Origin of the sequence: Corynebacterium sp. Z-1 (assembly GCF_031844665.1) — a bacterium.
Taxonomy (GTDB): Bacteria; Actinomycetota; Actinomycetes; order Mycobacteriales; family Mycobacteriaceae; genus Corynebacterium; species Corynebacterium sanguinis.
Genome location: NZ_CP134621.1, coordinates 794372 through 850879 on the forward strand (window position 1 = coordinate 794372; position 56508 = coordinate 850879).

The 56508-nt window shown below is 64.2% G+C and carries 56 protein-coding genes and 4 tRNA genes (1 of these 60 running past the window's edge); 48 read left to right on the forward strand and 12 right to left on the reverse strand.

All coding sequences use genetic code 11. From position 1 onward, the window contains the following. Positions 1-70 precede the first annotated feature (70 nt). The 17 genes from RIU96_RS03920 to rplL all read left to right on the forward strand — a co-directional run bounded on the left by RIU96_RS03920 (position 71) and on the right by rplL (position 15116). Complete coding sequence (locus tag RIU96_RS03920) at positions 71-1087, forward strand: polyprenyl synthetase family protein (RefSeq protein WP_311205126.1); 1017 nt, start codon at positions 71-73, stop codon at positions 1085-1087. A 77-nt stretch (positions 1088-1164) separates the two neighbouring features. Further along, positions 1165-1246, forward strand: a tRNA-Tyr gene (locus RIU96_RS03925). Positions 1247-1443: 197 nt separating this feature from the next. Next, positions 1444-1516 (forward strand) — tRNA-Thr (locus RIU96_RS03930). Between the two features lie 37 nt (positions 1517-1553). After that, positions 1554-1625: transfer RNA gene (locus RIU96_RS03935), tRNA-Met, on the forward strand. Positions 1626-1690: 65 nt separating this feature from the next. Next, positions 1691-1766 (forward strand) — tRNA-Trp (locus tag RIU96_RS03940). Positions 1767-1790: 24 nt separating this feature from the next. After that, the gene (secE, locus tag RIU96_RS03945) at positions 1791-2099 is read left to right on the forward strand and encodes a preprotein translocase subunit SecE (RefSeq protein WP_136653390.1); all 309 of its coding nucleotides are present in this window, start codon (positions 1791-1793) and stop codon (positions 2097-2099) included. 142 nt (positions 2100-2241) lie between these two features. Beyond that, positions 2242-3177, forward strand: coding sequence for a transcription termination/antitermination protein NusG (nusG, locus tag RIU96_RS03950; RefSeq protein ID WP_136653388.1), 936 nt, complete (start codon positions 2242-2244; stop codon positions 3175-3177). 173 nt (positions 3178-3350) lie between these two features. Beyond that, positions 3351-3779 carry a 50S ribosomal protein L11 gene (rplK, locus tag RIU96_RS03955; protein WP_136653385.1) on the forward strand — a complete coding sequence of 143 codons (429 nt, stop codon included), beginning with the start codon at positions 3351-3353 and terminating at the stop codon, positions 3777-3779. Positions 3780-3857: 78 nt separating this feature from the next. After that, positions 3858-4568, forward strand: coding sequence for a 50S ribosomal protein L1 (gene rplA, locus RIU96_RS03960; protein WP_136653383.1), 711 nt, complete (start codon positions 3858-3860; stop codon positions 4566-4568). Between the two features lie 241 nt (positions 4569-4809). Next, entirely contained in the window at positions 4810-6399 is a 1590-nt protein-coding gene (locus RIU96_RS03965) for a TIGR03773 family transporter-associated surface protein (protein ID WP_181729360.1), read from the forward strand. Continuing rightward, positions 6396-7943, forward strand: a complete 1548-nt coding sequence (locus RIU96_RS03970; RefSeq protein ID WP_311205127.1) for an anchored repeat ABC transporter, substrate-binding protein — start codon at positions 6396-6398, stop codon at positions 7941-7943. Before RIU96_RS03965 ends, RIU96_RS03970 begins: the two co-directional genes overlap by 4 nt. A 3-nt stretch (positions 7944-7946) precedes the next feature. Further along, positions 7947-8825: a choice-of-anchor M domain-containing protein gene (locus RIU96_RS03975; protein ID WP_136653376.1), complete on the forward strand. Its 879-nt coding sequence runs from the start codon at positions 7947-7949 to the stop codon at positions 8823-8825. Beyond that, positions 8822-9604 (forward strand): anchored repeat-type ABC transporter ATP-binding subunit, encoded by a 783-nt coding sequence (locus RIU96_RS03980; RefSeq protein WP_136653374.1) that lies wholly within the window; start codon positions 8822-8824, stop codon positions 9602-9604. The genes RIU96_RS03975 and RIU96_RS03980 overlap by 4 nt, the downstream gene beginning before the upstream one ends. Next, complete coding sequence (locus RIU96_RS03985) at positions 9597-10475, forward strand: anchored repeat-type ABC transporter permease subunit (protein ID WP_311205128.1); 879 nt, start codon at positions 9597-9599, stop codon at positions 10473-10475. Before RIU96_RS03980 ends, RIU96_RS03985 begins: the two co-directional genes overlap by 8 nt. Before the next feature lie 13 nt (positions 10476-10488). Then, positions 10489-13902: a choice-of-anchor M domain-containing protein gene (locus RIU96_RS03990; protein ID WP_311205129.1), complete on the forward strand. Its 3414-nt coding sequence runs from the start codon at positions 10489-10491 to the stop codon at positions 13900-13902. A gap of 236 nt (positions 13903-14138) precedes the next feature. Then, positions 14139-14660, forward strand: a complete 522-nt coding sequence (gene rplJ, locus RIU96_RS03995) for a 50S ribosomal protein L10 (protein ID WP_136653368.1) — start codon at positions 14139-14141, stop codon at positions 14658-14660. 66 nt (positions 14661-14726) lie between these two features. Beyond that, entirely contained in the window at positions 14727-15116 is a 390-nt protein-coding gene (gene rplL / locus RIU96_RS04000) for a 50S ribosomal protein L7/L12 (protein WP_136653366.1), read from the forward strand. A gap of 113 nt (positions 15117-15229) precedes the next feature. Here the strand turns inward: rplL and RIU96_RS04005 are convergent, their stop codons facing one another. After that, entirely contained in the window at positions 15230-16021 is a 792-nt protein-coding gene (locus RIU96_RS04005; RefSeq protein WP_136653364.1) for an SDR family oxidoreductase, read from the reverse strand. Positions 16022-16115: 94 nt separating this feature from the next. On the opposite strand from RIU96_RS04005, the gene RIU96_RS04010 reads away from it, so the two are divergent. From RIU96_RS04010 to RIU96_RS04050, 9 genes are all read left to right on the forward strand, one after another. After that, positions 16116-17615 carry a succinic semialdehyde dehydrogenase gene (locus RIU96_RS04010; protein WP_136653362.1) on the forward strand — a complete coding sequence of 500 codons (1500 nt, stop codon included), beginning with the start codon at positions 16116-16118 and terminating at the stop codon, positions 17613-17615. A gap of 54 nt (positions 17616-17669) precedes the next feature. Continuing rightward, the gene (locus tag RIU96_RS04015; protein ID WP_136653360.1) at positions 17670-18629 is read left to right on the forward strand and encodes a cell envelope lipid trafficking protein PgfA; all 960 of its coding nucleotides are present in this window, start codon (positions 17670-17672) and stop codon (positions 18627-18629) included. 301 nt (positions 18630-18930) lie between these two features. Further along, positions 18931-22428: a DNA-directed RNA polymerase subunit beta gene (locus tag RIU96_RS04020; RefSeq protein ID WP_136653358.1), complete on the forward strand. Its 3498-nt coding sequence runs from the start codon at positions 18931-18933 to the stop codon at positions 22426-22428. Positions 22429-22501: 73 nt separating this feature from the next. Continuing rightward, entirely contained in the window at positions 22502-26500 is a 3999-nt protein-coding gene (locus RIU96_RS04025) for a DNA-directed RNA polymerase subunit beta' (protein WP_144689033.1), read from the forward strand. A gap of 728 nt (positions 26501-27228) precedes the next feature. Next, the gene (gene rpsL / locus RIU96_RS04030) at positions 27229-27600 is read left to right on the forward strand and encodes a 30S ribosomal protein S12 (protein ID WP_018017465.1); all 372 of its coding nucleotides are present in this window, start codon (positions 27229-27231) and stop codon (positions 27598-27600) included. A 6-nt stretch (positions 27601-27606) separates the two neighbouring features. Further along, the gene (rpsG, locus tag RIU96_RS04035; RefSeq protein WP_144317433.1) at positions 27607-28074 is read left to right on the forward strand and encodes a 30S ribosomal protein S7; all 468 of its coding nucleotides are present in this window, start codon (positions 27607-27609) and stop codon (positions 28072-28074) included. A gap of 255 nt (positions 28075-28329) precedes the next feature. Then, positions 28330-30450 (forward strand): elongation factor G, encoded by a 2121-nt coding sequence (fusA, locus tag RIU96_RS04040; protein WP_311205130.1) that lies wholly within the window; start codon positions 28330-28332, stop codon positions 30448-30450. 379 nt (positions 30451-30829) lie between these two features. After that, positions 30830-32020: an elongation factor Tu gene (gene tuf, locus RIU96_RS04045; RefSeq protein ID WP_136653350.1), complete on the forward strand. Its 1191-nt coding sequence runs from the start codon at positions 30830-30832 to the stop codon at positions 32018-32020. 79 nt (positions 32021-32099) lie between these two features. Further along, positions 32100-32375, forward strand: coding sequence for a hypothetical protein (locus tag RIU96_RS04050; protein ID WP_311205131.1), 276 nt, complete (start codon positions 32100-32102; stop codon positions 32373-32375). A 60-nt stretch (positions 32376-32435) separates the two neighbouring features. Here RIU96_RS04050 and RIU96_RS04055 read toward each other — a convergent pair whose 3' ends face one another. Both RIU96_RS04055 and istA read right to left on the reverse strand, forming a co-directional pair. Next, a complete protein-coding gene (locus RIU96_RS04055; protein ID WP_201740600.1) occupies positions 32436-33188 on the reverse strand; it encodes an ATP-binding protein in 753 nt (250 codons plus the stop codon). After that, positions 33188-34837, reverse strand: coding sequence for an IS21 family transposase (gene istA, locus RIU96_RS04060; protein WP_311205071.1), 1650 nt, complete (start codon positions 34835-34837; stop codon positions 33188-33190). Before istA ends, RIU96_RS04055 begins: the two co-directional genes overlap by 1 nt. A 178-nt stretch (positions 34838-35015) precedes the next feature. Between istA and RIU96_RS04065 the strand changes: the two genes are divergently transcribed. Next, positions 35016-35435, forward strand: a complete 420-nt coding sequence (locus RIU96_RS04065) for a hypothetical protein (protein ID WP_311205132.1) — start codon at positions 35016-35018, stop codon at positions 35433-35435. On the opposite strand, the gene RIU96_RS04070 is transcribed toward RIU96_RS04065, so the two are convergent. Genes RIU96_RS04070 through RIU96_RS04095 form a run of 6 tightly spaced genes read right to left on the reverse strand, consistent with a single transcriptional unit; the run spans position 35432 to position 38198 of the window. After that, entirely contained in the window at positions 35432-35998 is a 567-nt protein-coding gene (locus RIU96_RS04070; RefSeq protein WP_144739987.1) for an Asp23/Gls24 family envelope stress response protein, read from the reverse strand. The genes RIU96_RS04065 and RIU96_RS04070 overlap by 4 nt on opposite strands. After that, on the reverse strand, positions 35995-36564 hold the full coding sequence (locus RIU96_RS04075) for an Asp23/Gls24 family envelope stress response protein (RefSeq protein ID WP_136653344.1): 570 nt from the start codon (positions 36562-36564) through the stop codon (positions 35995-35997). Before RIU96_RS04075 ends, RIU96_RS04070 begins: the two co-directional genes overlap by 4 nt. Then, positions 36548-37177, reverse strand: a complete 630-nt coding sequence (locus tag RIU96_RS04080; RefSeq protein ID WP_136653342.1) for an Asp23/Gls24 family envelope stress response protein — start codon at positions 37175-37177, stop codon at positions 36548-36550. The genes RIU96_RS04075 and RIU96_RS04080 overlap by 17 nt, the downstream gene beginning before the upstream one ends. Then, on the reverse strand, positions 37177-37377 hold the full coding sequence (locus RIU96_RS04085) for a hypothetical protein (RefSeq protein ID WP_136653340.1): 201 nt from the start codon (positions 37375-37377) through the stop codon (positions 37177-37179). Before RIU96_RS04085 ends, RIU96_RS04080 begins: the two co-directional genes overlap by 1 nt. A 15-nt stretch (positions 37378-37392) precedes the next feature. Further along, positions 37393-37704: an Asp23/Gls24 family envelope stress response protein gene (locus RIU96_RS04090; protein ID WP_136653338.1), complete on the reverse strand. Its 312-nt coding sequence runs from the start codon at positions 37702-37704 to the stop codon at positions 37393-37395. Positions 37705-37706: 2 nt separating this feature from the next. Next, entirely contained in the window at positions 37707-38198 is a 492-nt protein-coding gene (locus RIU96_RS04095) for an Asp23/Gls24 family envelope stress response protein (protein ID WP_136653336.1), read from the reverse strand. A 475-nt stretch (positions 38199-38673) separates the two neighbouring features. Here RIU96_RS04095 and rpsJ point away from each other — a divergent pair, with 475 nt between their 5' ends. The 13 genes from rpsJ (at position 38674) to RIU96_RS04160 (ending at position 47329) form a co-directional block, all read left to right on the forward strand. Next, positions 38674-38979, forward strand: coding sequence for a 30S ribosomal protein S10 (gene rpsJ, locus RIU96_RS04100; protein WP_003848085.1), 306 nt, complete (start codon positions 38674-38676; stop codon positions 38977-38979). A 36-nt stretch (positions 38980-39015) separates the two neighbouring features. Next, the gene (gene rplC, locus RIU96_RS04105) at positions 39016-39672 is read left to right on the forward strand and encodes a 50S ribosomal protein L3 (protein WP_136653334.1); all 657 of its coding nucleotides are present in this window, start codon (positions 39016-39018) and stop codon (positions 39670-39672) included. Next, on the forward strand, positions 39669-40334 hold the full coding sequence (rplD, locus tag RIU96_RS04110) for a 50S ribosomal protein L4 (RefSeq protein WP_136653333.1): 666 nt from the start codon (positions 39669-39671) through the stop codon (positions 40332-40334). Before rplC ends, rplD begins: the two co-directional genes overlap by 4 nt. After that, positions 40335-40640 (forward strand): 50S ribosomal protein L23, encoded by a 306-nt coding sequence (gene rplW / locus RIU96_RS04115; protein WP_136653331.1) that lies wholly within the window; start codon positions 40335-40337, stop codon positions 40638-40640. It abuts the gene before it with no gap. Between the two features lie 25 nt (positions 40641-40665). After that, positions 40666-41502, forward strand: a complete 837-nt coding sequence (rplB, locus tag RIU96_RS04120; protein WP_136653329.1) for a 50S ribosomal protein L2 — start codon at positions 40666-40668, stop codon at positions 41500-41502. Between the two features lie 16 nt (positions 41503-41518). Further along, positions 41519-41794, forward strand: coding sequence for a 30S ribosomal protein S19 (rpsS, locus tag RIU96_RS04125; RefSeq protein WP_006839436.1), 276 nt, complete (start codon positions 41519-41521; stop codon positions 41792-41794). A 3-nt stretch (positions 41795-41797) separates the two neighbouring features. Then, a complete protein-coding gene (gene rplV, locus RIU96_RS04130) occupies positions 41798-42166 on the forward strand; it encodes a 50S ribosomal protein L22 (RefSeq protein WP_006839437.1) in 369 nt (122 codons plus the stop codon). After that, complete coding sequence (gene rpsC / locus RIU96_RS04135; protein ID WP_136653327.1) at positions 42166-42915, forward strand: 30S ribosomal protein S3; 750 nt, start codon at positions 42166-42168, stop codon at positions 42913-42915. Before rplV ends, rpsC begins: the two co-directional genes overlap by 1 nt. A gap of 4 nt (positions 42916-42919) precedes the next feature. Next, a complete protein-coding gene (gene rplP / locus RIU96_RS04140) occupies positions 42920-43336 on the forward strand; it encodes a 50S ribosomal protein L16 (protein WP_006839439.1) in 417 nt (138 codons plus the stop codon). Further along, positions 43336-43566 (forward strand): 50S ribosomal protein L29, encoded by a 231-nt coding sequence (gene rpmC, locus RIU96_RS04145; protein ID WP_136653325.1) that lies wholly within the window; start codon positions 43336-43338, stop codon positions 43564-43566. The genes rplP and rpmC overlap by 1 nt, the downstream gene beginning before the upstream one ends. A 2-nt stretch (positions 43567-43568) precedes the next feature. Continuing rightward, positions 43569-43883: a 30S ribosomal protein S17 gene (rpsQ, locus tag RIU96_RS04150; protein WP_136653323.1), complete on the forward strand. Its 315-nt coding sequence runs from the start codon at positions 43569-43571 to the stop codon at positions 43881-43883. Positions 43884-44129: 246 nt separating this feature from the next. After that, positions 44130-46223: a PhoX family protein gene (locus RIU96_RS04155; protein WP_144772344.1), complete on the forward strand. Its 2094-nt coding sequence runs from the start codon at positions 44130-44132 to the stop codon at positions 46221-46223. A 65-nt stretch (positions 46224-46288) separates the two neighbouring features. After that, on the forward strand, positions 46289-47329 hold the full coding sequence (locus tag RIU96_RS04160) for an LLM class flavin-dependent oxidoreductase (RefSeq protein WP_144739978.1): 1041 nt from the start codon (positions 46289-46291) through the stop codon (positions 47327-47329). Here RIU96_RS04160 and RIU96_RS04165 read toward each other — a convergent pair. Then, entirely contained in the window at positions 47326-48876 is a 1551-nt protein-coding gene (locus RIU96_RS04165; RefSeq protein WP_144739974.1) for a bifunctional hydroxymethylpyrimidine kinase/phosphomethylpyrimidine kinase, read from the reverse strand. The genes RIU96_RS04160 and RIU96_RS04165 overlap by 4 nt on opposite strands. A 250-nt stretch (positions 48877-49126) precedes the next feature. On the opposite strand from RIU96_RS04165, the gene rplN reads away from it, so the two are divergent. The 3 genes from rplN to rplE are packed head-to-tail and all read left to right on the forward strand — an operon-like array spanning position 49127 to position 50394. Next, on the forward strand, positions 49127-49495 hold the full coding sequence (rplN, locus tag RIU96_RS04170; RefSeq protein WP_040422171.1) for a 50S ribosomal protein L14: 369 nt from the start codon (positions 49127-49129) through the stop codon (positions 49493-49495). A 3-nt stretch (positions 49496-49498) separates the two neighbouring features. Further along, positions 49499-49813, forward strand: a complete 315-nt coding sequence (rplX, locus tag RIU96_RS04175; protein ID WP_006839446.1) for a 50S ribosomal protein L24 — start codon at positions 49499-49501, stop codon at positions 49811-49813. Between the two features lie 2 nt (positions 49814-49815). Beyond that, complete coding sequence (rplE, locus tag RIU96_RS04180; RefSeq protein ID WP_136653315.1) at positions 49816-50394, forward strand: 50S ribosomal protein L5; 579 nt, start codon at positions 49816-49818, stop codon at positions 50392-50394. Positions 50395-50468: 74 nt separating this feature from the next. On the opposite strand, the gene RIU96_RS04185 is transcribed toward rplE, so the two are convergent. Beyond that, positions 50469-51260, reverse strand: coding sequence for a siderophore-interacting protein (locus tag RIU96_RS04185; protein WP_144739971.1), 792 nt, complete (start codon positions 51258-51260; stop codon positions 50469-50471). 121 nt (positions 51261-51381) lie between these two features. Between RIU96_RS04185 and RIU96_RS04190 the strand changes: the two genes are divergently transcribed. From RIU96_RS04190 to RIU96_RS04205, 4 genes are read left to right on the forward strand one after another with little or no spacing between them, the layout of a single operon-like run. Continuing rightward, entirely contained in the window at positions 51382-52326 is a 945-nt protein-coding gene (locus RIU96_RS04190) for an ABC transporter substrate-binding protein (protein WP_136653311.1), read from the forward strand. Between the two features lie 32 nt (positions 52327-52358). Continuing rightward, the gene (locus tag RIU96_RS04195) at positions 52359-53372 is read left to right on the forward strand and encodes a FecCD family ABC transporter permease (protein WP_220184713.1); all 1014 of its coding nucleotides are present in this window, start codon (positions 52359-52361) and stop codon (positions 53370-53372) included. Further along, positions 53373-54374, forward strand: coding sequence for a FecCD family ABC transporter permease (locus tag RIU96_RS04200; protein WP_181729791.1), 1002 nt, complete (start codon positions 53373-53375; stop codon positions 54372-54374). 22 nt (positions 54375-54396) lie between these two features. After that, a complete protein-coding gene (locus RIU96_RS04205; RefSeq protein ID WP_144739962.1) occupies positions 54397-55206 on the forward strand; it encodes an ABC transporter ATP-binding protein in 810 nt (269 codons plus the stop codon). An 88-nt stretch (positions 55207-55294) separates the two neighbouring features. Here the strand turns inward: RIU96_RS04205 and RIU96_RS04210 are convergent, their stop codons facing one another. Beyond that, positions 55295-55777, reverse strand: a complete 483-nt coding sequence (locus RIU96_RS04210; protein WP_144739959.1) for a carboxymuconolactone decarboxylase family protein — start codon at positions 55775-55777, stop codon at positions 55295-55297. 144 nt (positions 55778-55921) lie between these two features. Between RIU96_RS04210 and RIU96_RS04215 the strand changes: the two genes are divergently transcribed. Next, a protein-coding gene (locus RIU96_RS04215; RefSeq protein WP_144739956.1) for a DUF2786 domain-containing protein crosses the window boundary here: on the forward strand, positions 55922-56508 show its 5' portion. 145 nt of this gene lie beyond the right edge of the window; the window shows 587 of its 732 coding nt (coding positions 1-587); the start codon lies at positions 55922-55924; its stop codon lies off the right edge, out of view.

Sequence of the window (56508 nt, forward strand, 5' to 3'; positions counted from 1 at the left end):
ATTCACCCTGCCGTGGGCTACCGTAGGTAACGCACAACTCACGGCCCTCTTAGCACCAAGGACGACACCGATGACCCACGGGATCCAACCGGCGCCCCGCCACGACTTTTCCATGGACCTCGGGGATGTAGAGCTCACGGCGCGCGTGGCCGAAGGGCTGGACAAGGCCGAAAGGCTGTTGATGGAGCGCCTCACCACCGGCGAAGACTTCATCGTGGACAAAGTCACCCACCTCGCGACTGCCGGGGGCAAGCGATTCCGCCCCCTCATCGCCCTGCTATGCAGCGAGTTTGGGCCCAACCCGGGCAGCGACAACACCATCAAGGGCGCGGTGATCGCCGAGATCGTCCACCTGGCCACGCTCTACCACGACGACGTGATGGATGAAGCCGACATGCGCCGCGGTGTGGAATCCGCCAACGCGCGCTGGAACAACACGGTGGCCATCCTCGCCGGCGACATCCTCTTCGCGCACGCCTCGGAGATCATGAGTGAGATCAACACCGAGACCGTCAAGCACTTCGCCGACACCTTCGGCAAGCTCGTCACCGGACAGATGCGCGAGTCGGTCGGCGCCCGCGGCGGGGACCCTGTGCAGCACTACCTGACGGTGATTCGCGAAAAGACCGCGGTGCTCATCGCCTCGGCTGCCCGCCTTGGCTCACTTCACGCGGGAGCGAGCGAGGAGGTGGTCAAGCGCTGCGAAACCATCGGTGAAGCTGTCGGCATGATCTTCCAAATCGTCGACGACATCATCGACATCTTCTCTGACTCGGAGCAGTCGGGGAAGACCCCGGGCACCGATCTGCGCGAGGGCGTGCTCACCCTGCCGGTGCTCTACGCGCTCGAGGATGACTCGCCCGCCGGAGAGCAGCTCCGCGGGATGCTCACCGGCCCGCTTGAGCGCGACGAGGACGTCGCCTTCGCCATCGAGCTCATCGCGCAGACCCAGGCGCGTCAGAAGACGCTCGAGACCGTGCGTTCCTACCTGAGCACCGTTGACGAGCAACTTGCCGAGCTGCCCGACATCGCCGCCAACCGGGCGCTACGCGACCTGTCCAAGAGCACCGTCGAGCGCGTCGGTTAAAAACCGCGCCTAAGCTGCTGGTTTGTTGATTCGCGCCGGCGTTGCTGTATTGTTGTTCACGCACTCGTTGAGTGCGCGCCAGGTTGCCCGAGCGGCCAAAGGGAGCGGACTGTAAATCCGTCGGCATTGCCTACAGAAGTTCGAATCTTCTACCTGGCACAGGGAAAACACAACCCGCCCACCTCCGTTTACGAGGTAGGGCGGGTTGCGTCGTTGTGGGCGTCGATAAGCATGCTCCAACTGAGGGCGGAAATGCGCGCTGGCCTGCCGATTTGTGCAGTCGCGCTATGTCGGGTTAATCTTTTCAAGGCTTCAAGGGCAGCGGGATGAAAAACGCCCACAACTTGAGAGGCTGCGCCCCCTTAGCTCAGTCGGCAGAGCGTCTCCATGGTAAGGAGAAGGTCAGCAGTTCGATTCTGCTAGGGGGCTCTGTTGTTTGTCAGGCCTAAAAGCTCGGCGAACACAAGGCGGTGTAGCTCAGTGGTAGAGCAAGCGACTCATAATCGCTGTGTCGAGAGTTCAATTCTCTCCATCGCTACTTACCTTCACTTCGGGGGTGTAAACGCCCGTGGTAGGGTAGGCGTACTGCTAAGTCAGTGCCCGAGGGGCGTGGCGCAATTGGTAGCGCAACGGTCTCCAAAACCGTAGGTTGCAGGTTCGAGTCCTGTCGCCCCTGCCACAGTGTGAAGTAAGAGGAGCTGTAGTGACGAACCCGCAAGGTCAGAACCCGGCCCAGCCGACCAGTAAGCGTCAGCTGGGCGGAGCCGCACCTGCAGCCCCCAGCACGGAAACCGCGCCGGCGAAAACCGAGCCCGCGGACAGCCCCGGCGGCGGAGTCACCGCTTTCCCGGGTGAAGTCGTCTCCGAGATGCGGAAGGTGATCTGGCCGACCGGGCGCCAGATGGTCAACTACACGCTCATCGTGTTCGCCTTCCTGATCATCCTCACCGCCATCGTGTGGAGCGTCGACTGGGTCGCACGCTGGGGGATTGAACAAGTCTTGGTGCGTTAGTTATACTTTCTCCTCGTACACGTCCCGCCGCCTCGAAAATCATCGAGGAGGGCGGGATAACTTATTGGCCCACAAGCCTGCCAACCGGCCCGTCGCGTGGGTAGGCTGGGGCCATCAAGCGATTACTAGAGGAGAACTAGCCATGGCTGAAGACACCACCGGCAAGATTGAGAACAACGAGCAGGAGATGATCGACGAGGGTGCTCCCGTTACCCCCGAGACCGATCCTGAAGCGAAGGAAAACCAGGAGACTGGCGAGGCAGGTGAGACCGCGTCCGACTCCGACGAGGAGTCCGACAGACCTGACGACGAGGCTGTGGACCGCGAGCTGATCGCGGAGAAGAAGATGATCTCCGAGGGCGGCCCGGTGTTACCCGAGACCGAACCTGCTCTACTCAAAGAGGAAGAGGAGGAGTCCGGCGACTCCGAGTACCGCCGCCGCCTGCGCGAGTACACCAAGGAGCTGAAAAAGCTTCCCGGACAGTGGTACATCATTCAGTCCTACTCGGGTTACGAGAACAAGGTGAAAACCAACCTTGACATGCGTATTCAGACCCTCGAGGTGGAGGAGTCGATTTACGACGTCGTCGTGCCCATCGAGCAGGCGATCGAACTTAAAGACGGCAAGCGCAAGATCGTGAACCGCAAGCTTTTGCCCGGTTACGTGCTCGTGCGCATGGACATGAACGACGCCGCGTGGTCCGTGGTGCGCGAAACCCCCGGCGTGACGTCGTTCGTGGGCAACGAGGGCAACGCCACCCCGGTCAAGCACCGTGACGTGGCGAAGTTCCTCATGCCGAAGGAGCCGACCGTCGTCGGCGACCCGAACCAGAAGTCGACGGTCAACGCCGAGGGCGAGACCGTCATCGCGATGCCGGAGCAGGAGGTTGCCCCGAAGCTGGCGCACGACTACGAAGTTGGCGAGGCCGTGACCATCCTTACCGGTGCGCTGGCGACCGTGTCCGCGACGATTTCGGAGATCGACCCGGAGACCGGCAAGATCCAGGCACTGGTGTCGATCTTTGGCCGCGAAACGCCGGTCGAGCTCACGGCAGATCAGATCGAGCGGATCATGTAGGGCGCGTTTTGCGCCTTCGCTGCCCAACAGCGTAAAGTCAAACGTCGCGTGTGCTTCGCATACGCGACGTTTTTATTCGTTATCCCCGGTGGCTCCCGAGACTCAAGGGGGCATCCGGCAGGGCGCGTTATTCATCGTGGCGCGGCCCGGTACCAAGGAATTGAGGTAATCCGATGGCAAAGAAGAAGGTCACAGGCCTGATCAAGCTGCAGATCCAGGCTGGCATGGCTAACCCGGCACCGCCGGTCGGCCCGGCGCTCGGTGCGCACGGCGTCAATATCGTCGAGTTCACCAAGGCGTACAACGCGGCCACCGAGTCCATGCGCGGCGACATCATCCCGGTCGAGATCACCGTCTACGAAGACCGCTCGTTCACTTTCATCCTGAAGTCCCCGCCGGCAGCAAAGCTGCTGCTCAAGGCCGCTGGCCTGCAGAAGGGCTCGGGCGTTCCGCACACCCAGAAGGTCGGTTCCGTGACCTGGGATCAGTGCAAGGAGATCGCCGAGACCAAGAAGGCCGACCTCAACGCCCGTGACATCGAGGCAGGCGCCGCGATCATCGCAGGCACCGCCCGCTCCATGGGCATCACTGTCGAGAAGTAAGGCTTCCCGGCACCCGCACGTGGCAGGGCCGGCCAGGCCCGCACCACAACTCCATCCCGAGAAGGAAAGGAATCCAACATGGCTAAGAAGTCCAAGCGCTACAACGAGCAGTTCGCCAAGGTGGACCGCGATAACCTCTACCACCCGCTCGAGGCCGTCACCCTTGCGAAGGAGACGTCCTCCGACAAGTACGACGCCACCATCGACGTGGCGATGCGCCTGTCCGTCGACCCGCGCAAGGCTGACCAGCTCGTGCGCGGCACGGTTTCCCTGCCGAACGGCACCGGCAAGACCGTCCGCGTCGCAGTCTTCGCCGAGGGCGAGAACGCAACCAAGGCTGAGGAGGCCGGGGCGGACATCGTCGGCACCGACGCTCTCATCGAGCAGATCAACGCCGGCCAGATCGACTTCGACGTCGCCATTGCGACGCCGGACCAGATGGCCAAGGTCGGCCGCGTTGCGCGCGTGCTCGGCCCGCGCGGTCTCATGCCGAACCCGAAGACCGGTACCGTCACCCCGGATGTTGCCAAGGCGATTGCCGATGTCAAGGGAGGCAAGATCGCTTTCCGCGTGGACAAGGCCGCGAACCTCCATGCCCTGATTGGTAAGGCATCGTTCACCGCTGAGCAGCTGGCCGAGAACTACGGTGCGCTTCTCGACGAGGTGCTGCGCCTCAAGCCGGCGTCTTCCAAGGGCATCTACCTGAAGAAGATCACCGTCTCCGCGACCCAGGGTCCGGGCGTTCCGGTTGATCCTTCTGTGCAGAAGAACTACGCCACCAAGGCCTAACGGCCCCAAAGCGCGAAAAGAAAAGCCCCGCTCTGAGCGGGGCTTTTCTCATGTGGTCATCCCTTTTGGGGTTAATTGGCGCTCCGGTTCGCCAAACGGTATCCATTGCCAATAAGATTCCTATCGTTTTCTACGAGAAGGGATATGAAAGGCCATGGCTCTACGCATGGGTAGGCGCGCTCCTGCGCTTTTGCTCGCCACCGTCGCTGCTGCAGGGACTCTTAATGTTGGAACTGCGGCGTTGCCGACAGCCAATGCAGATACAGTCGCGCATGTCGCGCAGGGCGCGTGTGCCCAAGGCCTGCAACCGCTGGTCAAGGACGATCGCACGGTTCCGGCGCAGTGGAAGGATCCCGCCTCGCTGGTCTTCGGCCTCGGCGATGCGGCGAAGGCGAACCTGCCTCAGGCGATCGGACCCGTCCCGGCCGGGCCTGTGTGGATGATCGGCTCGACCCAGCAGGCCGGCGTGCCCTGGCTGGGCGGGAACACGCAGCACCCGTCGCTGTTGGAGAACACTAAGGGAGACGTCACCTGGGACATTGCGGGCTTTGAAGGCCCGGGCTCCATGGCGGTGTTCATCCAGGGCGGTCTCGGCCAGGTCGTCGGCGAGCAGTGGTTCACCGCCGGCGACGGGGCCATGCAGGGCAGGCACACGATCCCGGCGAACTCCCACGTGCACCCCTCGTGGGTCTTTAGCAAGCCGGGGGCCTATAAGGTCAACATCCGGCAAACCACCACGTCGAAGGGCGGGGAGAAGCTCACCGGGCAGGCCACCTTAACGTTTAACGTCGGCGGGTCGGGCAACGCCAACGAGGGCCACTTCGACTTCGGTAGCGCGCCCTGCTCCACAGGGGGTTCCGCAGGCGGCTCCCAGGGCGGCCAGAAGCAGGCCGCTGGACAGCAGGTGCAGCAGGGGCAACAGGCACAGGCCCAGAACTTAAGCAGCGGCTCGAGCAGCAAGTCGGCCAGCAAGGCGACCTCCGTTGCGGCCAAGCCGGTGAGCAACTCCACCGCCGGCGGCGGGGAGCAGACCTGCACCGCCGGTATCGTTCCCCGCGTCAAGGACGATCGCACGGTCCCGGCGCAGTGGAAGGATCCCGCCTCGCTGGTCTTCGGCCTCGGCGATGCGGCGAAGGCCAACCTGCCTCAGGCGATCGGACCCGTCCCGGCCGGGCCTGTGTGGATGATCGGCTCGACCCAGCAGGCCGGCGTGCCCTGGCTGGGCGGGAACACGCAGCACCCGTCGCTGTTAGAGAACACCAAGGGAGACGTCACCTGGGACATTGCGGGCTTTGAAGGCCCGGGCTCCATGGCGGTGTTCACCCAGGGCGGTCTCGGCCAGGTCGTCGGCGAGCAGTGGTTCACCGCCGCCGATGGCAAGGCGCAGGGCAGCCACACGATCCCGGCGAACTCCCACGTGCACCCCTCGTGGGTCTTTAGCAAGCCGGGGGCCTATAAGGTCACCGTCCGCCAGACCACGACCGCGAAGGGCGGGGAAAAGCTCACCGGGCAGGCCACCTTGACGTTTAACGTCGGCGGGTCGGGCAACGCCAACGAGGGCCACTTCGACTTCGGCACCGTCTTCGACCCCAAGGGCAGCTGTTCCAGCGGCGGCGCGGGGGCGGCCGGCGGCGCTACCGGCGGCGGTGAGGCGGCCGAGGGCGAGGCGGAAGCCGTGCGCGAGGGCAGCCTCGCGGAGACCGGAACCACGGTGATGACCCTGCCGTTTGCCGTGCTCGGACTGGGCATCCTGGTCTTCGGCGCGGGGCTGGTCTTCCTCGACGCTCGCCTGCGCAGCAAGCTGCTGACGGCGGTAGGCGCGCGGCGGTGAGCAAGTACGCAGCAATCCTGGCAGCGGGGGCGGTTGCGCTCTTGACCGCCTGTGCCCCCGGGAGCGCCGCGACGCCCGGGGGCGGGAGCGAGGATGGTCGCCTCCGCGTCGTCGCCTCCACGTCGATTCTTAGCGACGTCGTGAAGAACGTCGCCGGGGACGCCGCGACGGTGACCGGGCTCATGCCCCCCGGCGTGGATCCGCACACTTACGAGCCGAGGCTGCACGCCACCCGGGATATCGCCTATGCCGACGCCGTGTTCACCAACGGGCTGCTCCTCGAGCCGCACTCGCTGAGCCGCACGATTGACGCCACGGTGCGCCCGGGCACGCCGGTGGTCGCGCTCGCCGAGGACGCGCAGCGCTACGGGTTTAGCCCGATTCCGCTGGTCGAAGACGCCAGCCTGGATACGGTGTGGCTCGGGCTGAAGGTGGCCACCAAGGGCGACCTCCCGCCCACGGCGGTGGCGGACTTCCGGCTCGCCGGTGCGCGCGGGCCGGGTGAGGCGGCGGCGTTCGTGCTGGGGACCTTCGGCACGCCCGAGGTGTTGTTCAACACCCGGGACCGAGTGGACCACAAGGACGTCACGACGCTGCCTACCGACGCCCACACGCACGTGAGCTGGGCGTTTTCGAAACCCGGTGTCTACGAGCTGGATTTCCGGGCCGATGTGCGCCCCTCCGTCGATGCCACGGAGGTGCGCGAGAGCGTCGAGCGCACCGTGACCGTGGTGGTGGGAAACGACCCTGCGCAGGCCGCGCCCGGCAAGCAGGTGATTGACCACGGGCACGTCGACATCGCCACCGTCGTCGATGGGGAGAGCAGCGATATCGTCCTGCGCGGGGACGCCCCGCCGGACCTGGGGACCGACGAGGCGGTCATCGCGGTGCCGAACACCACGCTGCAGCCGATCCCGCCGCAGCGCGAGTTCCGCTTCCTCGGCCAGCCTGGGCAGGAGACCTATCTCTTGCCGCAGGCGGTGCTGGGCAGGCACGTCCACGGCGAGCTCGATCCCCACTTGTGGCACGACGTCTCCGCGATGAAGGCAGTGGTACAGGTCGTGCGCGACGAGCTCAGCGCCGCTGACCCGGCGAACGCGGACGCCTACGCCGGCAACGCGAGGGGATACCTCGCGCAGCTCGACGAGGTCGACGAGTTCATGCGCGCAGCGATCCAGTCTATCCCGGAGGAAAACCGCAACCTGGTCACCACCCACCACGGGTATTCGTACCTCGGGAGGGCCTACGGGATGAAGATCGCGGGGTTTGTCACCCCCAACCCCAGCGTGCAGGCGAGCCCGCGAGACCTCATGGCACTGACGAGGACGCTGGAGAACCTCGACGTCCCCGCCGTGTTCTTGGAACCGGAGCTGGCGGGCAAGTCGAACGAGCTGACGGAGACGGCGAAGACCCTCGGGGTGCGCGTGTGCCCCATCCGGGGCGACTCGCTCGATCCCGAGGGCTCGGGTGAGGCGAGGTCGTACGTGGAATTTATGAGGGCCAATGGGGCGTCGCTTAGCGAATGCCTGAAAGGAAAGGAATAGAAGATGAAACGCACTCTTGCGGCATTCGCCGTGGTTGCCGCGATGGGGCTCCACGCGCCCGCGGCTGTGGCCCAGGTTGCCGATAAGGACCCTGCGCTGCAGCAGCAGGTCAGCGCGGATGAGAACATCGCCCCGGCCGGGGAGCGCACCGTGATCTCCCAGGGCCACGCCGATTTGGGGGCGATGTTTGTGGGCGAGAAGCTCGAGTTCCTCGTCCGCGATGACTCCCAGGTCCCGCCCGTGTGGCGGCACCTTGACGACGTCGTCTTTGACGTCGGCGATGAAGCCATCCAGACGCTGCCGGAGACCGGTGATTTCGACTTCACCGGCGCCGGGCCGGGCGAAGAAGTCTGGGTGATCCCGCAGACGGAGATCGCCGGGGTGCCGTGGCTGGGGTGGAATACCCAGGCCCCCGCGCTGTTGGACCGCGCCTCCGCCGGGGTGAGCATGGAGTTCGGCGGCCACGACGGCGAGGGGGATTTCAGCCTGTCTATCCAGCCCGGCGGCTTCCACCAGCCCCACCAGCTGTGGAACTCCCAGCTCGAGGGTGCGCAGCCGATGTGGGTGGAGCCGAACACCCACACCCACGCCAACTGGGTCTTTACCGACCCCGGCGTCCACCTCGTCGGCGTGCGCGCGGTGGTCAAGGACAATGCAGGTCAGGTGCACACGGCGGAGGAGGTCGTCCGCCTCACCGTGGGCGAGGGCACCGACGTCAACGCCGCGTTCGAGCGGGATTTCGCCCCTGCGGATCCCTCGGCGGGACGCGTCGACTCAAAGCTCATCGCGATTATCACCGCGGTGGCTGTCGTAGTCATTGTCGCGGTGCTCGCCGCCGTGGCGGCGCTGCGCTCTCGTTCTCGTTCTGGGAGGCAGTCATGAGCAAGCCGTTGCTCAAGGCCCGCTCGGTTTCGGTCACTTACGGCAACCGGGTCGTCTTCCGCGATGTGGACTTCTCCGTCTCTGCCGGCGAGTTCGTCGGGCTGATTGGCCCGAACGGAGCGGGGAAGACCACGCTGATGCGCGCGTTGCTGGGGCTCGTGCCGGTGGCTAGCGGCACCGTCGAGGTCGGTGAACTTACCGGTACCGCCGTGCGCGAGGCCATCGGGTATGTCCCGCAGCGCCACGACGTGGCCTGGGATTTCCCGCTCGATGTCTACTCCGCGGTGCTCTCGGGTGCGCTGGGTAAGGGGCGCTGGTACGCACGGCCGGGGCGCGGGGACGCCGCGGCTGCAGAAGCCGCCCTCGAGGAGGTCAACCTCCTCGACCTGCGCGCCCGCCCGGTCGGCGAGCTCTCGGGCGGGCAGCGCCAAAGGGTGCTCGTCGCCCGCGCGCTTGTGCGCCGCCCGCGCGTGCTGCTTCTCGACGAACCCTTCACCGGCCTCGACATCCCCTCAACGGAATCTCTGTTGGGGCTCTTCCGACAGCTCGTGGGCACGGGAATCTCGATTGTGATGTCAACCCACAACATCGTCGAGGCGGTGGATTCCTGCGACCGGCTCGTCCTGTTCCGGGGAGGGATCGTCGCCGACGGCGCCCCCGGCGCACTGACCGAGGCGGGCTGCTGGATGGACACCTTCGGGGTCGGCCCGGATTCGCCGTGGTTGCGCTCGCTGCGCACGCACACTGCCGCCGGAGTGGGGGAGGTAGCACGTGCCTGAGATCGGGTTTTTCCAATTCCTCGCCGATGTGGCGAACCCGCAGCTTGCGTTCTTACCGCGGGCCCTGGCCGTCGCGTTGATCTCCTCCGTGGTCTGCGCGGTGGTGGGGTGCTACGTGGTGCTGCGCGGGATGTCGTTCATTGGCGACGCCGTCGCCCACGCCGTCTTCCCAGGCATTGCCCTGGCCTTCGCGCTCGAGGTCTCTGTCTTGCTCGGCGGCGCGGTCGCCGGGGTCGTAGTGGCCGTGGCCATATCCACGCTCACCCAGCGGCGCCGGATCAAGAAGGACTCCGTCATCGGCATCGTCTTCGCCGCCGCCTTCGCGCTCGGCCTGGTGGTGATCTCCCGGGTGGAGGGCTACACGGCGTCGCTAAGCTCGTTCCTCTTCGGCTCCTTGACCGGCGTGGACACCGGGGCGATCTGGGTGTGCGCCGTCGCCGGGACGGTCATCATCGCGCTCATGGTGGTGCTGGGCCCGTGGCTCAGCGCCGTCGCCTTCGACCGTGAGACCGCGCGCGCGATGAACCTGCCGGTCTACGCACTCGACCTTGCCCTCTACCTCAGCGTGACTGCCGCGGTGGTGATCTCGGTGCAGACCATTGGCAACATCTTGGTCCTCGCGCTGTTGGTCACACCCGCGGCGGCCGCGCGCCTCTATACCGACAACCTCGGCGCGATGATGTGGCTGGCCGCCGGAATCGGGGCCTTCGCGAGCGTCATCGGGGTGTGGTTGTCCTGGTCCTACGATTCTCCGACTGGCGCGACGATCGTGCTGGCCGTCACCGCCATCTTTGCCCTCAGTTGGCTCTTCGCCCCGCGTCAAGGCGTGGTGGCAGAGAAGATCCGCCTCAGCCGGGTCGAACCCGTATAAGGAGATGATTTTAGTGAGAAAGCCATATCTCGCAGTACCCCTCGCCGCGGCCCTCGCGGCGGGGCAGGCGCCCGTCGTCGCTCTGGCGGCCGACTCGTCGGCGCCGATCGCCGCAGACCACAAGGCCGGCACCCCCGGTTTTGGCGTGAACCTGCCTGGTGATGTGAAGATGAAGACCGCCGACGGCAAGACCGTGACCCACCCTTGCGCGGGGCGCAAGCTGGCTTACCAGTCGCGTGAGGTTCCCCTCTACGCCGCGAACGACACAGCGGGAAAGCTTGCCGTGATGGCACTCGACGGCACCGAGGTGACGAACCAGGATGATCTTTGTTTCCGCCTCGCGCCGGACGCTGATGATAAAGGACAGGACCTTACACGGATGGTCATTCCTGAGGATTTGTCCTTCCTGGGCACGCCCGGTGACACCGTGTGGGTGGCACCTGCCACCGCCGATAAGACGATCCCGCCACGGCCCATGTCTACTGGGATTGGTGCTTTTGACTCGAAGCGGATGACAGGCGACGATGCGGTGCCCACCAACTTCCGAGACAACCAGGTGAGATTTGAGATGACCGACTTCCAGGGCCCGGAAGGCGGTGATGTGCACATCTACTTCAAAAACAAGGTCTCCCCGGTCGTACGGGTCCTCTCGACCACTGATGAGAAGCCTCTGAGCTTCGCCTACAACGTGGGTAAGACGAACCAGTTCAGCTGGGCCTTTACCAAGCCAGGCATCTACGCCATCCAGTGGCAAGCTCGGGCGACGCTTGACGACGGCTCAGAGACCGCATCCGACAAGGTCACGCAATACTGGCTCGTCGGCGACGACCCGAGCGTCGGCCTACCGAAGGGAACCACCAAGAACCTCAACGAGGTGAAGGCCGCGCCGCAGTCTCCGACTACCCCGGCAGAGACGACGGGAAAGCCCACGACGACGGCGACGCAGGTGTCGACTAGCGCGAAGCCCAGCGAGACCGCCGTTCCGGCTGAACCCAGCGAGCCCGAGGGCGAGACGAAGCTCACCGCATCCGGGCATAAGCACGGCAACACAGGCTTAGGCGTCAACCTACCTGCGGACCAGAAGGCCGAGGGCGGGTCTCAACCGCACGTGTGCGCGGGCCGCAAGTTGGTCTACCAGTCCCACAACGACGCGCTCTATGGCACCCGAATGAACGGCGACAAGCTCACCGTCATGGCGGTGGATGGTCAGCAGGTTGTGCCAATGGATTCCCTTTGCTTCCGCCTCCCCCGCGATGCGGATAGCACAGGCCGGGAAATCTCACGGACAGTTATCACTGAGGACACTGCCTTTTTGGGCAAGCCAGGCCAGGCAGTATGGCTTGCGCCTCAGGCCACAAGCTCTATGGATAAGTGGCGTCCATTGTGGTCGGGCCTCGGTGCGTTTGACAGGGCACACGAGCCAAATGAGGAGGCCATCCCGTCGAATTTCAAGGATAACTTGATGTTTTTCGACCTTGTTGATTACAAGGGGCCAGGCGAGATGCAGATCTTTTTTCACCGGGCATGGAAGAACTCGAATGACCGTTACTTTAGTAGCGCGGATGAGAATTTGCACAGCGTTCCGTACAAGGTGGGCGCCCATGGCCACTTCAACTGGACGTTTACCGAACCGGGAATCTACGAGATCACATGGCAAGGGCGCGCAGAACACAAAGACGGCACGACGGAGAAGACCGAGCCGGTCACCCAGTACTGGCTCGTGGGTGAGGACTCGGATGTAGGCTTACCTAAAGGAACGACCATTAACCTCAACGAGGTAAAGACCTACGTTGATGGCAAGGCGCCTGAGACGACGGCGCCGGAATCTGAGGCACCCGTGCCGGCGCCGGACGGCGGGAACGCCCAGCTCTGCTACGCGGCACAGGCGCTATCGACGAAGCCCGATGCATTTATCACCTCGGGGCACATGGATCTCACGCTCGCTGAGGATGACGGCGAGGTCCAGGCACGGCTTCACGACGACAGTGATGTGCACCACCCCGCTGTCCGTGAGAGCGGAACATTCCTCTTCGAGGTCCCTGATTCGGCTAAGCAGGAAATACCTAAGAACCTCAAGGACTCGTTCCTCGGTGATTTCAAGCAGGTGTGGATGCTACCGCAGGCGCAGGTCTCTGACCTTCCCTGGCTTGGTTTCTCCACCACGGCTCTGAAATCCGACACGCTTGCGGAAGGAACTAGCATAAAGGTCTCGCTGAGTGACGTCACCGGACCGGGCAGGATTGTCACCTGGCACGAGAACGTGGGACGGTTGGACAAAGAACTTGACTCCGCTGATCCGGCATCGCACCTGACCTACGGTTTTAATCATCACGATCACCAGGCGTTCGGGTTTAGCGAACCGGGCCTCTACGCGGCGACCTTCCTCTACACTGGCACCGCGCGTGATGGAGGAGAGTTTAAAAAGGAACTGCGGGCCACGTTTGCCGTCGGTGACGAGGTAATTGGGCAGGCGCGTAAGTACAAGAATGAGGGCTATAGTTCACTACCGGCCGCGGGTGAGGACTGCGCCTCCGCGCCGGGCGATGAGACGGGCGACGGCCCCGACGATGAGTCTGCAACGCCGGGCGCTGGCGTATGGGACAAACTGGCCAAGGCGATTGAAAATCTCGCCGGAGCCGTCCTCGCACTCGGAGGCATCCTCGGTGGCGGTAAGGAACCAACACAGCCGCAGCCGCCTGTCAGTCCGAGCGCGCCCATCGACACGGTCACCACAACGTCTGACGAGGGTTCTGTGCAGCAGGCGATCATCGATGGCCTGCGCGAGCTCGAGAACTCGTTTATTGCCTTGGACAATGACGCAGGCCCGCTGTTCCAGCAGCTTGTCGCGCGCGACGGAGCGGAGGCGGATCAAGGGGAAGACAGTCCTGAGGGTGCAGTGGTCATGGTCGAGGATCAGAGCGGTGCCGCGCAGCCAGCTGAGCAGCCGGCCGCGCCGTCCGGTGGGCAGGCCCCGGCACAGCAACCCGCTACGCAGCAGCCCGCCCAGACCGTCTCCGGCGGCAGCAGCGGGTCTGCTCCGGCGATCTCCCAGCCCGCAGCTGTGGCCACCGGCGGAACCGAGACGAGCGTCGGCGGCGGTGAATCAGTCGAGGGTGGCGAGGTTGTCGAGGGCGGCGAGGTTGCCGACGACCCCGGCACGGTCGACCAGGCTGCTCCGGAAGACTCCCTTGCCCTCGGCGGGGGCGGCGGTATCGTCTCCTCCATCGACGGCAACTCGCCCGAGAAGTCGAAGGCCTACGACGCGGCGTCCGCAGTGACCGCCGGCGGGTTCTGGGCAGGGCTCGCCTTCGGCCTTGGGGCGATGGCGCTCATCGGCGGTATCGTGCTGTTCGTCGCAGCCTGGCGTGCGCTCAAGCAGGTGCGCAGCGGCGAGGACGATTTGGCTCCGCAGCAGGCAATCGGATAACATCAGGCCCGAAGTTTGAACGGGGAGTCACCTCCCCGCCCTCAAGTTTCACCGAAGACCGTCGGTCGCTCCGCAGCTGCGGAGTCGAAGGTTTCCCCTCCAGGGAACGGCCCACGCAGGAGAGACGAGGCCTGATTCATGGTGCCCCGTGCTTCTGCACGGGGCACTTGTCGTTCTCAAGCGATCGTGCCCCGGGCGGATTGTAGGACGTTAATTATTGGAAGGAGGCGTGTGTCATGGCAAACCCGAAAAACACTGCCGAGCTGGCTGTCCTGAAGGGCAAGTTCCAGGAGGCGAGCTCCATTGTTCTCACCGAGTACCGTGGTCTGACCGTTGGTCAGCTGCAGGAACTGCGCGGTGAGCTCGGTTTCGATGTCGAGTACCACGTCGCCAAGAACACCCTCGTCAGGATCGCTGCACGCGAGAATGGCATGGAGGGTCTCGATGATCTCCTGACCGGCCCGACCGCCGTCGCCTTCATCAAGGGCGAGGCAGTTGACGCTGCGAAGGTGATGAAGAAGTTCAACAAGGCTCACGACGCGTTCGTGATCAAGGGCGGCTACATGGACGGCAACGTCCTGTCCGCTGCCCAGGTTGACGCCATCGCTGAGATGGATAACCGCGAGACCACCCTTGCCAAGATCGCAGGCGCTTTCCAGGGCTCCTTGGCCAAGGCTGCCGGCCTGTTCCAGGCTCCGGCATCCAAGACTGCCCGCCTCGTCGCTGCGCTGCAGGACAAGCAGGGCGAAGCCGCGTAAGCGGCGCCACGCACCACCACATACATGCGGCCGCGTAGGCGGCCACCCGAAAGAAAGGAAGCCACAATGGCTAAGCTGTCTAAGGACGAGCTCATTGAGCAGTTCAAGGAAATGACCCTCATCGAGCTTTCCGAGTTCCTGAAGGAATTCGAGGAGGTCTTCGACGTGACCGCTGCTGCTCCGGTTGCAGTTGCTGCTGCAGGCGCACCGGCTGGCGGCGAGGCTGCCGCTGAGGAAGAAAAGGACGAGTTCGACGTCATTCTCGAGAACGCTGGTGACAAGAAGATCGGCGTGATTAAGGCTGTCCGCGAGATCGTTTCCGGCCTGGGTCTGAAGGACGCTAAGGAAATGGTCGAGGGTGCTCCGAAGGCGATCCTCGAGGGCGCAAACAAGGATGACGCTGAGGCTGCTAAGGCCAAGCTCGAGGAGGCAGGCGCAACGGTTACCCTCAAGTAATCACCGCCTCACCCAAGCGAAAAACTCCCCACTTCCAGCAATCATCGCTGGGGTGGGGAGCTTTTTTGCGTGCCGACGCCCCTTCCACGAGGCGCGCCGGCTTAAGAACGCAATTAGCCAACCAGGAGCTTGGTCGAGAAGCGCTTCATCAGGTCAGGGGAGAAGTCGGCCAGGGTCTTGAGCACCTTGTCCGGGACGCTGACGCCGTGGTGGACGCGCAGCTTGTCGTAAAAGCTGGGCTCCGCGAACAGCTTGGCTGCCACATCTGCAACGTCGCCCGGCTCAAGGCGCACGCCGAGGGTGCGGGTGGAGCGCGCGTTGACCTCGGCCACCTTCGTCTTCGCCCAGAGCGGGGCGAGGGAGTGAACACGGATCTTGTTCTTTGCCCATTCCAGGCTCAGTGCCTCGGTGAGGCCCTTGACGTAGAACTTCGAGGCGGAGTAGGTGCTGATCTCGGGCTGGCCGTAGATCGCTGATGCGGAGCCCATCGAGACGATGACGGAATCCTTGGTGCGGTCCAGGTACGGGTGGGCGGCCTTCGCGCCGTAGGTGACGCCAACGCAGTTGATGTCGAGGATCCACTGGATACGCTCCGGGTCCTGGTCCTCCAGGCGGCCGTCGATGATGACGCCGGCGTTGTTGAAGAAACCGTCCAGGCGGCCGCCGGTGTGCGAGGTGAAGTCCTTCATTGCGTTCTCCCAGTCTTCCCAGGAGCGAACGTCGAGGTGGCCGGTGATCAGCTGGCCCTCTTCGATGTCCTCGTTCTGGTGCCACTCAACCGGCACGATGTCGTAGCAACCGACAGTCCAGCCGTGGTCGAGCATGCGCTTGGCGGTCTCCATGCCGATGCCGGAGGCACCGCCGCTGATAAAGATACATTTATTGCGTTCTTGTGATGTTGGCATGGGATAATCATAGATGTAAAGGTGGTCACATGTGTAGGATTGCAGGGAGAATGCTGTTAAGGCTTAGCAGTATTAATCCGCACAAGGGGACATTATGACTCACGCAATCGCGCCCGAGCGCGCCACTCAAGACATCATCAATCCGGCCACCGGTGAGGTTGTCGCCACAGTAACGGCCCACACCAAGGAAGACACCCGCGAGGCATTCGCCGTCGCTCGCCGCGCGCAGAAGCGCTGGGCGAAAACCAGCTTCCGCCAGCGCCGCAAGATCTTCCTGAAGTTCCACAACCTTGTCATCGACAACCGCGACAAGATTATGGACACGATCCAGGCCGAGAACGGCAAGAACCGCCTCAGCGCGCTCGAGGAGGTCCTCGACGTTGCGATGACGGCTCGCCACTACGCGTACCGCGCAGAGAAGCTGCTCAAGCCCAAGGGACGCCGTCCGGCCGTGCCCGTGCTGACGTCGACACGCGAAGAGTACGCCCCGAAGGGCGTCGTGGGGGCCATCGCGCCGTTTAACTACCCGCTGACCCTGGCTGTCTCGGATGCGATCCCGGCCATCCTGGCGGGCAACACGGTCGTGCTCAAGCCCGATTCCCAGACGCCGCTGTCTGCGCTGCTGGCCGCGGAGCTGCTCTCCGAGGCTGGGCTTCCCGACGGCATTTTCAACGTCATCACCGGCCGCGGCTCCGAGGTGGGCCAGGCGATTACCGAGGAGTGCGACTACCTGATGTTCACCGGCTCCACGGAAACCGGTCGCTCGCTGGCCGAGCAGGTGGCGCCGCGTCTAATCGATTACTCGATGGAGCTCGGCGGCAAGAACCCGCTGATCGTGGCTGACGACGCCGACATCGAGCGCGCCGTCAACGGAATCTGGCCCGCCTGCTTCGGCAACTCCGGCCAGCTCTGCATCTCGATCGAGCGCATCTACGTCCACCGCAAGGTCGCCGACAAGTTCATCCCGGCGTTCGTCAACCGCGTCAAGCAGCTCAAGGTCGGCGGCGGTACCGACTGGAACATCGACATGGGCTCGCTGATCTCCGCCGAGCACGCCGACCTGGTCGAGCGCTTCGTTGACGACGCCGTGAGCAAGGGCGCCACCGTCCTGACAGGCGGCAAGCGCTTGCGCGAGCTTGGCGACGCCTTCTACGCCCCGACCGTCCTCGCGGACGTGCCGGAAAGTGCCGACCTGCACCGCGACGAGGTGTTCGGCCCCGTGGTCTACATCGAGGTCGTCGACTCCAACGACGAGGCCGTGCGCCGCGCGAACGACACCGAATACGGGCTGAACTCCTCGGTGTGGGCTTCCCCCTCCACCGGCAAGAAGCTCGCCTCGCGCCTGGAGTCGGGAACCGTCAACATCAACGAGGGCTACGCGCCGGCGTGGTCTGCGATGGACGCCCCGATGGGCGGCTGGAAGGCTTCTGGCGTGGGGCGTCGTCACGGCGACCACGGTATTACCAAGTACACCGAGTCGCGCAACGTCACCCAGACGCGGTTCATGAACGTGGTCAACAACGGCATCGACAGCCAGACCTGGGCGACGACCCTGGCGACGACGCTGAAGCTCGGCCGCGACATCCTGCGCTAGGGTTCCGCGCCCGGCGCCGTATGCGTAGGCGCTTCTGCGTTACAATCGGCCACCATGCTTTCCACTTCACGAATTCTGGCCGCCCTGCTCACCGGTCTCGGCATCGCCCTGATCGTGGGAGGACTGCTCGCCCCGCGTTTTCTGATCGGGGACGGGCGGCTGCCGCTGGATTTGGAGCACACGACGTGGACCATGGCGGACCCCGCCGGCGAATACGAGGGTGAGACGCAACCGATCACTCGCCAGGTCCACATGGAGGTCCAGAACCCGTCGAATAGCGAGGTAGCGAGCATCCGCGTCGGCGAAACCCTGCTCGCTGGCGCATCCGGGAACGATTTCGACAACCTGGTCAGCGCTGGGACGTGGACGTTCAGCATGGATCGCCGCACGGGCCTGCCCACCGGCCCGCTGAAGCTGTCTAACGTGATGATCCTGCCCGAGACAGAGGTTGCAGAGACGGGCAACTGGCTGAAGCTGCCTGCGAATGCCGAGAAGACCACCTACGAGGTGTTCGACTCCACCCTGCGCGGCACCGCCCCCGCCACCTTCACCGGCGAGGACGAGATTGAGGGCCGCACGGTGTACCGCTACGCCCAGGACATCCCGCCGACCAACCTCGCGTTGCGCTACGCAGATATGCGCAACACGAAGACGCAGGTGGATCCCGAGGGTAACCAGACCCGCTCGTTCCTTTACTACACGGCGCAGCGAGAGCTAACCGTGGACCAGGTCTCCGGCCTTGTCGTCGGGGTGAACGAGAAGGTGGACACCTACTACGGGGACGCGCAGGGCGGCCGCGTCGAGGACGTCTTGCGTTACGACGGCCGCATGCCCGAAGAGCAAACGGCAGCCATGGCCGGCCAGCTGGATGGGGTGTTTTCGCAGGCCCAGTCGCAAGCGATTACCACCGCGGTGATCGTGGCCGGGGCGATCATGACTCTGATCGGCCTCGTCGGAGCGCTGCGGCCGGGCTACACCAAGGGACGCCGGAGGGCGCGCGCGTCCGGAAAATGACCACCCGGCCTGCGTCAGTGGTAGAGTTCCCTCCCGACGGCCACATTGTGGGATGCGAGCGGGCCGACCTCCTGGTCGCCTTTACAAGACGGCAAAGTTCGTATAATGTTAATCGTTGCGCTGGAAGCCGTCTCCGTGCGCGCTGATAAGCCTTGTCTTTCGTTCTATGAAAAAGGGACTTGACAAGGCGGCTTTGTGCATTTCGGGGGCGGGGATTCCACAGCTGACCGATTACTAACTTATCCAGCGGAAAACCCCGTGATCTGCTGCTGTCAAGCAGATCTCGCAGGAGCCGCGTGAGGTGCTGGAAGGACCCAACTTGGCAGTCTCCCACCAGACCATGTCTATGGCCAATATCCCCGGAGCTCCGGAGCGTTACTCGTTTGCGAAGATTTCCGAGCCCGTGAGCGTGCCCGGATTGCTCGACGTGCAGAGTGAATCTTTCGCTTGGCTCGTAGGGACCCAGGAGTGGCGCGAGCGTCAGCGCGCCGAGCGCGGCGACGACGCTCATATTACTAGCGGCCTCGAGGACATCCTCGAGGAGATCTCCCCTATCCAGGACTACTCGGGCAACATGAGCCTGTCTCTGTCCGAGCCGCGCTTTGAGGAGATCAAGTACTCGATCGACGAGTGCAAAGAGAAGGACATCAACTACTCCGCACCGCTGTACGTCACCGCGGAGTTCATCAACAACGACACCCAGGAGATTAAGTCTCAGACGGTGTTCATCGGCGACTTCCCGCTGATGACCGACAAGGGCACGTTTATTGTCAACGGCACCGAGCGCGTCGTTGTCTCCCAGCTCGTGCGCTCCCCGGGCGTCTACTTTGATGAGACGATCGACAAGTCCACCGAGCGCCCGCTGCACGCCGTGAAGGTCATCCCATCGCGTGGCGCGTGGCTGGAGTTCGACGTCGACAAGCGTGACACCGTCGGCGTGCGCATCGACCGTAAGCGCCGCCAGCCGGTGACCGTGCTACTCAAGGCGCTGGGCTGGACCACCCAGCAGATCACCGAGCGTTTCGGCTTCTCGGAAATCATGATGTCCACCCTCGAGTCCGACGGCGTGGCCAACACCGACGAGGCACTGCTTGAGATCTACCGCAAGCAGCGCCCGGGCGAGCAGCCCACCCGCGACCTCGCCCAGTCCCTGCTGGAGAACTCCTTCTTCAAGGCGAAGCGCTATGACCTGGCTCGTGTCGGCCGCTACAAGGTCAACCGCAAGCTCGGTCTCGGCGGCGACCACGACGGTTTGATGACCCTGACCGAGGAAGACATCGCCACCACGCTCGAGTACCTCGTGCGCCTGCACGCGGGCGAGACGGAGATGAAGTCCCCGACCGGCGAGATCATCCCGATCAACACCGACGACATCGACCACTTCGGCAACCGTCGCCTGCGCACCGTCGGCGAGCTCATCCAGAACCAGGTCCGCGTTGGCCTGTCCCGTATGGAGCGCGTCGTGCGCGAGCGTATGACCACCCAGGACGCGGAGTCGATCACCCCGACGTCGCTGATCAACGTCCGCCCGGTCTCCGCCGCCATCCGTGAGTTCTTCGGCACGTCTCAGCTGTCGCAGTTCATGGACCAGAACAACTCGCTGTCCGGCCTGACGCACAAGCGCCGCCTGTCGGCGCTCGGCCCGGGTGGCCTCTCGCGCGAGCGTGCCGGCATCGAGGTCCGCGACGTGCACCCGTCGCACTATGGCCGCATGTGCCCGATTGAGACCCCGGAAGGCCCGAACATTGGTCTGATCGGCGCTTTGGCCTCCTACGCGCGCGTCAACGCGTTCGGGTTCATCGAAACGCCCTACCAGAAGGTCGAAAACGGCAAGCTGACAGACCAGATCGACTACCTCACCGCCGACGAGGAGGACCGCTACGCCATCGCGCAGGCGGCCACCCCGATGGACGCGGAGGGCAACCTCACTGGCGAGCGCATCGAGGTCCGCCTCAAGGACGGAGACATCGGTGTCGTTGGCGCCAACGGCGTCGACTACGTTGACATCTCCCCACGCCAGATGGTGTCCGTGGCAACGGCAATGATTCCGTTCCTTGAGCACGACGACGCGAACCGCGCGCTGATGGGCGCCAACATGCAGAAGCAGGCTGTGCCGCTGCTGCGCTCCGAGGCCGCCTACGTGGCAACCGGCATGGAGCAGCGCGCCGCTTACGACGCGGGCGACACCGTGATCAGCCGCAAGGCTGGCGTGATTGAGGACGTCACCGGCGACTTCATCACCGTCATGGACGACGAGGGCATCCGCGACACCTACCTGCTGCGCACCTTTGAGCGCACCAACCAGGGCACCTGCTACAACCAGAGCCCGATCGTCTCCGCTGGCGATCGCGTTGAGGCTGGCCAGGTCATCGCTGACGGCCCCGGCACGAAGAACGGCGAGATGGCGCTTGGCCGCAACCTGCTGGTCGCCTTCATGCCGTGGGAGGGTCACAACTACGAGGACGCCATCATTCTCAACCAGCGCGTTGTGGAAGATGACATCCTGACCTCGGTGCACATCGAGGAGCACGAGATCGATGCTCGCGACACCAAGCTCGGAGCCGAGGAAATCACTCGTGAGATCCCGAACGTCTCCGAGGACGTGCTCAAGGACCTCGACGAGCGCGGCATCATCCGCATCGGCGCGGACGTGCGCGACGGCGACATCCTGGTGGGCAAGGTCACCCCGAAGGGTGAGACCGAGCTGACCCCGGAGGAGCGCCTGCTGCGCGCCATCTTCGGTGAGAAGGCCCGCGAGGTTCGCGACACCTCCCTGAAGGTGCCGCACGGTGAGACCGGCAAGGTCATCGCTGTGCGCCGCTTCTCGCGCGAGGACGACGACGATCTTTCCCCGGGCGTCAACGAGATGATCCGCGTCTACGTCGCCCAGAAGCGCAAGATCCAGGACGGCGACAAGATGGCTGGCCGACACGGCAACAAGGGTGTCGTCGGCAAGATCCTGCCGCAGGAAGACATGCCGTTCATGGCCGATGGCACCCCGGTGGACATCATCTTGAACACCCACGGTGTGCCGCGTCGTATGAACATCGGCCAGGTCCTTGAGGTTCACCTCGGCTGGCTGGCTCACGCCGGCTGGACCGTTAACCCGGACGACCCGGCCAACGCCAAACTGCTTGAGACGTTGCCGGAGCACCTCTACGACGTGCCGCCGGAGTCCCTGACGGCCACCCCGGTGTTCGACGGTGCAAGCAACGAGGAGATCGCGGGCCTGCTCGCGAACTCCAAGCCCAATCGCGACGGCGACGTCATGGTCGACGGCGACGGAAAGACCGTGCTTTTCGACGGCCGCTCCGGCGAACCGTTCAAGTACCCCGTCTCCGTGGGCTACATGTACATGCTCAAGCTGCACCACCTGGTGGATGAGAAGATCCACGCCCGTTCCACGGGCCCGTACTCCATGATTACGCAGCAGCCGCTGGGCGGTAAGGCCCAGTTCGGTGGACAGCGTTTCGGCGAGATGGAGGTGTGGGCCATGCAGGCATACGGCGCGGCTTACACGCTGCAGGAGCTTCTGACCATCAAGTCGGACGACGTCGTGGGCCGCGTGAAGGTCTACGAGGCCATTGTCAAGGGCGACAACATCCCGGATCCGGGCATCCCCGAATCCTTCAAGGTGCTGCTCAAGGAGCTGCAGTCATTGTGCCTGAACGTTGAGGTCCTCACCGCCGACGGCACTCCGATGGAGCTCTCCGGCGACGACGACGATTTCGACCAGGCCGGTTCATCGCTGGGCATTAACCTCTCGCGCGACGAGGGTGCAGCGGCTGACACGGCGTAGGCGCCAACCAACGCAACGCAAGAAACTATCCACACCGATCCTCCCCATGAGGGGGAGGTGAAAGGGAATTTACGTGTTTGACGTAAACCTCTTCGACGAGCTTCGCATTGGCCTGGCCACCGCCGACGATATCCGCCGTTGGTCCCACGGCGAGGTCAAGAAGCCGGAAACCATTAACTACCGCACCCTCAAGCCGGAGAAGGACGGGCTCTTCTGCGAGCGCATCTTCGGCCCCACCCGCGACTGGGAGTGCGCCTGCGGCAAGTACAAGCGCGTGCGCTACAAGGGCATCATCTGTGAGCGCTGTGGCGTCGAGGTGACCAAGTCCAAGGTGCGCCGCGAGCGCATGGGCCACATCGAGCTCGCCGCTCCCGTGACCCACATCTGGTACTTCAAGGGCGTGCCCTCGCGCTTGGGCTACCTGCTCGATCTCGCGCCGAAGGACCTTGAGCGGATCATCTACTTCGCCGCCAACATCATCACCTCTGTCGACGACGAGGCACGTCACAACGACATGTCCACGCTCGAGGCCGAGATGATCCTGGAGAAGAAGGAAGTCGAGGCGGACGCGAACTCAGAGATCGCGGAGCGCGCTCAGAAGCTCGAGGAAGACCTCGCGGAGCTGGAGGCGGCCGGCGCGAACGCGTCGTCACGCAAGAAGGTCCAGCAGGCGGCCGACAAGGAGATGACCCACATCCGCCAGGCGGCGGAGCGCGAGGTCGAGCGCCTCGACGAGGTGTGGCAGACCTTTGTCAAGCTCGCGCCGAAGCAGATGGTTATCGACGAGAACCTCTACGAGGAACTCATGGACCGCTACGAGGACTACTTCACGGGCGGAATGGGCGCCGAGGCGATCCAGACCTTGATCCGCAACTTCGACCTCGAGGCCGAGGCCGAAGAGCTGCGCAGCGTCATCGCCGAGGGCAAGGGCCAGAAGAAGGTCCGTGCGCTCAAGCGCCTCAAGGTTGTTGCCGCGTTCCTGCGCTCCGGCAACGACCCGGCCGGCATGATCCTGGACGCGATCCCGGTCATCCCGCCGGAGCTTCGCCCGATGGTTCAGCTCGATGGCGGCCGCTTTGCGACGTCCGACCTCAACGACCTGTACCGTCGCGTGATCAACCGCAACAACCGCCTCAAGCGCATGATCGACCTCGGCGCGCCCGAGATCATCGTGAACAACGAGAAGCGCATGCTGCAGGAATCCGTCGACGCGCTGTTCGACAACGGCCGCCGCGGCCGCCCCGTCACCGGCCCGGGCAACCGCCCGCTGAAGTCCCTGTCGGACCTGCTCAAGGGCAAGCAGGGCCGCTTCCGCCAGAACCTGCTGGGCAAGCGCGTGGACTACTCCGGCCGCTCGGTGATTATCGTCGGCCCGCAGCTGAAGCTGCACGAGTGTGGTCTGCCGAAGTTGATGGCCCTCGAGCTGTTCAAGCCGTTCGTGATGAAGCGCCTGGTGGACAACGACTACGCGCAGAACATCAAGTCGGCCAAGCGTATGGTGGAGCGCCAGCGCCCCGAGGTGTGGGACGTGCTTGAAGAGGCCATCTCCGAGCACCCCGTGCTGCTCAACCGCGCCCCGACGCTGCACCGCCTGGGCATCCAGGCGTTCGAGCCGAAGCTCGTCGAGGGTAAGGCCATCCAGCTGCACCCGCTGGCGTGTGAGGCGTTCAACGCTGACTTCGACGGCGACCAGATGGCTGTTCACCTACCGCTGTCCGCTGAGGCGCAGGCTGAGGCCCGCGTGCTCATGCTGTCGTCGAACAACATCCTGTCCCCGGCGTCCGGCAAGCCGCTGGCGATGCCGCGCCTGGACATGGTGACCGGTCTGTACTTCCTGACCATGCTCAAGGGCGGGACCGAGATCGGCGGCGAGGGCGCTTACGCCCCGGCCGACGAGAACGGCCCGGAGCGCGGTGTCTACACCTCCTACCGCGAGGCCATCATGGCCTACGACCGCGGCGTGCTGGGCATGCAGGCCCCGATCAAGGTGCGCATCGATCACCTCCGCCCGACGGAGGAGATCGAGGCTGAGTTCTTCCCCGACGGCTGGGAGAAGGGCCAGTCCTGGATGGCTGACACCACGCTGGGACGAATCCTGTTCAACGAGATGCTGCCGTTCAACTTCCCGTACCAGGAAGGCGCGATGGTGCGCAAGGGTGGCGGTTCCGGCAAGGTGCTGCTTGGCGACGTCATCCAGTCCATGGTGGAGAAGTACCCGATGATCACCGTGGCGCAGACGCTGGACAAGATGAAGGATGCCGGTTTCTACTGGGCAACTCGCTCCGGCGTGACCATCTCCATGTCCGACGTTCTGGTTCTGCCGAACAAGGTTGAGGTCCTGGAGCAGTACGAGCGCGAGGCCGAGGAGATCGAGCGCAAGTTCTGGGAGAAGGGTGCCCTGACCGAGGAGAACCGCTACGACCGTCTGGTCGAGCTGTGGCAGGACGCCACTAACAAGGTCGGCCAGGCCGTCGAGGACCTGTACCCGGATGACAACCCGATCCCGATGATCGTGAAGTCCGGTGCGGCCGGCAACATGCGCCAGATCTGGACGCTTGCGGGCATGAAGGGCATGGTCGTGAACTCGCGCGGTGAGTACATCACGCGCCCGATCAAGACCTCCTTCCGCGAGGGTCTGAGCGTGATGGAGTACTTCAACAACTCCCACGGTTCGCGCAAGGGCCTGGCCGATACCGCTCTGCGTACGGCCGACTCCGGTTACTTGACCCGCCGCCTTGTCGACGTCGCTCAGGACGTCATCGTCCGTGAGGACGACTGCGGCACCCACCAGGGTGTCAAGGTGCCAGTCGCGCAGCTCGCTGGAGACAAGTGGGCACGCAACGACCTCGTCGAGACCAGCGTGTCTGGCCGCGTCTCTGCATCCGATGCCAAGGACGCCGACGGCAACGTTGTGCTTGAGGCCGGCTCAGACCTGACTGAAGAAAACATCGATCGCCTCGTAGCGGCTGGTGTGGCCGAGGTCAAGGTGCGCTCCGTGCTGACGTGCCAGACCCCGACGGGTGTGTGCGCGAAGTGCTACGGCAAGTCCATGGCCACTGGCAAGCTCGTCGATATCGGCGAGGCCGTCGGTATCGTCGCGGCACAGTCGATTGGTGAGCCTGGTACGCAGCTGACCATGCGTACCTTCCACCAGGGTGGTGTCGGCGGTGACATCACCGGTGGTCTGCCGCGTGTGCAGGAGCTGTTCGAGGCTCGCGTTCCGAAGAACCGCGCCCCGATCGCTTCCGTGGCCGGAACGGTCACCCTCGAGGACGAGGGCAACTTCTGGACGCTGACCATCCACCCGGATGACGGCTCCGACGTTGTCGTCTACGAGAAGCTGTCGAAGCGCCAGGGCCTGGCCCAGGTGCGTCGCCCGATGGAGTCCAACCCGAATGCGATGATCGAGCGCTCCCTGCGCGAGGGCGATCACGTCGAGGTTGGCGATCGCCTGCTGCGCGGTGCGGCTGACCCGCACGACGTGCTTGAGGTGCTGGGCCGACGCGGCGTCGAAAAGCACCTCATCGACGAGGTGCAGGCCGTGTACCGCACCCAGGGCGTGTCGATCCACGACAAGCACATCGAGATCATCATCCGCCAGATGCTTCGCCGCGGAAACGTCATCGACTCTGGTGACACCGAGTTCCTGCCGGGTACCCTGGTCGACCTCGCCGAGGCGCGCCAGGTCAACGCCGCGACGGTGGCTGACGGTGGCCAGCCGGCGGAGATGCGTTCCGAGATCATGGGTATCACCAAGGCGTCGCTCGCGACCGAGTCGTGGCTGTCAGCGGCCTCCTTCCAGGAGACCACGCGTGTGCTTACCGACGCCGCGATCAACAAGCGCTCCGACAAGCTCATCGGCCTGAAGGAGAACGTGATCATCGGTAAGCTCATCCCGGCTGGTACGGGTATTGCGCGCTACCGCAACATCCAGGTCAAGCCGACCGAGGCTGCGCGCTCCGCCGCGTACGCGATCCCGTCCTTCGGGGACTCGATCTACGGCGACGACGGCTACGGCGAGTTCACAGGCGCGTCCGTGCCGCTCGACGAGTACGGGTTCGACCAGGTGTAGTTGCTCGCTTGGTTCAAAGACCCCAGCGTGGGGCTCGAGGAGTTTGCTCCTGGGTGTCTGCGCTGGGGTCTTTGCATTGAGATCTTCCGGGTGAAGATGTCAGCGTTGTTTTAGTGCGTTTCTGGCGTTGTTTTTGTGCTGAGATCTTCATCTGAAGATGTCAGCGTCTCTAGCTCGTGTTCCAGGCGTAATTTCGTCGCTGAGATCTTCGCCGGGAAGATGTCAGCGTTGTCTGTGCGCGTTTCTGGTCCTGTTTCTACGTTGTGATCTTCGCTTTGAAGATGTCAGCGAGATTCGCACTCGTTTTAGGCGCTGTTTCTACGTTGAGCTCTTCGTTGGGAAGATGCCAGCGTCTCCAGCACGTGCTCCAGGCGTGAATTTCGCGTTGAGATCTTCAATGGGAAGATGTCAACGCAGAATGCACTAAGCTAAAGCGCGATCTTCGCGCTGAGCTCTTCACCCCGAATACCTCACCCCAAACAACACCAGCGAAAACCCCCGCCACGACGCGACTGCGAACAGCGGCCCACCAACACCGCGATTTGGTTGCCCGCCCACCGGTGCGGTAGCGTACCCAACAGGATTCCCCGCGCACGGCGTGGTAGGTGATCTGCGAATCTCGGAAGGGCCCCGGAAAAGAGCCCCCATTTTTGCGTGTTTACCCGCCTTCGCCTGCGCCCATCTCCAAAGCCCAACTCCAAAGTCCATAACCGAAGTAAGGATTGTGAATGCCAACTATCCAGCAGCTGGTCCGCAAAGGCCGCCACGATAAGCGCACCAAGGTCGCTACCGCGGCCCTGAAGGGCTCCCCGCAGCGCCGCGGTGTGTGCACCCGTGTATACACCACCACCCCGAAGAAGCCGAACTCCGCTCTGCGTAAGGTTGCCCGCGTGCGCCTGACCTCGGGCATCGAGGTCTCCGCATACATCCCCGGCGAGGGCCACAACCTGCAGGAGCACTCCATGGTGCTCGTACGCGGCGGCCGTGTGAAGGACCTTCCGGGCGTTCGCTACAAGATCATCCGCGGCGCGCTTGACACCCAGGGTGTTAAGGACCGCAAGCAGGCTCGCTCCCGCTACGGCGCGAAGAAGGGACAGTAATCACCAATGCGTAAGCAGCAAGCACCGAAGCGTCCCGTCGTTAAGGACCCGGTCTACAACTCTGAGATCGTTACCCAGCTCGTGAACAAGATCCTGCTGGACGGCAAGAAGTCGACCGCAGAGCGCATCGTCTACGGCGCGCTCGAGATCTGCCGCGAGAAGACCGGCACCGACCCCGTCGGCACGCTCGAGAAGGCTCTCGGCAACATCCGCCCGGACCTTGAGGTCCGCTCCCGCCGCGTCGGTGGCGCCACCTACCAGGTGCCGGTTGAGGTCAAGCCCGGCCGTTCCAACACCCTCGCCCTGCGCTGGATGGTGACGTTCACCCGTCAGCGCCGCGAGAACACCATGATCGAGCGCCTCGCGAACGAGATTCTGGATGCCTCCAACGGTCTTGGCGCATCCGTCAAGCGTCGCGAGGACACGCACAAGATGGCAGAAGCCAACCGCGCTTTCGCTCACTACCGCTGGTAGTTGCCGCACACGTGAACAGTGCAGTCAGCCAACCGACCCGGGCGCGTGGCCTACGCATGATGCCCCCAAGAACTCCATAGCGGGGAACTTGGCGGTACGCGGCCAGCGCCCGGGTTGCGCGTATTTGCGCCGTTGGGCTGACGAACAGCACTTTTAATGGCAGAATTGACAAAGGTAAATATCCACACAGGCGTTACCGGCAGGCGCGGCCAGGTATCCGGAAACGCCGACAACACTTAAGTTGGAGTAATAAACGTGGCACAAGAAGTGCTTAAGGACCTCAACAAGGTCCGCAACATCGGCATCATGGCTCACATCGATGCTGGTAAGACCACCACCACCGAGCGCATCCTCTTCTACACCGGTATCAACCGCAAGGTCGGAGAGACGCACGACGGTGGCGCGACCACGGACTGGATGGAGCAGGAGAAGGAGCGCGGCATCACCATTACGTCCGCCGCTGTGACCTGTTTCTGGAACAACAACCAGATCAACATCATCGACACCCCGGGTCACGTGGACTTCACCGTCGAGGTGGAGCGCTCCCTGCGCGTGCTCGACGGCGCAGTCGCAGTGTTCGACGGCAAGGAGGGCGTTGAGCCCCAGTCGGAGCAGGTGTGGCGTCAGGCCGCGAAGTACGACGTTCCGCGTATCTGCTTCGTCAACAAGATGGACAAGCTCGGCGCCAACTTCGAGTTCACCGTCCAGACTATTGTTGACCGCCTCGGCGCAAAGCCGCTGGTCATGCAGCTTCCGATCGGGGCCGAAGACGACTTCGACGGTGTTGTCGACCTGCTGGAAATGAGGGCGCTGGTGTGGCCGGGCAAGGTTGAGACCGGCACCCCGCCGCAAATCCAGGAGATCCCGGCTGAGCTCCAGGAAAAGGCTGAAGAGTACCGCGAGAAGCTGCTCGAGGCAGTAGCCGAGTCCGACGAAGACCTCATGGAGAAGTACTTCGGTGGCGAGGAGCTCACGCTCGAGGAGATCAAGGGCGCCATTCGCAAGATGACGGTCAATTCCGAGATCTACCCGGTGTACTGCGGTTCCGCTTACCGCAACAAGGGCGTGGAACCGCTGCTCGACGCCGTCATCGACTTCCTGCCGAACCCGCTTGACGTGGGTGAGGTGCACGGCACTGGCATGGACGGCGAGACCCCGGACACCCGCAAGCCGTCCCTGGACGAGCCTTTCTCCGCGCTGGCGTTCAAGATCGCCGTTCACCCGTTCTTCGGCAAGCTGACTTACGTGCGCGTCTACTCCGGCCAGGCCATCCCGGGCGAGCAGATGCTCAACTCCACGAAGAACTCCAAGGAGCGCGTGGGCAAGCTCTTCCAGATGCACGCCAACAAGGAGAACCCGGTCGAGCACGCCGATGCGGGTAACATCTACGCGTTCATCGGCCTGAAGAACACCACCACCGGTGACACCCTCTGCAACCCGGATCACCCGATCATCCTCGAGTCGATGGACTTCCCGGACCCGGTTATCCAGGTCGCTATCGAGCCGAAGACGAAGGCTGACCAGGAGAAGCTGGGCACCGCGATCCAGAAGCTCGCCGAGGAGGACCCGACCTTCACCGTCAAGCTTGACGAAGAGACCGGCCAGACCGTGATCGGCGGCATGGGTGAGCTCCACCTCGACGTTCTCGTCGACCGCATGAAGCGTGAGTTCAAGGTCGAGGCGAATATCGGCTCCCCGCAGGTGGCCTACCGCGAGACCATCCGCAAGAAGGTCGAGTCGCTCGACTACACCCACAAGAAGCAGACCGGTGGTTCCGGCCAGTTTGCAAAGGTTATCGTCACCGTCGAGCCGTATAACCCGGAGCTGAGCGAGCTGGAGGAGGGTGAGTCCGCAACCTACAAGTTTGAGAACGCCGTTACCGGTGGCCGCGTACCCAAGGAGTACATCCCGTCCGTGGATGCCGGTATCCAGGATGCGATGCAGTACGGCTTCCTCGCCGGCTTCCCGCTGGTGAACATCAAGGCCACGCTGGAAGACGGTGCCTACCACGAGGTCGACTCCTCCGAAATGGCGTTCAAGATGGCGGGTTCCCAGGTGCTCAAGGAGGCAGTGGCGAAGGCGAAGCCGGTGCTGCTCGAGCCGCTGATGGCCGTCGAGGTTGTCACACCGGAGGAGTACATGGGCACGGTCAACGGTGACATCAGCTCCCGCCGAGGCCAGGTATATGCCATGGACGACCGCTCCGGCGCCAAGGTGGTCAAGGCGAAGGTTCCGCTGTCTGAGATGTTCGGCTACATCGGCGACCTGCGCTCCAGCACCGCGGGCCGCGCGAACTTCACCATGGTGTTCGACTCCTACGCCGAGGTTCCCTCGAGCGTTGCGCAGGCAATCATCGACGAGCGTAACGGCAACTAAACACCCCTCGCGCTGGCCCCTGAGCCTGACGCGCCCGCGCCATCGGGCACGTCGCGTAAAGGCGAAGACGGGGCCTAAGCGCCACACCGGGGGAGTAGCGGTTGTGCTGAGGCCCGACCCCAAAATAAGTCGGGTTTGAGCCGGCCGTTACTCTCTAGGTGGATCCGTTTTGTTTGGATCGCCTCAGCCAAAGTTCCACCGCTTCGACGGGGGCGCGACGGTTTGAAAAACGGTCTTAATAAATCTAGGATCATGTAACTGGCACATTGTGAAATGGCCATTGTTGGCGCGCCTCTATTGCGGGGGCGCGTGACAAGGCAAAAAGTAAACCACGTGGCTGCGAAGGTCGTAGCCACCATGAAGTCCAGGAGGACATACAGTGGCAAAGGCTAAGTTTGAGCGTTCCAAGCCGCACGTAAACATCGGCACCATCGGTCACGTCGACCACGGCAAGACCACCACCACGGCTGCCATCACTAAGGTGCTCGCTGATGCTTACCCGGAGGAGAACACCGCATTCGCCTTCGACGCGATCGACAAGGCTCCCGAGGAGCGCGAGCGCGGCATCACCATCAACATCTCCCACGTGGAGTACAACACCCCGAAGCGCCACTACGCTCACGTTGACGCCCCGGGCCACGCCGACTACATCAAGAACATGATCACCGGTGCTGCTCAGATGGACGGCGCGATCCTCGTTGTCGCCGCCACCGACGGCCCGATGCCGCAGACCCGCGAGCACGTGCTGCTTGCTCGCCAGGTCGGCGTCCCCTACATCCTCGTTGCGCTGAACAAGTGCGACATGGTCGACGATGAGGAGATCATCGAGCTCGTCGAGATGGAGGTCCGCGAGCTTCTGGGTGAGCAGGACTACGACGAAGAGGCTCCGATCATCCACATCTCCGCTCTGAAGGCTCTTGAGGGCGACGAGAAGTGGGTTCAGTCCGTGCTCGACCTCATGCAGGCGTGCGACGACTCCATCCCGGACCCGGTCCGCGAGACCGACCGCGACTTCCTGATGCCGATCGAGGACATCTTCACCATTTCCGGCCGCGGTACCGTGGTTACCGGTCGTGTGGAGCGTGGCGTTCTCAACCTCAACGACGAGGTCGAGATCATCGGTATCCGCGAGAAGTCCCAGAAGACCACCGTTACCTCCATCGAGATGTTCAACAAGCTTCTCGACACCGCCGAGGCCGGCGACAACGCCGCTCTGCTTCTGCGTGGTCTCAAGCGCGAGGACGTCGAGCGCGGCCAGGTCGTCATCAAGCCGGGCGCTTACACCCCGCACACCAAGTTCGAGGGTTCCGTCTACGTCCTGTCCAAGGACGAGGGCGGCCGCCACACCCCGTTCTTCGACAACTACCGTCCTCAGTTCTACTTCCGCACCACCGACGTGACCGGTGTTGTGAAGCTGCCGGAGGGCACCGAGATGGTCATGCCGGGCGACAACGTCGACATGACTGTCGAGCTCATCCAGCCGGTCGCCATGGACGAGGGCCTGCGCTTCGCTATCCGCGAGGGCTCCCGCACCGTCGGCGCTGGCCGCGTCACCAAGATCCTGGGCTAATTCCCCACACGATCTAGACGCTTCATACCCCTGCCCACTCGGGCGGGGGTTTTGTCGTGCCCGGGTAAGGTTATGCAGCGTGAAAGACCCAACCCGCATCCCGCACGTGATCGACGCCCTGCGGCGCGCGTGGGAGGGCCAACCCGACCTGTCCCTGCCGGCACTGATGGGGGTTCTAGCCAACCGCGGCATAGGCTGGGCGTCGACGGATGAGGAGCTCATCACAGCCCTCGCGCAGCTCGAAAAACAGCACCCTTCGCTTATCGACGCCCCCACCAACGCCCACCTGAGCATCACCACGACAGACCCCGCCCACCTGGTTGTTTGGGACGTGCTTCCAGTAGCAGCGTTCTGACGATCCGATAGCACCCGGATGAGCACCGGATAGCGGTGCTTGGTCCGGGTGCCGGCGGGGCTATTGCGCGTCGGCGAGGTGTCGGCGCATGTTCGGCCCGTCGAGTGGGAGGATCTCGGCGCCTGCCACAATCCGGTTGAGGATCGATTCGGCGATCACCGCGTCATGCAGGGATTTGTACCAGTCCTGCGGCTCGAACTGGGAGGTGACCAGGGTCGAGCCACGGCCGTCCCGGGCCGCGAGGATGTTGAGCAGCTCCGCGGCGGTGTGCTGGTTGATGGGCGTGGTCAGGAAGTCATCGATGACCAGCAGGTCGCAGTTGTGCAGGTCGGTGAGGAAGTCCAGCCGTTTCTGCGACGCGGGGTCCATGACCGCGAGCTGGTTGGCCAGATCATCGAGTCTGAAGAACCGGGCGGTGTAGAACTTCCGGCAGGCGGCGTTGAGCAGCGCCAACGCGAGGTAGGTCTTGCCGACACTGGATTTCCCCAGGATGACCAGGTTGTGGGTCTGATCGATCCATTGACAGCTGGACAGCCGTGCAATTAGCTCACGATTGAGGTTGCGGTCGGGAAGGTAGCGGATTTCTTCTACGCAGGCATCAGGGTTTGGCGATCTGGATGCCTTGAGTAGTTTCTGGGTCCGACGTTGCTCCCTGGCCGTGATCTCCTTATCCAGGGCGTGGAAGATCTTCTGCGAGAACGTCCACTCATCGCAGGCGGGGTCGTTGGCCAGGTCGATGACGGTTTTCCCGAAGGCGGTCATCCGCAGCTGGGTGAACAACGTCATGTCGGCGTCGGTGAGGTGTCGATCCATCACGCCTGACCTCCTTCATCGTGGGCAGGATCCGTCTTTCCCAGTAGAGCGTCGAGGCTGAAGTGCTCAGGGCCAGCCAGGTGCGCACCGCGGGTGTCCCGTGAGCCCGGGGCCGGGTCGATGCGTGGGGCCGGCGGCGGCGGAGCATCTGTGGTGGTGGGCCGGGCGTGGACCTGGGCCCGCAAGGCCGCCAGGCGTTGCTTGACCGCGGTGTAGCTGACCGCCCGCGGGGAATCAGCGTCAACCAGTTGCCGGCAGGCCTGTTCCAGCAGTGCCTTGTTGTCGCCCTTGCCCAGGGCGAGGATGTTCAGGCAGGTGCGATACCCCTGGGCTTCGATCGGGCGGGCATCGAGCACGCTGGTGATCGCGGCGACGGTGTGGGGACCGACCTTGTGGGCCTGACGCAGGAAATACGCCCTGGACCACAGGTCCGAGGACTGCTGATGCTGATCGGGGACATGATCGGGGTCGGTGACGTAGACATGCTGGCGCGGGGAGACGGTATGGGTGGCGATGATGTCCCCGTCGCACATGACCGTCAGACGGTCGCCGGTGCTCTTCACATCAACGTGGCGTCCGGCGAAGGTGTGGGGCACCGAGTACTTCACCGTGGCGATTTCGATGTGGTAATCACGGTTGACCTTGGATTTCCGCCAGGTCACCGGCTGCCAGCGGGACTCCGGCAGCCCAAGCAGTTCCGGCCGCTCATACTCATCGAACAGATCCTTGCGGCTGATCTGCTGTCCGCGGAACGGTGTTCTGGTGTTGATCGCGGTGACCTGGTCGGCCACAGCAGTATTGAGGTCATCCAGGCTGGCGAATCGCTGGCCCGCGAGCCGGCCGATCACCCAGTTGGTCACGACCTTGACCCCGGCTTCGACATTGCCTTTGTCCTGTGGTTTTACGGGACGGGTCGGTACCGCAGCGGTGCGGTGGTGCTCGAGGAAATCCCGGTAGGCGCGGTTGACGTCCCGGGCCCGGTCCCCACGAGCGATCTGGTTGGATGCGGTGGAGGCGTTGTCCGGGATGACGACCTGCGGGATACCGCCGAAGAACTCGAAGGCCTGCTGGTGGGCGTCCAACCAGTTCGGGGACTTCTCATCGAGATAACCGCGGGCGAAGACCATCCCGGAGTACGGCAACGAGGCCACGAATACCGACACCTTGGTCTTGCGCCCGGTGATGGGGTCAAAGACGGCCATCTTCGTGCCCGCCCAGTCGACCTGCATCGTGTGACCGGGAACGTGGGTGATCCGCATGGTCAGGTCGTTGACATCGACGTACTCGCCGATGATCTGGCAGAACCGCTGATAGCTGTAGTGCCGCTGGCCAGGGACGCCGTCCGTGTCGAGGTAGCCGGCCCACAACACGCGCAGCGGGAGCTTCTTCTTGCCCGAGCGTTTGGTGACCATCGCGGCCACGTCGAAGGCGACGAACTCATCCGAGGGCGCCTTGCGCCCGTCGGTGAACAAGGCGTCGAGTTCTTCCGCGGTGAGGTCTTCCACCTGGGAGGTGGAGGTAAAGCCCTGGTCCCGGCAGATTCTCTTCGCTTTGGCGATGGTGGTGTGTGAGCATCCCGCCAGGGCTTCGATCTGTCGGTAGGACAGATTCTGGATCAATAGTGACATCACCAATCGGTAGTCAGTCACGGTGTCTCCTCTTCGAGGTCCACACGCAGCCGAATTACTGCGTGTGGACCTGAGATCACCACAGACCACCAGATGCTGCTATCCGAAGCTCATACCCGCGCTATCCGATCGTCAGAACCGCGCTACTAAAAGCACGTCCCTAACACACCTGGTCACGCTCGCCGGCGACACGGTGATCGTGCGCAGCGCACAGCAGGCGCAGCGGATGCCGGGGGTGTGGGGCTTCGGGGGAATGCGGCGCACCGGACCGGGACTGCCCTTGGTCATCACGGACACCGCCGGGGTGGAGCACCGCCTCGGCGTCGTCGGGATCGCCAGCACCTTCGATCCTGCGCAAGCCCCGGCTCTCAACGGGCTTCAGCGCGTGCAGGTAGGCAACTGCCGCTGGCTCGTAGTGCTGGCGGGTAACCGACGTTGCATCGTCGGCCAGCGCATCCGCCTGTGGGATCAGGCCCTGCGGACGGTGGAGAGCTCTACGGTGGCGTTCGACGCCATAGTCTCTTGCACGCCTGGCGGGCGGCTCGTCGTCAAGCGAGCGAGCGGGGCTGGGGACGTGGACCTCGGCGAGGTCGCCGCGACCTACGTCCTCGAGGTCTAGCCCGTCTCGCTGATGCGGTCGAAGTGAAGCTTGTACACGGTGTCGATGTCCATCGCGCCGCAGGCCTCGGCGAAGTCGCGGTCCGCGGACTCGAGGTAATCGATCGACTCGCGCAGGCTGTAGGCAGGGTCGGCCGTGACGGTAAACGTCACGGTGGGCCGGCGGCCCACCATGGCGACGCTCGACTGGGCGCCGGCGACAATGCCGGTGCTGGCCATGTAGTCACACGCCGCCTGGGCAATGCGCTGCACGTTGAGCACGGTATCGCCGTGATCCGGCTGGGCCGGGACGACGCTTTTCGTGCTGAAGGAACGAGACGCCAGGTTGGCGGCGACGATCCAGATGCCCAAGATAAGCGAGACGATAAACCCGCCGACCAGGGCGAAGGGGAACCACGGCTGCGCTGGAAGCGTTCCAAGCTGGTTGCGGTCGTAGGACTCGACGACGTCGCTGACGTAGGGGATGTCGAAGTACAACGCGGTCGGGATCAACCCGGCGGCGATCAGGAGTACTCCGAAGACGAAAACGAGCACGCGGTCGAACGCAGCGGTGCCGGATTTCACTGCTGATCCTCCTGTCCCGCGTCCTGCTGCGGCCGCAGCGCGACGGCGATGCGCGGACGCACGTGCAGCGGTGCGAACTCGTTCTCCAGGGCTGTCGTAACCCGCTGTTGCAGCGCTTGCGCCGAGCCGTCGTCTTCGACAGACACGGTGAGCTTCTTCCGGGTCGAGCGCGAGCTGATCGCCGAGCCCGGCGCCTGCTGGCGCGCGACGTGGGTGGACTTTCGCGCGACGTCGACGGGGCGCACCCAGATCGAAGCGGGCGAGGCGACGCGGGTGTGCGTGCGCACGCGCGGCGACAGCGCCTTGACCAGCAGCCACACACCGAGCAGGGCGACGATCACGCCAGCGGCGACAGCGAGCGGGTCCGCAGGCTGCGTCGCCACACAGCGAAACGCCTCGGCGACCCACGAATTAGACGGGTCGTTGAGCGCCCACCGGTACCAGATGTCCCTGCCGGTGACGCCCGCGACGGCGAGCAGGGCGACGCCGATCAGCAGAGCGAGCCAGCGGGCGGCAGGATTGGCGCGCGGCTGGGCGCCGGGGAGCGGTCTAGGAGAGTCGGGCATGGGCATTCACCACGGGTTGTAGAGTGATCGGGCGCAGCGGCGTCGGGGTTGGCAGCTGGGGGACAATGACCGTCGGCTTGGGCACCGAAAAGGTCTCGATGACCTCGGCGGGGATGTAGCCGATGGGCGCGAGGTCGGGGCCGGGTTCCGGGGCCTGAACCGACCTCACTGGGCGCTGCGGTGGCGCGGAGACGCGCGCAACGTTGGTCGATGAGGAGCGCACGCGCACGGGCGTCGGCGCGATGTCGATGGGGTGGCTGTCGAGCCGGGTGGCGTCGACACGCTCGCGTCCGCCGGCAGGCTTCGCGTTGGCGACCTTGATATTGACCCGCGTGACCTCGAGGCCGGTCAGAGTGCTGACCTGGCGCCGGATGGCCTCGCGGACGACGTCGGTCACCGCGGCGATGGGGGCGGGGTAGGACGCGGCGATGTCGGCGTCGATAGTGACCGTGCCCGCGCGCCGGTTCAGGTACGCCGTCGAGCGAGGCAGGCTGCGGCCCGCGAGCCCGGCGAGCTTCGCGTCAAGCGCGATCGAGCCCGGGACTTTGCGCGCGGCGGCCTCGGCGATGTGCTCCACCGTGCGCTCGCTGAGATGATAGGTGAGCTCCGCCATCAGCTTCGCCCTCTGCCGGACCCCGTCGCGATGAGGTCGGCGACGTCGATGCGGCCATCAAGCTGGGCGCCAATGACGCCGCCGACGGCGACGAAGAACAAAAGCCACAGCAGGCCGGGCCACCCGCCGAACGTGACAAAGAACGCCACGATCACGCCGATGAGGATGCCAAGCGCTGTTTTTGAGCCGAGAATGTTCATGAGTGCATCTCTTTCCTAAAGTTTCTGCGCGTCCGCGACCACGACGTCGATGAAGTCCAAGGGGTCGTTAAGCGAGTCAAGCGCCGCGGCGCGCACTTCGGTGGCCACCTCGGCGATCGGGCGCGCCGATCCCACATCGAACACGATGTGGATCTCTGCGCCGAAAAGCTCGTCGCGCTCCGCAGCCCTGATGCCGCGGATGCGCTCACCCGGGAGCAGCAGTGCGACCTCGCCGAAGCGCCCGGGGCTCAAGTCGGCGACTCCGGGGACACCGAGCGCAGCGTCGCGCAGCGCCTCACCGGTTTCGCGTGTGATCGGGCCCGCCACGACTACTGAACCAGCGTGGTAGCGGCGGGATCGACGGGCTCGATCCGGTCGATCGGCTCCGCATCGGGCAGGTTGACGTCGTGGACAGTGATGTCCACGCGGTCCACGATCAGGCCGGTCATCCGGGTCACTGCCTGGGTGACGTTCTCGCGGATCGCCTTCGCCAGCTCGTGGATGGCGACGCCGTACTCGGCGATGATCGCCACCGCGATCGACGCGTGCCCGTCCTGGACTGCAACGTTCACGCCCTGCTGCACGTTGGTAGACGCGGTCAGCGACTCGCGCACCGCGCCCCACATGCGAGCCGCGCCGCCGCCGAGGTTGGCCACCCCGGACACCTCGCGCGTGGCGATGCCGGCGATCTTGCCCACGACGGTGTCATCAATCACGGTCGTGCCGTGGTCGGTGACCAAGTTCTCGTTCCGGGGAGTCGAAGCAGCGGGCATGACTACGCCCGAAGCAGTGTTAGTCGGTTCAGTGGTGTTGTCTGCCATGGTTGTCCTTTCACGGGTTGGTTGCGCCAACTCTACTCCGGAGCCGCTAGAAGTGGCGTCGGCAAGCGTCTTGCTTTTGTTTTCCCCCTTGTGCTTTAATAGTCGGGTTGCTTTGACACGGCGCTAACGCGCGGTGGTGAGGCGAACATGACACCTTCTACACCAAGAAGGCCCCCTTAACCGGGGACCGGAGAAGGGCCATGGCAAATAAACAGCGGCAGTACGCAAGGGTCACGCGCCCTTCCGAGTCTGACACCCGCGCCCGTTGATACGGGGCGCAGGCGGAAGCACTAAAGCAGATGCACGCATTTATTTGCTGTGCTGCTTTACCTTCCGGTTCGTGTCATGGCAGTCAGAAACGACACTGGCGTTGCGCCCAGGGCCCAGCCCGGACAACGTTATAGAGAAACTACAAGCTTAAAACCCCACCGCTTCGGTGAATGTCGAATGTGGGGGAAGCGAGGAAGAGGTAAGCGTGGCGGGACAGAAAATCCGCATCAGGCTCAAGGCCTACGACCACGAGGCGATCGACGCATCCGCGAAGAAGATTGTCGAGACGGTCACCCGCACGGGTGCCCGCGTCGTCGGGCCGGTGCCGTTGCCCACTGAGAAGAACGTGTACGCCGTTATTCGTTCTCCCCACAAGTACAAGGATTCTCGCGAGCACTTCGAGATGCGCACTCACAAGCGCCTCATCGACATTCTCGATCCGACGCCCAAGACGGTTGACGCGCTCATGCGCATTGACCTGCCGGCAAGCGTCGACGTGAACATTCAGTAAGCAAGATCCCGACTTTTGGTAGTGGAGAACTAACACATGTCTGACAACCAGATCAAGGGCATTCTGGGCAAGAAGCTCGGCATGACCCAGATCTTCGACGAGGACAACCGGGTTATCCCGGTCACCGTCGTCGAAGCTGGGCCGGTCGTGGTCACCCAGATTCGCACCCCCGAAACCGATGGCTACAGCGCCATCCAGATTGCTTACGGCGACATCGATCCCCGTAAGACGAAGAAGCCGCAGGCCGGCCACTTCAAGAAGGCCGGCGTCAACCCGCGCCGCCACGTCGTGGAAATCCGCATGGACGACACCTCCGCATACGAGGTCGGCCAGGAATTCAACGCGACCATTTTCGACGGCGACACCTACGTCGACGTCGTGGGCACCACCAAGGGCAAGGGCTACGCCGGTGCCATGAAGCGCCACGGCTTCGCAGGCCAGGGCGCCTCCCACGGTAACCAGGCTGCGCACCGCCGCGTCGGCTCCATCGGCGCCTGCGCCACCCCGGGCCGCGTGTTCAAGGGCACGCGCATGGCTGGCCGCATGGGCAGCAACCGCGTTACCACCCAGAACTTGAAGATCCAACGCATCGACGGCGACAACAACCTGATCCTGATTAAGGGAGCAATCCCGGGCGTCAAGGGCAGCATTGTTACCGTCAAGACCGCAGTGAAGGGCGGTGCTCACGCATGACGAACCTGACACTCGACGTCCATACCGCCGACGGCAAGACCAACGGTTCCGTCGACCTCCCGGCCGAACTCTTCGACCGCGAGGCGTCTATCCCCCTGATGCACCAGGTGGTTGTCGCCCAGCAGGCGGCAGCTCGCCAGGGCACCCACGCCACCAAGACCCGCGGCATGGTCCGCGGCGGTGGTAAGAAGCCGTTCCGCCAGAAGGGCACCGGTCGCGCCCGCCAGGGCTCGATCCGCGCGCCGCACTTCACCGGCGGTGGCGTCGTTCACGGTCCGCAGCCGCGTTCCTACGCGCAGCGCACCCCCAAGAAAATGATCAAGGCAGCTCTCGCTGGCGCCCTGACCGACCGCGCACGCGGCGCGCGCATCCACGTTGTGGAGGAGCTCGTCCCGGGCCAGACCCCGTCGACGAAGTCCGCACGCGCCTTCATCGAGCGTCTCACCGACCGTAAGTCCGTTCTCCTGGTCATCGGCCGTGAGGATGTCAACTCCCGCCTTTCCGCACGGAACCTGCCGGGTGTCCACATCCTTGAGCCGAGCCAGCTGAACACCTACGACGTGCTCAATGCTGATGATGTCGTGTTCTCCGTCGAGGCGCTTCACACCTTCGTGAACGCAGCCGCCGGCGCACCCGCTGCCGCAGCTGAGGAGGAGAAGTAAATGGCTAAGATCGCCGACCCGCGTGACGTCATCATCGCCCCGGTCCTCTCCGAGAAGACCTACGCGCTGATGGAGCAGAACACGTACACGTTTTTCGTGAACCCGTCTGCTAACAAGACCCAGATCAAGATTGCCGTGGAGAAGATCTTCGGCGTCGACGTCGCTTCGGTGAACACCGCCAACCGCGAGGGTAAGCGCAAGCGCTCCCGCACCGGTTTTGGCAAGCGTAAGGACACCAAGCGCGCCTACGTCACTCTCCGCGAGGGCAGCGACTCCATCGATATCTTCGGCGGCGCAGCCGTCTAAGTGACTCGATAGAAAAGGACACATTATGGCTATTCGTAAGTACAAGCCGACAACCCCGGGTCGCCGCAACAGCTCCGTCTCCGAGTTCTCGGAGATCACCCGCTCCACTCCGGAGAAGACCCTGCTGCGCCCGCTCCCGAAGAAGGGTGGCCGTAACAACCACGGCCACATCACCACCCGCCACCGCGGCGGCGGACACAAGCGTCGCTACCGCGTTATCGACTTCCGCCGCAACGACAAGGACGGCGTGCTGGCCAAGGTCGCTCACATTGAGTACGACCCGAACCGCACCGCCAACATCGCGTTGCTGCACTACACCGACGGCGAGAAGCGCTACATCATCGCGCCCAAGGGCCTGACCCAGGGCACCGTGCTCGAGTCCGGCGCAACCGCAGACATCAAGGTTGGCAACAACCTGCCGCTGCGCAACATCCCGACCGGTACCACCATCCACGCAGTGGAGCTCAAGCCGGGCGCGGGCGCGAAGCTCGCCCGTTCCGCAGGTGCTTCCATCCAGCTGCTGGGTAAGGAAGGCAACTACGCAGTTCTGCGTATGCCGTCTTCCGAGATCCGCCGCGTGGACATCCGCTGCCGCGCCACCGTGGGTGAGGTCGGCAACGCCGACCAGATCAACATCCGCTGGGGCAAGGCCGGCCGTATGCGCTGGAAGGGCTGGCGCCCGACCGTCCGCGGTGTTGTCATGAACCCGGTCGATCACCCGCACGGTGGTGGCGAGGGCAAGACCTCCGGTGGACGCCACCCGGTCAGCCCGTGGGGCCAGAAGGAAGGCCGCACCCGTAACCCGAACCGTTACTCCAACAACATGATCGTGCGCCGTCGTCGCGCGAACAAGAAGCGCTAAGAGGAGGTAAGCAAACATGCCACGCAGCCTGAAGAAGGGCCCGTTCGTCGATGAGCACCTCCTCAACAAGGTGGACGCTCAGAACGAGGCCGGCACCAAGCAGGTCATCAAGACCTGGTCTCGCCGCTCGACCATTCTCCCCGATTTCATCGGCCACACCTTCGCCGTCCACGACGGTCGCAAGCACGTGCCGGTGTTCGTCGATGAGTCCATGGTCGGTCACAAGCTCGGCGAGTTCGCACCAACCAAGACCTTCAAGGGTCACATCAAGGAATCGAAGGGACGTCGATAAGCGATGAGTGACACCATCACCTCCGCATCCGCGACGGCCAGGTTCGTCCGCGTCTCCCCGATGAAGGCGCGCCGCGTGCTCGCTTTGGTCCGCGGAAAGTCCGTTTCCGAGGCTCTCGCTATCCTGAAGTACGCCCCGCAGGGTGCGTCCAAGGATATTGCCAAGGTCGTTGCGTCTGCCGCGGCCAACGCTGAGAACAACTTCGGTCTGGACCCGCGCACCCTGGTCATCGCCGAGTGCTACGCCAACGAGGGCCCGACCATGCGCCGCTACCAGCCGCGCGCACAGGGCCGCGCTTTCCAGATCCGGAAGCGCACCTCTCACATCACCGTGGTCGTCGAGTCCGCTGAATCTAAGGAAGGGGCTAAGTAATGGGCCAGAAAATCCACCCACACGGCCTTCGCCTGGGAATCACCGCTGACTGGAAGACCCACTGGTACGCCGATAAGAACTACGCCGACTACGTCGCAGAGGACATCAAGATCCGCGAGTTCCTCTCTAAGGGCCTTGAGCGCGCCGGCATTGCCGACGTCGTCATCGAGCGCACCCGCGACCGCGTCCGCGTCGACATTCACACCGCCCGCCCGGGCATCGTGATTGGTCGCCGTGGCGCCGAGGCTGACCGCATCCGCCGCGAGCTGGAGAAGCTCACCGGCAAGATGGTTGCGCTCAACATCCTCGAGGTCAAGAACGTCGACGCCAACGCAGCTCTGGTGGCGCAGTCCGTCGCTGAGCAGCTGGTCAACCGCGTGGCGTTCCGTCGCGCGATGCGTAAGGCAATCCAGTCCGCAATGCGCAACCCGCAGGTCAAGGGCATCAAGATCATGACCTCCGGCCGTCTTGGCGGCGCCGAGATGTCGCGCGTTGAGCGCTACCACGAGGGCCGTGTGCCGCTGCACACCCTTCGCGCGGAGATTGACTACGGCATTGCCGAGGCACACACCACCTTTGGCGTCATTGGCGTCAAGGTGTGGATCTACAAGGGCGACGTCGTCGGCGGCGTGCGTGAGTCTGACCTCAACGCACCGTCGGGCGATCGTCGCGGACGCGGCGACCGTGACCGCCGCCCGCGCCGTGGTGGCCAGCGCCGCCAGCGCGCAGAGCAGAAGCAGGAGGGCTAAACACATGCTTATTCCTAAGCGCGTGAAGTACCGCCGCCAGCACCGCCCGCACCGTCGCGGCGTGTCCAAGGGTGGCAACACCATCAACTTCGGTGACTACGGCCTCCAGGCTCTCGAGCCGGCCTACATCACCAACCGCCAGATCGAGTCCGCTCGTATTGCGATTAACCGCCACGTCAAGCGTGGTGGCAAGGTCTGGATCAACATCTTCCCGGATCGTCCGCTAACCCAGAAGCCGCTCGGCGTGCGTATGGGTTCCGGTAAGGGCCCGGTTGAGAAGTGGGTGGCTAACGTGAAGCCGGGCCGCATTCTCTTCGAGATGTCCTACCCGAACGAGGAGACCGCCATGGAAGCTCTGCGCCGCGCTGGCGCGAAGCTGCCGTGCAAGGTCCGCGTGATTAAGAAGGAGGACCTGTTCTAATGGCTGCTGGTACCCCCGCATCCGAGTTCCGTGAGCTCAACGATGATGAGCTCCGCACCCGCTTGGCCGACGCGAAGGAAGAGCTGTTCAACCTGCGCTTCCAGCTCGCGACTGGCCAACTGACCAACAACCGCCGCATCTCCACCGTCAAGCGCGACATTGCACGCATCTACACCGTGCTGCGCGAGCGCGAGCTCGGTCTGTCTGTCGTCCCGGGAGCTGAGGCATAACCATGACTGAGGCAAACGTGACTGTATCTGACAACGCTGCACACGAGGCAGCAAACGGCAAGAAGGAAAAGGGCCTGCAGAAGCGCCGCCGCGGCTACGTCGTGTCCGACAAGATGGACAAGACGATCGTGGTCGAGGTTGAGGACCGCAAGTCCCACGCCCTGTACGGCAAGATCGTGCGCTCCACCAAGCGCGTGAAGGCCCACGACGAGGACAACACCGCTGGTGTTGGCGACCTCGTCCGTATCGAGGAGACCCGCCCGCTGTCCAAGGACAAGCATTTCCGTCTCATCGAGATCATCGAGAAGGCCCGCTAAACCCAGCCATCCCTCGAGGTAAAAGCCCCGCCCCGTGCGGGGCTTTTTGCTTTTCGACGCCTACCTGTGCGCAGATTGCACTGCACAACCGTTCCCGGCATCTGAATACCCCGTTAACTTTCCAGCGCAGTTTTGGTTCACTAACTGTTCACCTCAGATTCTTCGGTGCGCAAGTGTTGAACCTTAAGGTTCGATGAGTCAGTTTCTACATTATGCTCACTTTGTGCGAAGACGGGGAGTCTCACCATGACCATCAAGGGCCTTAACCTTCTGTTCCAGTCCAAGCGGTCCAAGCTGACCTGTACCTACAAGTGCGGTAACGCATGTTGGGGCGAGTGCACTAACACCTCCGATAACGCCTACTTCGGCGACCTCGTCTCGCGCCGCGGAGTGCTGAAGTCCTTCGGCCTCGGTGTGGTCACCGTCGGCGGCGGTGCCGCCCTCGCGGCCTGCAGCTCCGAGCCGGGCAGTGGCGCGGCTGGTACGACCACCGCGTCCGCGGCGACGGGCAGCTCCTCGGCCACAGCTACCGAGGTCAAGGCGCTCAAGGGCATGCAGTTCGAGCCGGTCGCACCGAATACCGAGGACAAGGTTGTTGTCCCGACCGGCTACGCCACCAGCGTTCTTATTGCCTGGGGCGACCCGATTTTCAAGGACGCTCCGGAGTTCGACCCAGAGAACCAGACCGCGGCTGACGCGGAGAAGCAGTTCGGTTTCAACAACGACTTCGCTGGTCTGATGGACCACCCGGACGATGACAGCCGCATGGTGTACGTGTGTTCGCACGAGTACACCACCGAGCCGCAGATGTTCCCGGGCTACGACGCGGACAACCCCACCGATGAGCAGATCAACATCGGCCTGGCTAACCACGGCCACACCATCCTCGAGGTGTCCAAGGTGGGCGACACCGGCGAGCTCAAGCGCGAGTTCGGCCCGCTGAACCGCCGCATCACCGCGAACACCCCGTTTGAGCTCCGCGGTATCCTCGCTGGTGCTGACCTGGTCAAGACCAGCGCAGACCCGGAGGGCAAGACGGTTCTGGGCACGCTGAACAACTGCGCGGGCGGCATGACCCCGTGGGGCACCTTCCTGTCGGGCGAGGAGAACATCGACCAGTACTTCGCTAACGGTGCCGCCGTTACGGGCGAGCGCCCGGCCGCAGACGTGAAGCGTTTCGGCGTGGATGATGAGGCCTCCGAGCGCAAGTGGGAGCGCCTGCACGATCGCTTCGACCTGGCGAAGGAGCCCAACGAGTTCAACCGTTTCGGCTACATCGTCGAGATCAACCCGCTGGACCCGAACTCCACCCCGATCAAGCACACCTCGATGGGCCGCTTCAAGCACGAGGCCGGAAACGTCCACGTTGACAAGGATGGCACCGTGGTGTGCTACTCGGGCGACGATTCCCGCTTCGAGTACATCTACAAGTTTGTCTCCTCCAAGAAGATGGACGAGGGCGACGTCGAGCACAACATGAGCATCCTCGACGAGGGCACCCTCTACGTGGCCAAGCTCGAGGGCGACTCCCCGCAGAGCGAGATCACTGGCGACGGCGACCTGCCGTCCGACGGCGAGTTCGACGGTAAGGGCACGTGGGTCAAGCTGCTGACGGTGACCGAGAATGGTGCCGAGTCGCATGTCGACGGCTTCACCCCCGAGGAGGTTGCGGTCTACACCCGCCTCGCGGCCGATGAGGTCGGTGCGACGAAGATGGATCGCCCGGAGGACTTTGAGGTCAACCCGGTCAACGAAAAGGTCTACGTTGCCCTGACCAACAACTCCTACCGCGGTGCGACCGGCGAGAACGCGTCGAAGAGCAAGGAAGACGTGATGGAGTACGCGCCGATCCGCGAGAACAAGAACGGTCTTGTCATGGAGATCGAGGATGACTTCGCGGGCGAGAACTTCACCTGGAACCTGCTTCTGGTGTGTGGTGACCCGGCTGCGGCGTCGACCTACTTTGGCGGCTTCGACAAGGACAAGGTTTCCCCGATCTCCTGCCCGGACAACCTTGCGTTCGACACCTACGGAAACCTCTGGATCTCCACCGACGGCAACGCGCTGGGCAGCAACGACGGTCTCTACGCTGTTGGCCTCGAAGGCGAGAACCGCGGCCAGGTCAAGTGCTTCCTCACGGTGCCGAAGGACGCTGAGACCTGTGGCCCGATCGTGACCGAGGAGCGCGTGATGGTCAACGTCCAGCACCCGGGCGAGTCGGACGACGCGACCTACGAGAACCCGACCTCCAACTGGCCGGAGGGTGGCAACTCCGTGCCTCGCCCAGCCGTGGCTGTTGCGTGGCGCGAGGACGGCAAGGAGATCGGCGTCGAGGCGTAGCCGATTGACCCCCCTGGTGGCCGGGGGAAAGGAACAAATGTTGACGTGTCTACGTTGAACGGGGCATGAAGAAGTTTGGATTCCTTTCCTTCGGCCACTACGCGTTTTCCGGGCAGCAGGGCCCAGGCGCGAAGCAAACCCTGCAGGACACCGTAGAGATCGCGCGGCAAGCGGACGCGATCGGCGTCAACGGCGCCTACGTCCGGGTGCATCACTTCGCCCCGCAGTTCTCATCACCGATCGCGCTGCTCTCCGCAATGGCCGCGGTAACGAAGCACATCGAGGTGGGAACGGGTGTGTTGGATATGCGCTACGCCAACCCGCTGCAGCTCGCCGAGGACATCGCCACGCTCGACCTGCTCTCCAACGAGCGCGTCGCCCTCGGTGTGTCCCGCGGTTCACCCGAGCCCGCCGACAAGGGCTGGGAGTCATTCGGCTTCACCGCCCAAGCGGACAACGGCGCGGACTTAGCAAGGGATCACTTGGAGCGCTTCATGGCCGCGCTGCGCGGCGAGGGGATGGCGGTCTCGGCGCCGCTGGACAGGCAGTACCCGCGGATGTATCGCCCGGGCATCGATCTGCCGGTGCTGCCGCACTCGCCGGGCGCGGACCGCCGCATCTGGTGGGGTGCGGGGTCCTTCGAGTCCGCTGAGCAGGCGGCCCGTGACGGGGTGAACCTGATGAGCTCGACGCTGATCAGCGAGGCCGACGGGTCGTCGTTAGGCGAGCTCCAGGCCCGTCAGATTCAGCGCTACCGCGAGTCGTGGGCCGAGGCCGGCCACGAGTGGACGCCGCGCGTGTCGGTGTCGCGCAGCGTTTTTCCGATCGTTGACGACACCTCGCGCCGCCTGTTCGGGATGCAGGGCAGCTCGGAGCAAATCGGCTCGCTCGGCGAGAGCCGGGCGGTGACCTTCGGCAAGACGTACGCCGCCGAGCCGGACCAGATCATTGCGGAGCTCAAGGCGGATCCCTCGATCCAGGCCGCGGACACGCTGATGCTGACCATCCCGAACCAGCTTGGGGTGGACCTCAACGTCAAGATCCTCGCCGACTTCGCCGAGCACATCGCCCCGGCGCTGGGCTGGGTGCCGGCCAACGAGAGCTAGCGCCGGCCCGCCTGGTCGAAGAAGTCGCGCTCGTAGTAGCAGGCGTGCATAAAGGCATCCGCCGCTTGTCGACGCTGTGCCTCCGTCGCCGCAGCCAGAGCCTCTTCGGCGCGCGCGATCGCCCCGCGGGCCTCGCCCACGAATTCTTGGCCGCTATAGGTGTCCAGCCAGGCGCGGTAGGCGTGAGTGGGGGAGTTGCTGTCCGCCAAGTACAAGCCCACCTCGGCGTAGAGCCAGAAACACGGCAGAACCGCGGCCACGCCGACGGGGTAGTCCTCCAGCGCGACCTGCGCCTTGAGGAAGCTGACGTAGCCCAGGGTCACCGGAGAGATCGGGGTGGTGTCGACGTCGATGCCGTGGTCGCTAAACCACGAGCGGTGCAGTTCCTGCTCCGCGACGATCGCCTGCTGGGCGGTGTGCGCCCACCACACTTGCTCGTCGGCCGCGGGGGCTTTGGCGCTCAAACCCGCGAGCGCGCGGGAGTAGTCGCCGAGGTAGTGTGCGTCCTGGGCGAGGTAGAAGTCGAACTCGTCGCGCGCCAGCGTGCCGTCGCGAAGGTCCCGGATAAAGCCCGAGCCGAGGATCTGCGGCCAAACGACGCGCGCCGCCATCTCCCAGAGCCGACGCGTGTGCTCGCCGGCGGGCGCGATCCGCGGGGCGGGCAGCGGCGTATCGACGCCCCCCTCATGCCACCGGTCCGTCTCACCCCAGGGGCGCGTGGAACCGCTCGCGGCGCGGCGCCGCAGGGCGTGGAAGTGGTCGACGGGGCCGTGGCCGCCCCCGACGTGCAGCGCGTCGGCGTGAGAAATCGCCTCGTGCAGCCAGTGCGAGGCCCACTCGGCGGCGGCGTTTCCGGAGGCGTCGATAGTTAGGCGCGTGGCTAGGGCGGATGAGAGCGAGCAGCCCGTGCCGTGCGTGTTGGGGGTGTCCACGCGCGGCACCGCGATGACGTGGACCTCGCCGGCAGGGGTGACCAGCGCGTTTGAGGCGTACGCGCCGGTGAGGTGGCCGCCTTTGACCAGCACGCTCACGCCGGTGTCGGCGGCAAACGAGGCGCCCTGGGCAACCGCAGCGTCGAAGTCGGTGGCCGCAGCGGCGCCGGTGAGCACCGCGAGCTCCGGGATGTTGGGGGTGACCACCGTGGCGTGGTCGCGGATCAGCTGACGCAGCGCCTCCTCGGCATCCGTGCTCAGCAGGCGATCGCCCGAGGTGGCCACCATGACGGGGTCGACCACCACAATCGGGACCGGGTGCGCCCCGAGGAAGGTAGAGACGGTGGCGGTGGTGGGGGCGTCGCCAAGCATGCCGATCTTGATGGCGTCGATGGTCACGTCGTCGACAACCGCGTCCAGCTGCGCGCGGAGGAACCCCTGTGGCGGGGTGTGGACCTCGCGTACACCGCGGGTGTTCTGCGCCACGAGCGCGGTGACCACGGCCATACCGTAACCCCCGGCGGCGGCGATCGATTTAAGGTCGGCGTGGATGCCCGCCCCGCCGGTGGGGTCGGTGCCGGCGATGGACAGAACGCGGGGCTGCTGATTGGACATGCACACCGGTTTACACTAAAAAAGCGAAGCGGCGTCCGGGGTTTTGCTTTCTGCGAGGTCGGCGTGGTTGAATATACAGGTTGTCTTGAGCTGGTCGGGGTTTCCCGCGCGTTTCCGAGTGGGCGCCCCGAGACCCTTCGACCACGTCCGCGTGGTTCGTCGATAAGCGAAGAGGCACAAGTAAGCATTGACCACGTGCGCGCAGGACGGAAATCTGGCGCACTTTGAAACCAGGTCAGGAGAGACCCTAGTGATTCAGCAAGAATCGCGTCTGAAGGTCGCCGATAACACTGGTGCACGAGAAATTCTGTGCATCCGCGTCCTCGGCGGCTCTGTCCGACGCTTCGCCGGCATCGGCGACACGATCGTCGCCACCGTGAAGGAAGCCACCCCCGGTGGCAACGTCAAGGAGGGTGAGGTCGTTCGCGCCGTCATCGTCCGCGCCAAGAAGGAGACCCGTCGCCCGGACGGCTCCTACATCTCATTCGACGAAAACGCTGCCGTTCTGATCAAGAACGACACTGAACCCCGCGGTACCCGTATCTTCGGCCCGGTCGCGCGCGAGCTGCGCGACAAGAAGTTCATGAAGATCGTTTCTCTCGCACCGGAGGTGATCTAACCCATGAAGATCAAGAAGGGCGATATGGTCCAGGTCATCTCTGGCAAGGACAAGGGCGCTCAGGGCAAGGTCATTGAGGCCTACCCGCAGCGCGACAAGGTCCTCGTCGAGGGCGTCAACCGCATCAAGAAGCACGTCGCTAACTCCTACAACGAGCGCGGCGCCGAGTCCGGCGGCATCGTCACCCAGGAAGCACCCATCCACGTCTCCAACGTGATGGTCCTGGATTCCGACGGCACCCCGACTCGCGTGGGCTACCGTTTCGACGAGAACGGCAAGAAGGTCCGCGTGGCAAAGTCGAACGGGAAGGACATCTAAGCATGGCTGAGAACTACACCCCGCGCCTGAAGAGCCGCTACAAGGACGACATCCGCGCCAAGCTCAGCGAAGAGTTCGGCTACGACAACGTCATGCAGATTCCGGGTCTGACCAAGATCGTGGTCAACATGGGCGTTGGTGACGCTGCCCGCGACTCCAAGGTCATCAACGGCGCACTCGAAGACCTCACCGCGATCACCGGCCAGAAGCCGCAGCTGCGTCGCGCGAAGAAGTCGATTGCTAACTTCAAACTCCGTGAAGGCATGCCGATCGGGGCGAAGGTTACTCTGCGCGGCGATCGCATGTGGGAGTTCCTCGACCGTCTGCTCTCCATCGCTCTGCCGCGTATCCGTGACTTCCGCGGCCTGAACGACAAGCAGTTCGACGGTGCGGGCAACTACACCTTCGGCCTGAATGAGCAGACCATGTTCTACGAGATCGACATCGACAAGGTCGATCGCGTGCGCGGCATGGACATCACGCTCGTGACCACCGCAACGAACGATGACGAGGGCCGTGCCCTGTTGCGCCACCTCGGCTTCCCGTTCGCTGACAAGGACGGCAAGATGCAGCGCGCTTAACTAGCCGCCGCTTGACGACGCACCCCCGCACGCGCCCTTTCCAAGAAGGGTCGCGAGCGGGGGTGCCTTTTGGCTTAGGGCCGGGCCTTGCCGTGGAACCAAAACGGCACCCACACGACGTCTTCTCGGGCCACACCCCACGAGTTGACGGCGAGCGAGCGCACAGCCTTGGTTAGTGCTCCCTCGCCAGAGACCCACACGGAGTGCGGCGCGTGTGCGGGGTAGAGGGTGCGCAGGGCGCCTAGCGTCGCCGCCGTTTCCGCCTGCTTGGGTGCGTCGACGACGGTGAGACTGCGAAGTGCGTCGCCCCACTGGGTGACGAGCCCGTCTTCGATCTCCTCGTCGGCGGTGATAACGGCGACGACGTCGGTGAGCTCTAACGCCGCCGGGGCGTTGGCGCGCTGATAGGCGAGGATGTGGCGCAGCGCGGGCAGGGCGGAGGCGTCGGCGACGAGCAGTTGCGAACCGGTGGGTGGGGTCCACAGCGCTGGGCAGGTGAACATCCCCGCGGTTGTGCCGGGCCGGGCGCGGCGGATCCACCGCGAGCCGGGGCCGGAGTCGCCGTGGGTGACCACGTCGACGTCGATAAGCTTTTTGTCCTTGTCAAGCTTGCGGATGGTGTACCAGCGCAGGTCGGGGCGGGTGTCCTCGGGCAGTGCCGCGACCGCCGCGCGGATGTTGACGCCGTCGATGTCAAACGGCTCGAAGTCTCGGCCAGGTTTGGGCATGACGAGGCCGAAGTACTCATCCGGGCCGGTGAGGGGGAAGTCGGCGAATGCATCTGCGGTGAATGTCAGCCTATGCAAGCGGGGCTTGAGCTGCTGATTGTCGAGCAGTGTGACGGTGTGGAGGGCGTGGGTATGCATGGCACCAATCAGTCTCTAGTAAGGCAAGGCTTGCTTTAGTACATCGTTGGCGCTTAGTATACATTCCGCCCTCATTTTAGGCACGTTGATGTGTCGTAAATCGAAGAAGTTAGGAAACCTAATGGGAATTTTCTCGCGCAAGCCCACCACTGCAGTCGCGCTTGTGGCCGCCGCAGCACTCGCACTCGCAGGCTGCACACGAGGAGAAGGCGAGCCTGCCACAACCGATGGCGCAGGTGAGGCGAGGATAGTGAGCCTCGGGCTTGGCGACGTCGACACGCTGCTCGCGCTCGATGTCACCCCCGTCGCCATTGCCCCCTGGGGCGCCGAGGGCGACGGCGACGAAAGCGGCGTCGGGCCGTGGTCGAAGGAGCTGCTCGGCAGCGCGCGACCGGCGACAATCTACAACACGGCCAGCGGCTTTACCGCCGATGTCCTCGAACAGGTCGCCGCCACCGAGCCCACCCAGATCATTGCGGTCAACCAGGCCGTCGACGTCCAAGCCCAGGACTCGCTCGAGCAGATCGCGCCGACGACACTCAAGCCCGAGGGCTACGACAACTGGCAGATCCCCTGGGACAAGCAGGTTGAGACAATCGCCGCGGCCGTCGATAAAAAAGCCGAAGGTGAGGAGTTGATCGCGAAAACCGAAAAGGCTTTCGCCGACTTCCGCGACAGCCACCCGGAGCTCGTTGGAAAGAGCGCCGCGATCGTGATGCCCTACGAGGGAAAGATTGGCCTCTACACCGCCGGCGACGGGCGCGGGCAGTTCATCGAGAACCTGGGCTTTAGCATCCCGCCCGAGCTTCAGGGAGACGGCTCCAGCTTCTTCGTCGACTACGCCCCCGAAAACTACGCGGCTTTAAACGGCGTGGATTACCTATTCGTCCTGGACTACAACGGCGCGCTCACCGCGCTGGAGAACGACCCAACGTTCCAAAACCTGGACATCGTCAAAGACGGCCGAGTGCGCTACCTCGCCACCGACGTCGGCAACGCGATGAGCATGCCCAACCCAGTGACCATTCCGTGGGCCATCGATAAGTTTGCCGAACAGCTGTCCTAGCCCGGATTGATAAGAGGAAAGCCCCGCCCACGATGAGCGTCGCACGACGAAGCACACGTCATACCGGCATTGTGTGCGCCGCGTTGCTCGTCGCCGTTGCTGCGGCGGTCGTGGCGTCGTTGTTTGTCGGCTCCCGCGCCGTGCCGGCGAACGAGGTGCTTCTTGTCCTGCGCGGTGCCGGCACGGCAGAGATTCGGGGAATCGTGTGGGACCTGCGCGTCCCGCGCACGCTCATTGCGTTCGCAGTCGGCGCCTCGCTTGCGCTGGCAGGCGCGCTGGCCCAGGCGTGGACGCGCAACCCGCTCGCCGATCCCGGCTTTATCGGCATCACTGCGGGTGCTTCCTGCGCCATGGCGATCGGAGCGGTCCTGGGCGTGAGCGCCACTGTCACCGGTTCGCTCACCTTCGCCTTCGGGGGCGCCGCCGCGGCCACCGGCGTCGTCATGCTCATTGCGCGCCGCTCGTTGTCGCCACTTACCTTGATCCTTGCCGGGGTCGGGGTCGACGCGGCGCTGCGCTCCGTTGCGACCCTGCTCGGATTATTCGACACAGAAGTCTTCGACTCCATGCGCCACTGGGTGGTGGGCTCCACCTTCGGCCGCGGCTACGCGGAAGCGGCCGTCGCCTGGGCCGGGTGCGCCGTCGGCGGGGTGTGCGCCCTGTTCGCTGCGCGTCCGCTCGACCTGCTAGCGATGGGCAGGGACACCTCCCTCGCCCTGGGCGGTTCCGAGCGGCGAGCGCATGTTGGCGCCGCGGCTGGGATCGTGCTCTTGGCCGGCAGCGCTACCGCGGCAGCCGGGCCGGTCGCCTTCGTCGGGTTCGCCGCCCCGCACATTATGCGCAGGCTTGTCGGCCCGCAGCTTACGGTCTTGCTGGTTCCCGCCGCGCTTTTCGGGGGCACCATCGTGCTGCTTGCCGACGTCCTCGGCAGGCTCGTGCTTAGCCCGGGGGAGCTGGAAATGTCCATCGTGATCGCGTTCATTGGCGCGCCGCTGCTCATCGCCGCGGTGCATCGGGGCGAGGGCGCGAACAAGACGGTGATCTAGATGCGAAAAACCTCACGACTCATCGGCGCCACAGTGCTGTTCGCCGCGATCGCGGCTGCGGCCTACATCGCGCTTCTGGGCCAAGGCGCCGTGGAGCTGAGCCCCGCCCAGGTACTCCACGTCCTGCGTGGCGGCGGAACAAGCCGGGAGATTGCCGTGGTGTGGGATCTGCGCCTGCCGGTCGCCGTGGCCACGCTCCTTGTCGGGGCTGCGCTCGGAATGGCGGGGGAGTGGACCCAAACAATGGCGCGCAACCCGCTGGCATCGCCCGATATTCTGGGCGTGACCTCGGGGGCCGCGCTGCTCGTGGTGCTGGGAACGGTGACGTACCGCCCGGAGTTTTCGCAAGCGCTGCCCGACTTCTGGTGGCGCGCCGTCCTCGCGCTCTGTGGTGCAGCGGGCGTGGTCGTGCTTCTGGTCGCGCTCGGCGGGGTGGGTACCAGCGACAGAATCGTGCTCACGGGGTTCGCGCTCTCACTCATGCTCCACGCCGCGGTGAGCTACCTGCTGCTCAAAGCTGAGGTGTTGCGCGCCGTGGAGGCGCAGACCTGGCTGGCGGGCTCGACTGGTTTCGTTCGCATGGATGGCGTTATCGCGCTGAGCGTTGGTGTGCTCCCGTTCGTTGCCCTCGGGTTGTGGTGTGGGCGCGATCTGCCGTTGCTTGCCCACGACGACACTTCTGCCACCGCGCTGGGTGTCAACCTTAAGGCGCGGCGCGCGGCTCTGCTAGTAGCGGCGACGGGGATCTCGGCGGTGGTGGTTTCTGTGGTCGGGCCCATCGGTTTCGTCGCGCTGCTCGCCCCGCACCTGGGGCGCATCGTTGCGCGCACGCCGAACCCGGCACCGGTGGTATCCGCCGCCGCGGGTGCCGCGCTGCTGGCGGTATGCGCGGTGGTGGCGGGGCTAATCCCCGCCGCTGCACCCGTAGGCGCAGTGTCATCAGCAATCGGCGGCGTCGCCCTCGTATTGCTGGTGTGGCGGCAGTCTCGGAGCACACGATGAGGACAAGGCGAGGTAGGAAATAATGAACGCAGGGCAACCAGTCGTCGCGCGCGATATCGTCGCAGGTTACGGCAGCAGCAGCGACGTGCTGCACGGCGTGAGCTTGGTCGCGCGCCCTGGCGAGGTGACCACTTTGATCGGCCCGAACGGATGCGGCAAGTCGACGCTGTTAAAGACGATGTCGAAGGTTCTCACTCCTCGCGCCGGCACGGTGACGGTTGGCGGTGAAGATGTCCATTCGCTGTCGTTTCGGCAGGCAGCGACGCGCATCGCGATGCTTGCGCAGAACCCCGTCGCCCCTGATGGGCTGCGCGTCGGAGAGCTTGTCGCCCGTGGCCGCCACCCGCACCGGGACCGCCTGCGGGGCCTTGGCGCCGAGGACCGGGAGGCGATTGAACGGGCCTGCGCGGAAACCTCAGTCACCGAGCTCGTTGATCGAGACATTGCGGAGCTCTCCGGCGGGCAGCGCCAGCGCGTGTGGCTAGCGATGGCGCTCGCGCAGGACACGCCAGTTTTGCTTCTCGACGAACCAACCACGTTCCTTGACCCCGCCCACGCCATCGCCATGCTCGAGCTCGCCCGCGGCCAAGCGCGCCGAGGCAAGGCCGTGGTGATGGTGTTGCACGATCTGATGCTGGCGGGGATGTACTCCGACACCCTGGTTGTGATGAAGCAGGGGCGCATCCTGGCCGAGGGCGCCCCCTCGCAGGCGTTGACTCCGCAGGTGTTGGAGCAGGCCTACGGGCTGCGCGCCGAAGTGTGGGAGGACCCGGCGGGAGGCTCGCCGGTCATTGTCCCGCGCGGCGTTGTATACAGCGATTGGCCCAACTAAAGGGGTATCGCTTGAGCGGGTGCCCTGCGGTCTAGGGGGTTAGGTGTGCGTGTCCCTTCGGTGAGTATGCATTCGCAAGCGCCGAGCCCTAGAGCGTCGCGTCGTAGTCGTGGTCGAACGGGATGGTGGATTTAATCGCGTCCGCGTTGGTTCGCGTGGTGATGCTCAGCCGGTTAAACGTGTTGATCGCTAGGATGCTCACCAGCACGTCGTGCGCGCCCTGGGTGCCAAAGAGCTCCTCGACGCTGTCCCACAGCTCGTCGGGTACGGATTCGTAACCATCGACGTGCGTCACCGCGTCGGTCAGGGCGAGCACCGCGGTTTCCTTCTCGTCGAAGCGGTCGCGATGGTTGGTCCAGTCCTCCGCCCGCAAAATTCGCGTTTCGTCCCAGCCGTCAGAGCGGGCATCGCGACGATGCGTGGTGATGCAGGCTCTGCAGTCGTTGATCGCTGACGCGCGCAGCGACACCAGGTGCCGGTAGGCCTGGTCGACGTTGCTACCCGAGTATTTGACCATGGGAAGTAGGGAGCGCAGCGCCTCGCCGCGCATCTGTTTTCTCGCCTCCACCATGCCCGCGAGCCTAGTGGCGGGTTGGGAACTTATCCACAATCGGCGGTTATCCACAGGCGTTCACCCTCGGCGGGTATGGACGCGGGTTGCTCGGGTAGCAGTTGGGGTGGAATAACTCACTGGCACGGGGGAAGGAAGAGCATCATGGCAACGACCGAGAAGATCAGGGACAAGGTTCAGAAGCTGCTGAATCAGGCGGCGGATCGGCAGGGCACGGCCGAGGGGGAGTCCTACTACGCCAAGGCCTTTGCTCTGATGGCCAGCCACGGCTTCGATGAAAGAGATGTGCACTCGCCCGATGCGGGCGATGACGTGGGGCATAAAAGCGTTGGGCTCAGTGGGGCTTACACGGATATGCAAGCCGCCCTGTTGCTCGGCATCGCCGCGGCCTTGCACTGCACGGGTTTCAGTCAGAGGGTGCGCCGTTCCACGCGGATCAGTTCGGTGACTATTTTCGGGCTGCGGCGCCACCTCGATCGCGTCAATCTGCTCTTCACGCTGCTCAACCCAGCGATGATCGCGGCTGCGGGGGCGATCGTCGCCGGCCCGTTCGACGCGACCTCCACGGTCGTGCAGCGCCGCTCGTTCATGACTGGTTTCACGCACAGCATCGCGTATCGGTTGAGGGCGGCGGAGCAAAGTGTTGCGGGAACCTCGGGCGAGTATGCGCTAGCGCTTGTCGACGACGCCGAGAAAGCGCGCCAGGCTCAAGAGGATTTCGGTCGCCACCA

Excerpts from the sequence above, each read along its gene's own strand:
- RIU96_RS04160 (WP_144739978.1), top strand. The coding sequence starts at position 46,289 with ATGAAGAAGTTTGGATTCCTTTCCTTCGGCCACTACGCGTTTTCCGGG.
- nusG (WP_136653388.1), top strand. The coding sequence starts at position 2,242 with ATGGCTGAAGACACCACCGGCAAGATTGAGAACAACGAGCAGGAGATG.
- RIU96_RS04010 (WP_136653362.1), top strand. The coding sequence starts at position 16,116 with ATGACTCACGCAATCGCGCCCGAGCGCGCCACTCAAGACATCATCAAT.
- RIU96_RS04055 (WP_201740600.1), bottom strand. The coding sequence starts at position 33,188 with ATGGATCGACACCTCACCGACGCCGACATGACGTTGTTCACCCAGCTG.
- RIU96_RS04015 (WP_136653360.1), top strand. The coding sequence starts at position 17,670 with ATGCTTTCCACTTCACGAATTCTGGCCGCCCTGCTCACCGGTCTCGGC.
- RIU96_RS04080 (WP_136653342.1), bottom strand. The coding sequence starts at position 37,177 with ATGGCGGAGCTCACCTATCATCTCAGCGAGCGCACGGTGGAGCACATC.
- RIU96_RS04185 (WP_144739971.1), bottom strand. The coding sequence starts at position 51,260 with ATGCATACCCACGCCCTCCACACCGTCACACTGCTCGACAATCAGCAG.
- RIU96_RS04200 (WP_181729791.1), top strand. The coding sequence starts at position 53,373 with ATGCGAAAAACCTCACGACTCATCGGCGCCACAGTGCTGTTCGCCGCG.
- RIU96_RS04210 (WP_144739959.1), bottom strand. The coding sequence starts at position 55,777 with ATGGTGGAGGCGAGAAAACAGATGCGCGGCGAGGCGCTGCGCTCCCTA.
- RIU96_RS03975 (WP_136653376.1), top strand. The coding sequence starts at position 7,947 with ATGAAACGCACTCTTGCGGCATTCGCCGTGGTTGCCGCGATGGGGCTC.
- RIU96_RS04205 (WP_144739962.1), top strand. The coding sequence starts at position 54,397 with ATGAACGCAGGGCAACCAGTCGTCGCGCGCGATATCGTCGCAGGTTAC.
- RIU96_RS04095 (WP_136653336.1), bottom strand. The coding sequence starts at position 38,198 with ATGGCAGACAACACCACTGAACCGACTAACACTGCTTCGGGCGTAGTC.
- rplP (WP_006839439.1), top strand. The coding sequence starts at position 42,920 with ATGCTTATTCCTAAGCGCGTGAAGTACCGCCGCCAGCACCGCCCGCAC.
- RIU96_RS04190 (WP_136653311.1), top strand. The coding sequence starts at position 51,382 with ATGGGAATTTTCTCGCGCAAGCCCACCACTGCAGTCGCGCTTGTGGCC.
- rplJ (WP_136653368.1), top strand. The coding sequence starts at position 14,139 with ATGGCAAACCCGAAAAACACTGCCGAGCTGGCTGTCCTGAAGGGCAAG.
- RIU96_RS04005 (WP_136653364.1), bottom strand. The coding sequence starts at position 16,021 with ATGCCAACATCACAAGAACGCAATAAATGTATCTTTATCAGCGGCGGT.
- rpsC (WP_136653327.1), top strand. The coding sequence starts at position 42,166 with ATGGGCCAGAAAATCCACCCACACGGCCTTCGCCTGGGAATCACCGCT.
- rplX (WP_006839446.1), top strand. The coding sequence starts at position 49,499 with ATGAAGATCAAGAAGGGCGATATGGTCCAGGTCATCTCTGGCAAGGAC.
- RIU96_RS03980 (WP_136653374.1), top strand. The coding sequence starts at position 8,822 with ATGAGCAAGCCGTTGCTCAAGGCCCGCTCGGTTTCGGTCACTTACGGC.
- rplV (WP_006839437.1), top strand. The coding sequence starts at position 41,798 with ATGAGTGACACCATCACCTCCGCATCCGCGACGGCCAGGTTCGTCCGC.
- RIU96_RS04085 (WP_136653340.1), bottom strand. The coding sequence starts at position 37,377 with ATGAACATTCTCGGCTCAAAAACAGCGCTTGGCATCCTCATCGGCGTG.
- rplB (WP_136653329.1), top strand. The coding sequence starts at position 40,666 with ATGGCTATTCGTAAGTACAAGCCGACAACCCCGGGTCGCCGCAACAGC.
- RIU96_RS04165 (WP_144739974.1), bottom strand. The coding sequence starts at position 48,876 with ATGTCCAATCAGCAGCCCCGCGTTCTGTCCATCGCCGGCACCGACCCC.
- rplA (WP_136653383.1), top strand. The coding sequence starts at position 3,858 with ATGGCTAAGAAGTCCAAGCGCTACAACGAGCAGTTCGCCAAGGTGGAC.
- rplL (WP_136653366.1), top strand. The coding sequence starts at position 14,727 with ATGGCTAAGCTGTCTAAGGACGAGCTCATTGAGCAGTTCAAGGAAATG.
- rpsL (WP_018017465.1), top strand. The coding sequence starts at position 27,229 with ATGCCAACTATCCAGCAGCTGGTCCGCAAAGGCCGCCACGATAAGCGC.
- rpsQ (WP_136653323.1), top strand. The coding sequence starts at position 43,569 with ATGACTGAGGCAAACGTGACTGTATCTGACAACGCTGCACACGAGGCA.
- rplC (WP_136653334.1), top strand. The coding sequence starts at position 39,016 with ATGTCTGACAACCAGATCAAGGGCATTCTGGGCAAGAAGCTCGGCATG.
- rplE (WP_136653315.1), top strand. The coding sequence starts at position 49,816 with ATGGCTGAGAACTACACCCCGCGCCTGAAGAGCCGCTACAAGGACGAC.
- rpsG (WP_144317433.1), top strand. The coding sequence starts at position 27,607 with ATGCGTAAGCAGCAAGCACCGAAGCGTCCCGTCGTTAAGGACCCGGTC.
- RIU96_RS04155 (WP_144772344.1), top strand. The coding sequence starts at position 44,130 with ATGACCATCAAGGGCCTTAACCTTCTGTTCCAGTCCAAGCGGTCCAAG.
- RIU96_RS03920 (WP_311205126.1), top strand. The coding sequence starts at position 71 with ATGACCCACGGGATCCAACCGGCGCCCCGCCACGACTTTTCCATGGAC.
- rpmC (WP_136653325.1), top strand. The coding sequence starts at position 43,336 with ATGGCTGCTGGTACCCCCGCATCCGAGTTCCGTGAGCTCAACGATGAT.
- rplD (WP_136653333.1), top strand. The coding sequence starts at position 39,669 with ATGACGAACCTGACACTCGACGTCCATACCGCCGACGGCAAGACCAAC.
- rplW (WP_136653331.1), top strand. The coding sequence starts at position 40,335 with ATGGCTAAGATCGCCGACCCGCGTGACGTCATCATCGCCCCGGTCCTC.
- rplK (WP_136653385.1), top strand. The coding sequence starts at position 3,351 with ATGGCAAAGAAGAAGGTCACAGGCCTGATCAAGCTGCAGATCCAGGCT.
- rpsS (WP_006839436.1), top strand. The coding sequence starts at position 41,519 with ATGCCACGCAGCCTGAAGAAGGGCCCGTTCGTCGATGAGCACCTCCTC.
- RIU96_RS04075 (WP_136653344.1), bottom strand. The coding sequence starts at position 36,564 with ATGCCCGACTCTCCTAGACCGCTCCCCGGCGCCCAGCCGCGCGCCAAT.
- RIU96_RS04195 (WP_220184713.1), top strand. The coding sequence starts at position 52,359 with ATGAGCGTCGCACGACGAAGCACACGTCATACCGGCATTGTGTGCGCC.